Origin of the sequence: Veillonella parvula (genome assembly GCF_048309325.1) — a bacterium.
In the GTDB taxonomy this organism is placed as follows: Bacteria; Bacillota; Negativicutes; order Veillonellales; family Veillonellaceae; genus Veillonella; species Veillonella parvula_T.
In genome coordinates this window covers 115,343-173,013 of sequence record NZ_DBFBTX010000004.1, presented here as the reverse complement: position 1 = coordinate 173,013, position 57,671 = coordinate 115,343, and the positions used below count along the sequence as shown (strand labels likewise).

The following is a 57,671-nucleotide window of genomic DNA, read 5'->3' as shown; positions in this document are numbered from 1 at the left end:
AAGATGAGGCTACAGCGCTTAAAGCAATGCCGCTTATCAAGGTTGAATACGAAGTACAGAAACCTGTACTTGATATGCATACTGCTATCGACCATGAAACTATAGTACATCCTGAAGATGATATTCACAATAATATCCCTGTAGGACAAGATTACAAACGCAATATTTGCGTATCCTATCACAAACGGGTAGGAGATGTGGAAGCAGAACTTGCTAAATGTGATTACGTGGCAGAAGGTACATACTTTGACCAGGCCACACGCCAAACAGCGATGGAACCATTCCAAAGCTTTGGATATATAGATGCGCTAGGTCGTGTAGTTATCGTATCCTCTACACAAATCGTATTCCATGTACGCCGTCACATCGCTCGTGCACTCGGTATTCCGGCCACAAAAGTCCGTGTTATTAAACCTCGTATCGGCGGCGGTTTCGGCTCTAAACAAACGGCTTGTACAGAAATTATGACGGCCTTTGTAGCGTGGACATTGAAAAAACCTTGTTATCTCTTATACGATCGTACAGAAGCACAAACTTGCTCTACTACACGTCATGCTCGTGAATGGAAAATCCGTGTAGGTGCTACAAAAGATGGCATTATTAAAGTTATTGATATGGACTCCATCACAGCCGCTGGTGCACATGCAACTCATTGCTTCACTACTACAACGGCTGGCGAACATAAATCTGTACCTTTGTACAACAAAGCGACTGCTGTTCATTATGGTACAGAGGGTGTGTATACTAACCAAACTCCTGGTGGTGCTTTCCGTGGGTATGGTGCAACAGAAGCATTGTGGCCATTAGAATGTGCAGTAAACCAGTTAGCTGATAAGATGGGGATTGATCCAGCTGAATTACGTCAGAAGAACTTAATAGCGGAAGGTGAACAAAGCTTAGTATATGCTCCAGATGAATATCTTGATTCTGGTCTTTTTCAAGATACTGTAAATCGCGTAAAAGAAATGGCTCGTTGGGATGAACGCCCTCATTCTTGGGATATCGATGAGCGCTACCGCGGTGGACTTGGCATGGCTTTAGCATTACAAGGCTCTGGTGTCGCAAATATCGATGTGGCATCCGTTGAAATTCGCCTTGGTGACGATGGTAATTATACATTGTATACTGGGTCTTCTGATATGGGCATGGGGTCTAATACCGTATTGACTCAAATGGCCTGTGAAGTAATCGGCTGTCCTATGGAATATATGACTGTTATTGAATCAGATACAGATATCGTACCATTCGATCCAGGGTCTTACGCATCTAGTACAACCTATGTAACAGGTACTGCTGCTAAGATGGCGGCAGAAGAATTGCGCACTAAGATTATTGCTAAATTCGCTCAATTCTTTGAAACTGACGTTGAAAACGTTGACTTTGACGGCGTTGTAGCTACCACAAAAGATGGTGCTAAAACAATGGATATCCATCAATTGGCACCAAAATTATTAGTTGGTGTTAATGCGGAGCAATTGTCTGGTTTTGCTACATGGGGCAGTCATACGTCCCCACCTCCATTTATGGCATCTATTGCTGAGGTGAAGGTAGATAAACAAACAGGTAAGGTTATTCCTCTTCATTTCTACTCTTGTGTTGATTGTGGTACTGTTATCAATCCTAAATTGGCTCGTGTTCAAGTTGAGGGTGGTGTGGTACAAGCTATCGGCATGGCTTTATATGAAGATGTACGCTATTCAAGCAATGGTCGCTTGGAAACAAACAATCTTATGACTTATAAAATCCCAACCCGTCAGGATATTGGTGAATTACATACAGACTTTGTAGAATCTTACGAGCCTACAGGTGGTTTCGGAGCAAAATCTATTGGTGAGGTTGTCATCAATACGGGGTGCCCTGCTATTCAACATGCCATTAAAAATGCAGTTGGTGCGGATATTCGTACATTACCTATGACACCTGAGAAGGTATTTATGGCTATGGACGAGAAATATAAAGTATAGAGATTTCTAGTTCCTTTTACTTTCTAAGGAGGCCTGGTTCTATGACATCACAAACATCCTATTGGAATCGATTGATTCAGCCGGGAATCGTTGCCCTTGTTGGGGCAGGCGGTAAAACGACTGTGCTTTCAAAACTAGTAGAATATGGACGGCTGAAAGGTCAGCCCATCGTAGTTACGACTACGACTCGACTTTATGAGTCTCAGGTGGCTCATTATGAACCGATTTATACTCATAATATTAATGAAGCTGATGAGTATTGTACTGACCGACTTTTACATGGCTATTGTGGTGCGTGGTTCGCTGGAATTACAGGAACAAAAGTAGACTCCTTAGATTGTGATCTTATCGATGGTTTATCCAAGTTACATCCCAATTGGCAAATTGTTGTAGAAGCAGATGGGGCGAAGGAAAAATGGCTCAAGGCACCTAAGACGACCGAACCTGTCATTCCATCTCTTACAAAGACTACGATTGGCCTCGTGAATCTACAAATGCTAGGGGCCCCATTAGATGATGAGCACGTACATAATATCGAGCTTGTTCAAGATATTGTAAAACGCGATATGGGGGCTATTGTAACTCCTCGTATGTTGGCTGATCTTGTTTTACATAGGCAAGGTTTATTCCAATACAGTAGAGGTAAGAAAATATTATTCTGTACTGGTTATGAAACAGTGCAACATCGCATTATCGATGATTTTATTGATCATATTGTTGATAGTGATATTACGGCTATCATTTTGGCTGATGGATATAAAGCAAGTTGTGAAATCCGTCGCATTATTCAATGTCGGTAGGTACTCATGACTATTATGAAAGCAAATTGTAACACCGCTTTTAGTCCCATGAGAGACCCCATAGACCGTCATCCTTTGCATATTGGCATTGTCCTCCTTGTGGGAGGGCAATCCAAGCGCATGGGATGTAATAAGCAGCTCTTGCCCTGGCGTGGTAAGACTGTTCTAGATGCGGTCTGTGGGGCTCTTCAAGGTGGATGGGGTGGACAGGTAGCTTCTACTATGTCCTGTAAGCTACCTTTTGTGGCAGTTACTGGTGATGATCATGAGAAATTAGAACCAATTGTCACAAACTATGGTTTTGAAGCCATTCGAAATGACCATCCTGAACTAGGGCAAGGCGTATCCATAGCGATGGGAGTACGTCATTTGATGAATACGTTATCCATACCGCTAGACGGTATTCTCTGTTCAGTAGGAGATCAACCACTTCTGACGAGTGCTGTTGTACACGAGGTCATTCGTGCGTTTAATGAAAACTTTCATCCGAAAACTATCGTCGTTCCACATTATGGGGCAAATTATCACTCGGGAAATCCCGTTCTCTTTGGTTCTCATTGGTTTGATTATTTACAACAGATTCAAGGGGATCAAGGGGGTAAGACCATTATTCATGGTGATGGTAAAGCCCATGTCGTGAAATTATGGATTAGTGATGATATTGGCGACGATATCGATACACCCGATGATTTTGAGCGTTTGAAACATCGTGAAAGTGAGGCATTATGAAACCATTGGTACTTATGCGTGGAGGCGGAGACATTGCTTCCGGCGCTGTATATAGATTGAGACGGGCGGGCTATCCCGTTGTAATTAGTGAAATAGCGATTCCTACCATGATTCGCCGCGAAGTATGTTACGGTAATGCGGTTCATCGTGGAGAAATGATTTTGGAACGTTTTGTTGCTCGTCATGTGTCTCTTAGTGAAGTGAAGGATACATTGGCACAGGAAATCATCCCCGTTGTCACTAGCTCATATGAGGAATTATTGGACACTTTAAAACCAGAGATTGTAGTCGATGCTATTTTGAGTAAAAAGAATCTTGGTACAAAACGGGATGATGCAGATCTAGTTATCGGTGTGGGCCCTGGATTTATTGCTGGAGAAGATGTAGATGTAGTCATTGAAACGATGCGTGGTCATTCATTAGGTCGCTGTATCTATGATGGACCAGCTCAACCTAATACAGGTATCCCTGGAAATGTAGGTGGCTACACTCATGAGCGCGTTATTCATTCTCCAAAGGCTGGACTATTTACAGCAAAACGTCATATTGGGGATTCTGTACAAGCTAATGAAGTAATTGGTTATGTTGATGAAGAACCAGTAAGAGCGAAAATTACAGGTATTCTACGAGGCATTTTAAAAAGTGGGCTCATCGTATCAGATCATTTTAAGTTGGCTGATGTGGATGCTCGTTGTGAAGAGTCTCATTGCTATAGTATTTCAGATAAATCCCTTGCTGTCGGTGGAGGTGTATTAGAGGCTGTTACCGCTTGGGATTATGAAAGGAATCTAGATGGAAACAATTTATGATGTGATGAAAGATCGTCTACAGGTTACTGAAACTACTGTGATGGTTACTGTTCTATCCGGTCCTCGTCAAGGGGATAAGACTATTTATGCTGAAGATGGAAGGGTTCTATACGGAACTCCTATTGAAGGGTTTACTGTAGATAAAGCAAAGCTAAATTCTCTATGCATGGTAGGCGAAATGGAGTGTTTCGTACAACCTGTAGAAAATGATCCGTCAGTTCTCGTATTAGGCGCAGGTCATGTTAGCCGAGCGATTACAGATTTGCTGCTGTTTATTGGATGTCGTGTTACAGTCGTAGATGACCGTCCAGAATATGTAGTTCCTGAATTCTTTGATGAACGTGTCATACGTAAATGCTTACCTTTAGAAAACTTCAAGAACGATTTACCTCTTGATGAATATACTGGTTTTATCATTGTGACACGTGCTCATGAGTACGATAATATATGCTTAGAACAATTACGAGGGTACTTGCCTACCTATATGGGCGTTATGGGCAGCCAAAAACGCATCCATCACGCTTTTGAAGTGTTGCGTGAGCAGGGATGGACTCAAGATGAGTTAGATATGGTATATGCGCCTATTGGGCTAGATTTAGGAGCTCAAACGCCTGAGGAAATTGCATTATCTATCGTTAGTGAATATTTGGCAGTGGTGCGTGGAAAAAAAGGCGGCTCATTGCGGAAAGGTAGAGTGATCCATGAATCGTGAGTTTATTGAATACCTTAGTGAACGTAAAAACGAAACCTTAGCAGTAGCCACTATTTTATATACCTGTGGATCCACACCTCGTAAAGCTGGTACATCTATGGTTGTATTTCCAGATGGATCTATTTTTGGTACTATCGGCGGCGGACGTGCGGAAAATGAAATCCGCCTAAGTGCGGTGGACTCTTTGAATAAAAAAGAAGCTCACCGTCGTATCGATGTTCATCTCGATGATGACGTAGCTGTTAAAGAAGGCATGGTTTGTGGGGGCCAAATGGATGTTTGGATTGAAACACAAAACATCTAATAAAAATCTCATTCAGCGTTTGTTTATAAATTTACAGTACTCTCAAAATGAGTTAAAATATAAGGTACAGTCAAAGAATTGATTGTACCTTATTATTTTGTATAAGGAGCTATTTTTATGCATATTGACGCACTTATACATACCTTTAGGCTTCTTGATATTGTTGATATCATAATCGTTGCTATTGGTATTTACTATTTATATAAATTGCTTAAAGATACACGGGCCGTTTCTCTTTTAAAAGGTCTCGTTATATTGGCAATTTTTAATTTATTGAGTCATCTGTTAAATCTATACGTTATCAACTGGATTTTGCAACAAAGTATGACCGTTCTTCTCTTTGCGTTACCCGTTGTATTCCAACCTGAATTGCGTCGTGCTCTAGAACAATTGGGGCGTGGCCGAATTTTCAGCAAGGCACAAAATGTAAACGAAGAAGAAATGGATATGGCCATTAATGAAGTGATGGCTGCAGCTCGCGTTATGTCTCGCGAACATACGGGGGCACTTATCGTTTTTGAACGTGAAGTAGGTCTCAATGACTTTGTAGATACTGGTATTCTTATCGATGCTGTATTGAGTCGCGAGTTGATTAAAAATATCTTTGTTCCTAGTACACCGCTTCATGATGGGGCCTTGATTATTCGTGATGGGCGAATCCGTGCAGCGGGCTGCTTGTTGCCGTTGACTGAGGACCGCACATTGAGTACCGAACTAGGTACACGTCACCGTGCAGCTATTGGCTTATCTGAGCAAACAGACGCTGTGGTAGTCGTTGTCAGTGAGGAAACAGGGACCATCTCTTATACATATGGGGGTCATATTTATCGCCATTTACCAGAGGATCAAATTAAAGAGGCATTGCGCACCTTTATGGAACGCCCTCGTCAAACCATTACTAGTATGTGGAAATGGAGGGCAAATAAATGATGATTCATTTGAAACGCAATTGGCCTGCTAAATTATTATCCTTGTTAGCAGCTATCGTTATGTGGTTCTTTATTATGCGCGATCAGAACCCTGTGATGGAAGTAACCTATACAATACCTGTACAGGTTCAAAATCTCAATTCTGGCTATATCATAGAAGATGCACCAGATGTGGTCCGTGTTGTTCTGGCTGGTCCACGTGATACCATTATGTCTATGAAATCAGATAATTTACGGGCTTATATTGATGCATCTGGTGTAAAACCAGGTCAAAATAATGTAACTATTAATTTTACTCCTCCAGTAGGGATGAATCTTGTGGAGGTTAAACCAGATAACATCACCATCAATGTTGATGAATATGCAGAGAAAACGATTCCTGTTGAAATAGTTCCAATCGGCAAGTTCTCTGATGATATTGCTTTGAAATCGGTAACGATTGTGCCGAAAGAGGTAACTGTTTCTGGTCGTAAGCAACAAGTTAATGCAGTGAGCAAGGTTGTGATGAAAGTCAATGTGGCTGGTCAAACGAAGAACTTTAGCGCTGTTAGTACTTTAGAAGCTTGGGATACGGCAGGTAATGTACTGGATGTACATATTAATCCAAACCAAGGCCAAGCACAATATGAACTCAACTTATTACGTAAAGAAAAGGCGGTTCCTATTACTGTTCCGACTGTTGGTACAGTAGCAGAAGGTTATGAAGTTAAATCCACGTCTGCTACACCAACGCAATTAACAGTTACAGGGCGTGAAGAAATGATTAATTCCGTTACAGAAATACAAACGGAACCTATCGATGTATCGGGTGCTACTGAAACTGTACAGGGTAACTATAATTTAGTATTACCGAATGGGGTTAATAGCAATACCACAACGGTACGGGTGAAAGTAGAAATACAAAAGAAAGTACTTAATGGATGATAAGTTTTTTGTGAGGCTTTGAGATCTTGCGACGAAGACCCTAATAGAGTGAATGTTTCTCTATTAGGGCCTTTTTATGATTTATATATTAGCTTTTATAGTAGTGTTGTATAATAAAGATGTATGACTATTTTCTTACAGATCAAGTGGTAAAGAATTTTGGTCAAAGATTAAAGAAGTAGGCTCGCCTAAAAGGGAGGCTTTAATAGGAAAGATATGATTAGAATAATAAATCTCCGCGTGGCTGTTACGGTTAAGTCGGATATCAAAAGTATTGTAGAAAAGAAATATCCCCCGTTACGTGGTGCTATCGAAACGATTCATGTTGTTCGACGTGCCGTAGATGCCCGTAAGAAGCCAAACATTGTTTTTGTATATACCCTATTCATTGAGGTTCATAATGAAGCTCAAGTCATGAAAAAGCTTGGTAAAGAAAAGGATGTATCTGTATTTGCTGCAGAAGATCCAGAACCTATCGTTTTGGGGGCTGTACCATTAGCACATCGTCCTGTTGTTATGGGCTTTGGCCCTGCGGGGATGCTTGCAGCCTTTTACTTAGCTCGTGAAGGCTATCGCCCAATCGTGCTTGAACGCGGTCAAGATGTAGATACACGTAGTCATGATGTAGAGACATTTTGGAAAAAGGGCATATTTAAGCCTGAGTCCAACGTACAATTTGGGGAAGGCGGCGCAGGAACTTTTTCCGATGGTAAGTTGACAACTCGCATTACCCATCCGCGGTTACATGAAATATCTAAATACTTTGTAGAGTTTGGTGCGCCTGAAGAAATTTTATATAAACATAAACCTCATGTAGGTACAGATAAATTGCGTACCATGGTAAAAGCCATGCGTGAGCGCATCATCGAATGGGGCGGTGAAGTCCGCTTTGGTTCTAAGGTAACGGATTTATTTATTGAAAATGACCGTATCGTAGGCGTTGAAGTTAATGGTAGTGAGCGTATTGATACGACTGTTGTTTTGTCTGGTGTAGGCCATAGTGCACGTGACACATATGAAATGCTTTATAAACGTAATGTGGAAATGACGGCAAAACCATTTGCTATCGGTGTTCGTATTGAGCATGATCAGGCTGTAATCGATGAGTCCCAATATGGTGTAGAACCATCTAGTTTGGGCCTCGGTGCAGCAGAATATTCTCTCGTATACCACGATAAAGAATCAGGCCGTACTGCATATAGCTTCTGTATGTGCCCAGGAGGTCAAGTAGTAGCATCTGCTTCTGAAGAGGGTGGCGTTGTCGTAAATGGCATGAGTTTATACGCTCGGGATAGCGGTGTTGCTAATAGTGCTATCGTAGTCAACGTAGGTCCAGATGACTTTGGTACTCATCCATTAGATGGCGTTTCATTTCAACGAGAATGGGAACGCAAAGCCTATGAGTTGGGCGGTTCTAACTTCCATGCGCCAGCACAAACTGTAGGGCAGTTTTTAGGACTTTCACAGGCACCTAGCGTACAAAATAGTATATATAGTTACGAGCCAGGTATTGTAAATTGCGATTTACATGATTGCTTGCCATCATTCGTCACATCCGTATTAGAGCGGGCCTTGCCATACTGGGGGCGTCGCATCCGAGGGTTTGATGATCCTGCGGTGTGTATGACAGGCGTTGAAACGCGTACCTCTGCGCCGCTCCGTATGGGACGCAATGAAGAGCGCATTTCTCCTACTGTAGGAGGTTTCTATCCTATGGGTGAGGGGGCTGGCTATGCAGGGGGAATTATGAGTGCTGCCCTTGATGGTGCGGAAACAGCCATTTTATGTATGGCAAAATACGCAAAACCTAATTAGTGGGGAATTATACTGATGAATTGAATTACAGTATAGATTCATACTATTTATGTAATATAGATGTGACTTTATAGTAGGTATGCTTTCTATATTATGATATAATACACAACAGTAATTATTGAAATGATACACACGGTAGATATATAGACTTGTGAAACTTTCACAAATCCTTAGAGGAGGATAATTATGGCTCGTTTATTTGGTACAGATGGTGTACGTGGTGTTGTTAATGAGTTTTTAACGCCGGAATTAGCCTATCATTTAGGTCGTGCGGCAGGAACGCATTTTGGTAAGAAAAAGGATCACCCTACGTTCTTGATTGGTCGCGATACACGGATTTCTGGTTCTATGCTTGAAAGTGCATTAGCGGCGGGCATTTGCTCTGTTGGTGGCAATGTAGTAATTGCAGGCGTTATCCCAACTCCAGCAGTAGCGTACCTTGTACGTCAACAAGGTTTTGATGCGGGTGCTGTTATTTCTGCATCTCACAATCCATATCCAGATAATGGCATTAAATTCTTTGATGGTAATGGCTATAAATTACCTGATGAAGTGGAAGATGAATTGGAAAAATATGTTCGTCAAAGCGCAGATAATGAATTGGCGCGTCCTACGGGTGATGGTATTGGTAAAATTGAGTTCAATAGTAACTTGGCTCATTTATATGCTCATTTTGTACGTCACACAATCGATACGTCCCTTGAAGGGTTGACTATCGTTTATGATGGTGCTAATGGCGCAGCATCCAGTGTAGGTCCGGAAATTTTGTCTGGACTAGGGGCTAAAGTCATCAATATTAACGTGAATCCAGATGGTTTGAATATCAATCATCATTGTGGTTCCACACATATTGAAGGCTTACAAGTAGCCGTACAACAACATAATGCAGACCTTGGTATTGCTAATGATGGCGATGCTGACCGCTGTTTATTGGTTGATGAAAAAGGTCAAGTCCTCGATGGTGATCAAATCATGTTGCTATGTGCCCTTAAGTTGAAAGAAGAAGGCAAACTTAAAGGGGATACCATAGTTGGTACCGTTATGAGTAATATTGGATTCCATAAAGCAGCAGAAGAACTTGGTATGAAAACAGTTTCCACTGCTGTTGGTGATCGATATGTATTGGAATACATGCGTGAACATAATCTTTCCGTTGGTGGTGAACAATCTGGTCACGTAATCTTTTTAGATCACAATACCACTGGTGACGGCATGTTAACAGCTGTTCAAGTGGCAGCTCTTATGAAGGAGAAAAAGCAACCTCTTTCTGAATTGGCCGGCATTATGACAAAATACCCACAAGTTCTTGTAAATGTTCGTGTAGCTACAAAAACTGGCTGGGAAGACAATGACCTCATCAAAGCTGCTATCGTAACAGCTGAAGGAGAACTTGGTGATGAAGGTCGCGTTTTAGTACGTGCATCCGGGACAGAACCACTCATTCGTGTCATGGCTGAAGGTCCTAACCAAGAAGAACTACAATCCCTGTGCCAAGAAATTGCTGATATTATCGGTAGAGAACAAGGGTTGGCTGAATAAAAGTAGGGTGTGAGGCGGCAGAGGAGCTTGCGACGATGAAGCCCACACATCACTTTGTTCCGAGTGTAAGATTTCGGAAAGCAAAATCCACAGCGAGAAACCATCTTTACTGAGATTAATCCTATGGATTTTAATAATTGTGAATCCATTCTACAATTTGATATTAAAGGTATCCCCTCCTATATATGTCCCTTTGCTCCGTCCTACGTAAAGTCGCTGCAGGAACATATATAGGAGGTTTAGAGATGAGTGATATTTAAAATTGAATAATCATAATGAATAATCTTTTTATTTTGGTTTATTCTAAGCTTAGAGGGTGAAATTATGAAAACAATAGGTTTAATTGGGGGAATGAGCTGGGAAAGTACGATTACGTATTACCAAGTCTTGAATGAAACTATTAAGCAAGTTTTGGGTGGCTTACATTCAGCAAAATGTATTTTATATAGTGTCGATTTTGAAGAGATAGAAAAGTGTCAAGCAAATGGAGATTGGGTCAGAAGTGCTGAAATTTTATCCGATGCTGCTCAATCTTTAGAAAAGGCTGGTGCTGATTATATTGTTATATGCACGAATACAATGCATAAAGTAGCGGATGAAATAAAAAGACATATTCACATTCCACTTCTTCATATTGCGGAAATGACTGCAGTAGAGTTGGAAAAATCAGGTATTACAAAGGTAGGTCTACTCGGTACCAAGTACACGATGCAACAAGATTTTTATAAATGTATCTTGGAAAATCGGGGGATTCATGTTGTTATACCTAACGAAGATCAAGTCGAACTTGTGAATGATATTATATATAATGAATTGTGTTTAGGTGTTATTTCTAATGAATCTAAACAACAATACTTAGATATTATTGGTGATTTGGTAAAATCTGGTGTACAAGGTGTTATCTTAGGCTGTACTGAAATTGGGCTACTTATTAAACAAGATGATACGGATATACCTTTATTTGATACTACATTGATACATGCAAAAAATGCGGCTTTAATTTCTATTGATAGAGCATAATATAGTCTTTTGTTTTAGTAAAATAACCCTCTATTAGATATTTTATTCATTTTTAGAATATCTAATAGAGGGTTGCTTTTATGCAATTAGAACTAGCTAGAGACTAAAGGAAATCTTTTTGTATAGTTTGAATTTATATGAGCGGCGTTATTATAGGCATAAAAGTATATAAGTAATAACTTATAACTTATGTTATTATAAACATATGCTCTAAAACATGTTCGGTGATAGTAAAGGTGTAATATGAAGCTTGCTATAAAAGAGTATTGGGAAAATCTTAAATTAGAATATGAAGCTACATATAATGCGTCTATATTTAGTGATTATGATGTGCTAAAGAAATACGCAGAGCGTTTTAGAACGTATTTAATTACTTTGATGTGTGAGTATTCAAATGATGTGGATGTGGTCTGTACTTTAGCAACTGTTGAACAGGTGTTGAGGCATGAAGAAAATTCAATACAACTATTAGAAGAGTTTCTCAGAAAATATATAGATGAACTGAGTGATACCGATAAAGCAAGAGTTTATACTAATCTAGCTTTTTATTATACCGATGAGGGAAATATAAAAGAATATGACTATCTATCTGCAGCTGTAAAGCTCAATTCTCCATATATAGAGACTTACAGAGGTTTGGCTTTATATCATTTTTCAGTTTATAGAGAGAAAGGTTCTGCAGAGGACTTAAAGAGAAGTTTACATGCTTTTGAAAAGGGAAGAACAGTATCCGATGGTTATGAAATGAACTTTGGCTATGCAGTGTGTTTATTTGAGCTTAAGCAATATGAGAAAGCAAAGGTCATTTTTGAAGAGTTATTAAAAAGCTATCAAAATAGGATGAGGTTACTAGTTTGTATTACTTATTGTGATGTGTATTTAGGTAATAAAAAGCAAGCCCTTGATCGTTTGAAGCAAATTAAGCTTGGAGGCGATGTAGCATATCATTTAAGTAATGATGAAGTTTTTGAGTTAGATATCATTGACGCCTATTATATATTAGATGAGTATGGCCTATTTTTAGATGAATGTGAAAAGGCTAAAGAGCACTGTGATTTAAGTGATGGCCCTTATTACTTTGGTCTTTGGATTATGAATCAACATGATATGTTCCATCGTGAAGTGGACAAGCAACGAACAGAAATATTGGCATGCATTGAAAATGCAAAAATGGACGAAGACTTTGATAGCGAAGAAGAAAAGCAGGACTATATCAAAAGCTGGGAAGATGATTTAGAGAATCTAAATTTGTTGGAACATAAAATTAAAGATGAAAACTACAAGCCTATGGTTGAATTAAAACTGTGGCCTATATATGGCTGCTATTTGATAGACTGTTTAACTCATAACTTATAATACGCTAACTTCATAGTGATAGGGCTAAAGAATATTTATATAGTTGAAGTTTTATAGTTTTGATTGAAAAAGAATAGCACTACTTTGGATTGGAATAATTCAAAGTAGTGCTTTTATTATTATTTATCAGCCACAACGAGTTTGTATCCATTTAAGTGAATGTTACTGCCGGTTGTGTCTTCGTTGTTCAAGGATTTTACATAGCTGTCGCCTGTGAGTATCCAATTGGAGTCTTTGCTGAGTTTTACAGTTACTTCTTTAGCAGCATTGTCTGTGTTTACAGCGCCTACAAGGCTAGATCCATTTGTCATGTCTAGAGCGATGGTACTGATTGAATCAGCCATAATATTACCGCTTAGTTCTTGATTAGATGTGCGGAGTGTAAGATGACCGCCGTTCTCACCAGTTTTTCCCCAACGGGAGTCGGCAGCTGCTTTCACTAGGGTAGAAGTGTTCGGCATAGAGATGGCATTGTTAGACAGGTCTACTTCAGCAGTAGTGTTGTTTACATAGAGGAACGCACCTGTAGCGTGAGTTGTAAGTGTATTATTCTCTGCTTTCAGACGAGCAATACCACTTTCAGCATCACCAGAGAAGCTTTGATATAGCATGAAACCATTATCTTTGTAGCCTGTTACATTGGAGTTTGTAAGGGTAATGGAGTTCTTACCTTCTACGACGCCAATTTCACTGTTATTCGCTATGCCGTTGACATTGTTCACTATAATATTACCCGTGGAGTAGATAACAGGACTGCCTTCGCCAGATGTTGTAAGTTTGGCTGCTTCTGCGGTGATAGTGCCTTCTCCGCGATCTGTAGCAAGTGTGGCAGAATGAGCACCTTCAGTGGTGATAGTTAGATTTTTGCCATTTACAGTGCCTTTGTAAGTGGCATCTAAGCCACGAGAGGAATCGCTTTTTGTGTGAATATTAGTGTTTTCTACGTTGATAACAGAGCCTTCACCAGTGGCAAAGACTGCGTTAGACCCTTTAGAATTAGATGTAATATTGCTACCTTTGATGTTAATTTGGCTACCCTCGATACCGAGGACTACTGCATTTTGACCGCGGAAATTGCTGTTGTCATCGCTTGTAGTGTCGCCTGTTTTATCGAAAACGCTATTTTCAATATCAATTACCGCTTTATTTTTACCGATGAAAGCATTCTGATCAGCCGTTGTGTTTGTCATCGATTCGTGAGCAATGGATTTGTTTTCTGTAACGATAGTTGTGCCTTTAAAAGTACTAGGATCTACTTCAACTTGTGGTGCCATTCCATTAGGGGCTCCATTCTGCATAGCCATTGGAGGCATACCGTTAGGAGTGCCAGAAGGAGGATTTCCATTTGGAGGTATTTGGTTAGACGTGCCTGTAGGTGATTGACCTGCAGGTGGTTTGCCGTGAGGTGCACCGCTTGGAGGTGTGCTTCCTTGTGCGGATGGTACTGTTTTAGTTTGTTCTGTTGAGGTTACAACTGCTACGTTAGTACTAGTTTGAGTCTCTGCGGCTAAGGTTGGGATAACCGCTAATGTCGACAGAGCTGCACCAAGGACTGCAGGTAATACCCAACGACGCAATTTTCTATATGACAAACTGTTCTTTTTAATTTTATGTTGCTTCTTTATAGTTGTTTTATTCATGATTATCATCTCCCAAATTATATACAACATTTTGAAAATACAACAAAATCTAATTGTGTAAAATTTAGAATGATAGAAGTATAATTTCTTACAATGAAAAGGACGTGAAGCATAGAAACAATCTTTTCTATTCTTTTTGAATTATCTGTGGTGGTTTACTTTTTATCGATTTTTTTAGTATAATATACGTCAGTACATATTTTATTTTGTACTGATTCTGCCGTATATCACAGAAAGGAATTCCAAATTCGTAAAGGCGAATAGCGCAAGTACCCGCGAAGGCAGTCGTTAGGGTAGACGAGGTGAAGAGTGATCGAGTCATCAGCGGATGCTCTTCCGGCATATTCATGTCGTAACAGGTATTAAAAAGCCCATCGGTAACGATGGGGACAAAGTATATCTGAATGGATTGTATTGAACTAATATTTAATACATTAAATAGAATATTAATCTAGAACATTAATTAGTTAGCCTTAGTTTTTGCTGGGGCTAGAAATACCCCCAGTTATAGGAGGATATACGTATGTGCGGTATCGTAGGATACATTGGCTTTAATCAAGCATCTGATTTCTTGTTGGACGGTATGGCAAAGTTAGAATACCGTGGTTATGACTCTGCAGGTATTGCTGTTATCGGCCCTGAAAATGTAATTAAAATTCAAAAGAAGGTTGGCCGTCTTGCTAATCTTGAGGCAGTTGTGAAAGCAGATCCTAATGAAGGAACTGTAGGCATTGGTCATACACGTTGGGCTACACACGGTCGTCCATCCGACATGAACGCCCACCCTCATGCATCTGAAGATGGTAAATTTGCTGTTGTACACAACGGCATTATTGAAAACTACATGCCTTTAAAAGAAGAGCTTATTGCAAAAGGGTACCATTTCAAATCTGAAACTGATACAGAAGTTGTAGCTCATTTGTTAGAGGATATGTACGATGGCGATTTCGTGGGCACAGTACGCCGCATGCTAGCTCGTGTTGATGGTGCGTATGCTCTCGAAATCATCTGCTCCGATGAGCCAGATAAAATAATTTGTACTAAAAAAGAAAACCCATTGGTTATCGGCCTTGGCAAAGGTGAAAACTTTGTAGCATCCGATATTCCAGCTATCATTAACTACACACGTGATACATACATCTTGAGCGATGGTGAATTAGCTATCGTAACTCGTGATAATGTATCCGTATTCGACCGTGAAGGTAACCCTGTTGATAAAGAAGTATTCCATGTAAACTGGAATGCGGAAGCAGCAGAAAAAGGTGGTTATGAGCATTTCATGTTGAAAGAGATTCATGATCAACCTAAAGCTGTTCGCGATACATTCGGTACACATATCGCTGAAGATGGTAAAACAGCAATTTTTGATGAGCTAAATTGGACTGCTGAAGATGTAGCCGCTTTCAATAAAATTCTCATCGTTGCATGCGGTACTGCATACCATGCAGGTCTTGTAACAAAACAATATATTGAAAACTTGGCGCGTATTCCAGTTGATGTGGAAATAGCATCTGAATACCGTTACAGCAACCCGTTGACTGATGATAAAACATTATGTATCGTTATTAGTCAATCCGGTGAAACATCCGATACATTGGCGGCTTTGAAAGAAGCTAAACGCCTTGGTGCCAAATCCTTGGCCATTACCAATGTTGTTGGTTCCAGCATTTCTCGTGAAGCAGATAACAAAGTTTACACATGGGCTGGCCCTGAAATTTCTGTAGCGTCCACAAAAGCGTACACTACTCAATTAGTAGCGGGCTTGTTATTCGCCGTATACCTAGGTCAATTAAATGGTAAATTGAATCCAGCCTTAGCCGAAGAAATTCTTAGCGGGGTTAAAAACTTACCATCCTTGATTCATGAAATCTTTGAAGTAGACGAAGATATGAAAGCCTTTGCTAAACATTATGGCTTCAAATCTGATGCATTCTTCTTGGGCCGTGCTATCGACTATGCAGTAGCGATGGAAGGTGCTTTGAAGTTGAAAGAAATTTCTTACATCCACGCTGAAGCATATGCTGGTGGCGAATTGAAACATGGTACATTGGCTCTTATCGAAGAGGGCGTACCTGTTATCGCATTGGCTACACAAGAGGATGTTTACGATAAGATGATCAGCAACATCCGAGAGGTAAAAGCTCGTGAAGCTATTGTAATCGGTATTGGCATGAAAGGTGACGAAGAATTATCTAAACACGTAGACCACACAATTTATGTGCCTCGTGCGAATAAATTTATCGCTCCAATCTTAGCAGTTGTACCATTGCAACTATTGGCGTATTATGCAGCAATTACACGCGGTGCAGACGTAGATAAACCACGTAATTTGGCTAAATCTGTAACCGTAGAATAATATATAACCAACAGTGCTTTGGCACTGTTGGTTTATTTCAATATAGGGAGACTATTATGGCAGTTATATTTTCCGGCATCCAACCAAGTGGGGAGTTAACACTTGGTAACTATTTGGGGGCTTTACGTAATTTCTTAGACTATCAAGATACTGATGAATGTTACTATTGTATCGTTAACCAACATGCGATTACGGTACCGCAAGATCCAAAAGAATTATTTCAAAACACTCGTAATTTGGCTGCGTTGTACCTTGCGGTTGGCCTTGATCCTAAAAAGGTAACATTGTTTGTTCAATCCGAAGTACCTGAGCATGTTAAGCTCGGTTGGGTTATGCAATCTATTAGCTATGTTGGCGAATTAGAGCGTATGACTCAGTACAAGGATAAGTCTCAAAAGCAAGGAGATTCTATTCCAACTGCATTGCTTACGTATCCACCGTTGATGGCGGCAGATATTTTGCTATATGGTACGAATTATGTTCCTGTAGGTGAAGACCAAAAGCAACATCTTGAGTTGACTCGTAATTTAGCAGAGCGTTTTAACCGTAGATTTGGTGAAACTTTCGTAGTACCTGATATTAAGATAGGCGAAGGCGGTGCTCGCGTTATGAGCTTACAAGAGCCAACTAAGAAAATGAGTAAATCTGATGATAACCAAAATGCTACAATCCGTCTTTTGGATGCACCAGATTTAATCGTGAAAAAGTTGAAACGAGCTCAAACTGATTCTGATAATGCGGTTCGCTATGATAAAGAAAATAAACCTGGCATTTCTAACTTGATGGGCATTTACCGTGCTATCACAAAAGACAGCTATGAAGCTATCGAAGAAATGTACGCAGGCAAAGGTTATGGTGTATTTAAATCCGATATTGCCGATCTATTAGTAGCAACCCTTGAACCAATTCAACAACGTTACAATGAATTGATTACAAGCCCTGAACTGGATGTAATCCTTGATGAAGGGGCTGCTAAGGCGCATGCTAAAGCAAGTGCAATGTACCGTAAGGTAGAACAAGCTATGGGCTTGTGCCGTAAATAAAATCATATAGTAGACTTTCAATTTGTGAGGTAAACCATGACGAAACAAGAGGCGATGGAACGCTTTTCATCAGGTGCCGTACAACAGAGCTTAGAAATACATCGCGGTATACAGTGGACCGGTCGCATCATCGGTCTAGTTGCGTGTGCGTTGATTGTAAAATATATGCCCTCAGACTGGGCGGAACGTGTATGGTATTATCTGTTGTTGCTCGTGATATTATGGACCCTTCATAGATTAGGTGAAAGTCAAGCTTTTATCTGTGAAAAGGGCCTCGTGTTAAAACGTAGGCCCTTTTCTGTGAAAGAATACTTTCACAGTTTATTCTATGGGGATGAATATTTTGTCTTTGTTGATTATGAGCATATTATTGGATTCACTGAGGAATGGCGTGAGTTGCAAGCGATGAATGGTCATGGTGGGATTTATGTGATACCACTTGATCTGCATCAGGTGGCGTATAAGGATAAAATGGCGATGATTGAGGCTATCCATAAACATACGCAGTCATAAAGTGTAAGTACGAAGCGTCATATAATATAGGCATACAGAAATATAAATATAGGACTACAGAAACATAAAGCAAATGAATCTAGAATCATAAACTATATATGTGGAGAGTCTGTAAAATAAAAAATGCAAAATTCATCGAATTAACTATTTACAACTTTAATGAACTAAAGTATAATACAATCATTAAGTACGGAATCTAAATCTGTATTGAACATATTATTAAGTAGTAAATGGGCGATAATCGCCGTGGAGGATAGTTATGAATTGGAAAAAGATGATGGCCGTTGGCCTTGCAGCCGTGTCTATGATGGCATTTGTAACAGGTTGTGGTGGTGACGCTAAAAAAGCTAATACAGAATTGCCTAAGAAAGTTGTTATCGGTTTAGATGATAGTTTCCCTCCAATGGGCTTTAAAGATGAAAAAGGAGAAATCGTTGGCTTTGATATCGACATGGCTAAAGAAGCAGCTAAACGTGCTGGCATGGATGTAGAGTTCAAAGCTATCGACTGGTCTAGTAAAGAAGCGGAACTAAAATCTAAAAAAATTGATGCTTTGTGGAATGGTTTAACAGTCTCTCCTGAGCGGGAGAAGAATATTTTGTTCTCCAATACATATATGAAGGATAAACAATACGTCATTGTTCGTAATGACGATGACTCCATTAAAGGTAAAGCCGATTTAGCTGGTAAGGTAGTAGGCGTGCAACAAGCTAGTACTGGTGAAGCAGCATTGCAAAACGACCCAAGCGGTAAGACTGTTAAAGAAACAAAATCCTATGCGGATTTTGTAAGTGCCTTCATGGATCTTGGTATTGGTCGTGTTGATGCGGTTATTGCTGACGGTGTAATCGCTCGTTATCTTATGACAAAAGAACCTGGTAAATACAAAATCGTAGAAGGTACTGACTACGGTGTTGATAATTTCGCTGTTGGCTTCCGTAAAGATGATACTGCTTTGCGTGACAAAATTAATGGTATCTTAGCTGAAATGAAAAAAGACGGTACTGCTGATAAAATTGCTGAAAAATGGTTAGGCTCAGGCGCAGACTTAGATAAGAGCGATGCTAAATAGTACAATTCGTGATATACTAATAGTACTATGGTCAGTAGGTACAACTGATAATTAAAGAACGAAATGTACACTAGAGAAGCGGCCAGATGGCCCTTCTCTAGTCGTGTTTTGAAGGAGTCTTTCATGTTAGATTATTTATTGCAGATTATCCCAACCATCGCTGATGGTTTAAAGGTAACCGTATCGCTTTTCTGTATTGTATGGATTTTATCTATTCCTGGTGGCATTTTAATGGCTATGTTACGCCTATCTAAATTGCCTTTAGTAGATAAGCTTGTTGATGCGTTCGTATATTTAATGCGCGGCACACCGTTGATGTTACAAATTTTATTCGTCTATTATGCATTACCAATCATCACAGACGGTGCTATTCAAATGGATGATGCCACAGCTGCAGTTCTTACCTTCGTATTAAACTACGCAGCTTATTTATGTGAGATTTTCCGTGGGGGGATTCAATCTATCTCTCGAGGTCAGTACGAAGGGGCGAAGGTGCTTGGTTTTACCTATGCACAAACTATGCGTAAGATCATCTTGCCACAAATGTTTAAACGTGTATTGCCTCCTCTTGCGAATGAGACGATTAATTTATTGAAAGATACATCTCTCGTGTATGTATTGGCGATGAATGATATCTTGCGTATTACAAAATCTATCGTACAACGTGACTTTGATATTTCTGCATTCCTCGTGGCAGCATTATTCTACTTGATCTTTACCTTTATTTTAACGAATATCTTCAACTACTTAGAACGAAGATTTGCCGTATACGAAGATTAATCTAATTCTATGATAGTTTGTCGTATGTAATGATATAGCTAGTTTTATAGGTGAGATACTTTTATTTGATGTCTATAGATGCGATTTTGTAGATGAGATATCTTTACTTGAGGTGCTAGTTATATACTTAATATGACGACGTAAGAGGTACTTATGACATTTGTAAATATGGAGCGTATTGAAAAACGCTTTAATAATCAATCAGTATTGCGCGATGTGTCGCTTAAAATGAATAGAGGAGAAATCGTTTCTATTATTGGACCTTCTGGTTCAGGTAAATCCACATTTTTACGCTGCTTGGGCCAGTTAGAAACGATTGATGGAGGCTCTATTACAGTTGATGGTACGGTTCTTGCTAGTACTGAAAATGGGGTTGTAAAATACGCTTCTCCTCAAACTCAGCATGAATTATTGCTTCGTATGGGGATGGTATTTCAATCTTTTAACTTGTTTCCACATATGACGGTATTAGATAATATTATGATTGCTCCACGTATGGTAAAAGGTATGAAAGATGATGAAATCTCACCGATTGCGGAGCAACTACTCAATAAAGTAGGGCTATGGGAAAAACGTAATATGTATCCATCTCGCTTGTCTGGTGGTCAGCAACAGCGTGTAGCTATTGCTCGTGCGTTAGCGATGAATCCTGAAATTATGCTTTTTGATGAACCTACATCTGCTCTCGATCCAGAGCTTACTGGTGAGGTTCTTAAGACGATTAAACAATTGGCGGACGATCACATGACGATGATTATCGTAACCCATGAAATGAACTTTGCTCGAGAAGTATCGGATCGTGTTATCTTTATGGCTGATGGTGTTATCCAAGAAGAAGGAACACCAGAACAAATTTTTAATCATCCGCAGAACGAAAGAACGAAAGCGTTTTTGGATAATATGTTATAGGAGGTTCTATGAAGTTACGTTTATTTGCGGCAACCTTAGCTGTTATAGCTTTGGGAACGACTTCTATTATGGCGGAAGGTTTACAGAAGACGCCTGATACACCTTTATCTATTGTGGAATCTCAGAAGGATTCCGCATCTATTTTGCCAGAACAATACAAATCCTATGCTACTAAGATGAACACGGTGGTAAAGGATTACAAAAATGGTTATATGTTCTCGATTCCTTGGCGTGTAGCTGATGGTGTTATGATAGATATGGATGTGCGTAGTGAAAGCGAACATATTCAAGGGTATTCCTTTAATTTAGCGGGTCCTACGCAAGAGGATTCCTATACAGTATCTTTTACTAAGCGCAATAATACACCGCAAGAAGGAGTATCTCAAAAAGAATGGAATACAACTTGGTATGGTGTACCTATTAAGGGCATGTCTAATGAGGAGTATTTGAATATTTGGCGCCAACATAGCAATAACTTTGAGCATAACGATATTGTTGGTGGGTTCTTTACTAAGAAAGGTGCAGTTTCCGCACGCTGGGATAAGAGTACACCAAAATCTTATGCGGACATGACATCTACAGAGCCGGTTCAGTCTGTATTTGAAGCCGAGTTTATTATGGAGAAAGATCCAACTCATCGGTACAATTTGTCTAGTACCTATGCTCCTGTTCGTGCGGAGTTTATGGAGCTAGGTTTGATGGAGCATACCATTCCATCCTTTGAACTAATCAATAAGCGTGGTTCTAATGCTATTAAAGGGGTTAAAAAAATACTAACCGGCACAAGCGATATCAGTGTTGCAGAAGGTATCAAATTTACCTATCCGAAAGGCTTTACCCGTCTTAATGAAAAGGGTAAGATTGCTTTCACTAAACATAATGTACGCCTCGACATTGAGTCCTTCACAATCCCAGTACAAGCTGTTAGCTCCGGCATGCCAACTATGATGGCTAAGCAGATGCTTGGTGACTATTATCTTAAACAATTGGTTGATGTGAACAAGGCTACGATTACTCGTTATGAAACGCATATCATTGACGGTAATGTGATGTTCTATTTGGCGGGCCATATGAAAAATCCAAATACGTCTGATACATCTGTAGCGGAACCAGTATCCTTTGGCGCAACAATTATTCTTGGCAATGAAGGTAATGTAGCAGTAGCTCGAATGATTGGTCCATCCGGTAGTAATCTTGCTACTCAGGAACTTATAGATATATTAGATGGCTTTAAATTGACTACTACACTCAATACAAACCAATCGTCTCAAGTTCTTTAATATACACATAATATTCTTTTATTTGTATAATTCTGTATGATTTGTGCTATAATGTAATAAATCCTCAGAAAAAAGAGGAGTTTTCCTTGATGGTCTAGAATATATTAGTATAGGCTAAACGATATTTGATCATATCCCCTTTGAGGGATTAGGAATAGGAGGGGTTATTATGGTTACCTACAAAACTATTGTCGTACCTACTGATGGTTCTGAAAATGCTAAACGTGCGTTGGAACATGCTCTCGCTGTAGCGGATCGCAACCAAGCTGAATTGATTGTTGTTCACGTTGCAAATATTGTGTCTGCTATTTCCAATTTTGATCAAACACCAATTTCTGGTGGATACGTATCTGAGCAAATTGCTGAGGATATGGAAGAAACTGGTAAGGAAATTCTTAATGATGTAGTGAAAGAAATTCCTGCAGGCGTAAAAGTTAAAAGTGTTTTCGAAGTTGGCTCCCCTGGTCCTGCACTACTTGCAGTGGCAAAAAAATACAATGCTGATCTCATCGTAATGGGTAGCCGTGGTCTTGGCCCTTTGAAAGGCTTATTCATGGGTAGCGTAAGTAGCTATGTAACTAGCCACTCCACTTGCCCTGTATTAATCATTAAATAATTTATATCTTATATAGATATGATAAAAAAAGAGACTTTGGTTTCTCAAAGTCTCTTTTTTATGTTAAAAATGATATAATGTTTATATGTATGCCATACATATTGGCGTTATACGTTAAGACGTATCGATTAGTGACACAGAAGAGCTACAAAAAAGAATGGATAGGATTGAAAAAGGGGGATTATATGACCGACAAACAAGAATCATTGCTGAAGCTAGCAGAACTGTTTAAAATCTTGGGTGATCCTACACGCCTTAAAATAGTAGAGCTATTACTAGAAAATGAAATGTGTGTTAATCACATTGCAGAAACCATGGAGATGGGACAATCTGCTATTTCTCATCAATTGCGTGTATTGCGTCAAGCACGCCTTGTTACATATCGTAAAGATGGGAAAACAGCATACTATTCTCTAAACGATGATCATGTTGAATGTTTAGTTCGCATGGGGATGGAACACGTAGCTCATCAATAATTACATTTTAGTATCATGAACACATTTCGTCCTATTTAGGAGGAAATGTGTTTTTATATTTAATCTGAGTTGTATCTGGTTATGGAGAAGTATATAAAGTGAATCTATTAATGAAAAATATAGGAATATTAGTGGTATTTTTAGCGACTGTATTCTTATCAACAAAATCTATATGGGCAAAACTTATTTATTTAGATTCATTGAGCCCCTTGAATGTTCTTGTGTGTAGAGCTGTTTTATCATTGCCTTTTTTTCTTATACCAATGATTCGTTTTGATTGGAATAGTGTGAATAAAAGTAATGTTTTTAAATACTCTTTTGGGGGAGCAGTTCTTTATTTAACTTCATCTATAGCTGACTTTATAGGATTATTATATATATCTGCCTCATTAGAACGTGCCGTTTTATTTACATTTCCAATTTACGTTTTTCTGTTATCATCAGATTTATCACGCATTACAGTTTCAAAAGTAGTTTTAATTGTATCTACTGTGTTAGGGTTAGCAATTATGTTTAATCCTACCGTTGATAACTACCTTACGGATACTCTAATAGGTATTTCACTAGTTTTACTTTCTGCAGTCTTTTGGGCGTTATTTATTATTTATAGTAAAAGAGCTGTTTCAAACATTAGTCCTACTATTTTTACTAGTACATATATGTGCATAACTACAGTAATTTTATTTTTTGGAGCTATAATTAATGGTGCAACCTTTACTACGTTTTCAGATCTTCAAACTTATACTATAATTTATTTAGCTCTTTTGGCCGTTTTTTGCTCCATAATTCCATCTTATTTAATGTCCTTTGGCCTTAAAAGAATTAATGCCTCTCTTGCAGCCATTATTAGTGCAATGGGGCCGATAGTTACTTTAAGTTTAGATGTTGTTGTTCTTAATCATAATTTAACTTTGAATGAGATTATAGGTGCTATAATTGTTACTGCTTGTGTAACTTGTTTAACAAGTCTAAATGCTAAGGCATAAAAAAATCACTCATAGTCATACGACTATGAGTGATTTTTTATAACTATAATTATCTATTTTAATATAATGGGAAAAGATAGTAAGCAATTGTTACAAATAATGGCATTGTTATAGCTGATAGAATAGTGGTGCCCATAACGATTTGGGTAGCGTATTCTGGGTTGTTTTTCATTTCAATAGCGATGAGTGACATATTAATAGCCGTTGGTACGCTATAGGTTATAATGATAGTTTGTGCCGCTATTGGATGCATAGGACCGTAGAACATTATAAATAGTATGGTAATACCGGCGGCTATGAGTGGGCTCACAATGAGTCGTAAGGTCGTTGCGAGCATGACATCCATCTTGAAGAAGTTTAGCGGTGTTCTATTAATCTGTACACCTAAGGCAATCATAGCGACGCCAACGAAGGCATTGGCAAATATATTGAGCGGTGCAAAGAAGAAGAGACCGTGTAAATCAAAAGGGAGTAGGTGGCAAAGTAGTGCCAGTGGAATGGCATATACCATAGGCATGTGAAAGACGACTTTTAGTGCATCCCGAGGGGTTAATCGTCCTGCTCCCGCTTGGTAGAAACCATAGGTATTACTGCTAATAGTTTGGATAATCATGATGGATACAACACTCACTAAACCTAGATTAGCATAGGGTGTAGCACCATCGATGACGTAAGGAATGTTAGTAAATACAAAGATAGCAAGAGCGACCCCCATGTTCCCAACATTATTGAACATGACGCAGTTTTTCAGGGTTGCAATCTTAGCCACATCATAACCTTGCATCTTTCCTATCACATCTGAAAGGATGGAGTTTAGTATGAGCACACAGAGTGCACAGAATACAATTTCCAAGGTACCTGAGTTAAGTTTGGCTTCGTACATCGCTCGAAATATAAAGGTAGGCAGTAGTATATAAAAGTTTAGTTTACTCAACGTATATAGATCGAGTTTAAATTTTCTATCTAATACAAATCCTACCCCTATAAGTACTAGGATAGGTACCATAGAGTTCATAAAGATATGTCCTACTAATTCGAATAGATTCATCATCTCACCTAGAGTTTCTCATTAATATAAAGGCATAGTTTAAATGTATCGTATAACTATATAGCAAAAATACAGTTATTTTATATAAGCTAAAAGTGAACAAGCGTTACGAAATGTGCTTATTTTTTATAATATTATCATACCATAGTATGTATTTTTTGGGATTTAAAAAATTATTGATTATGATTACTTATCATAATCATCAGAAATATCTATGCAATATGTGATTTTAGATATACGACTTTAGCCATCAATTTATAGTATAATATGAATATATTGTATATTTTAGTTTGTTAGTATACGAAGTGTCTCTAGGTATTACCATAGCTTTTACAGTGTGGCGTTTTAAGGGATACACAGGAGGAATTATGAAACGAATTTTATTAGTGTTAATGAGCGTTTTCATGCTTGCCTTTTTAGTGGGTTGTGGTAATGATACGAGTAAACAAGCTGAGTCGGCTAAACCAAGTACATCTGAAAAGATTACGGTACAAGCTGCAGCAAGTCTTAAAGGTGCTCTTACCGAATTGGCAGATGCATACAAAAAAAGCCATAACTTAGCAGATGATCAAATTGCTATTAACTTTGCTGGCTCTGGTACATTACGTCAACAAATCGAACAAGGTGCGCCAGCTAGTCTGTTTATTTCTGCTGACGAGAAAAATATGAAAATGTTACAAGAAAAGGATTTGGTAACTGAAGTAAAACCATTCGTGACTAACGAACTTGTTCTTGTTGTTCCAAAAGGCCAACCTAAAGTTGAATTGAATCAAATCGCCTCCGTAAAACGTATCGTGTTGGGGAATCCTGAAACAGTACCAGCTGGTAACTATGGTAAACAGGTATTAACAAAATTAGGCGTTTGGGAACAAGTAGAACCTAATGTAGTGTATGCGAAAGACGTTAAAGCTGTAACTGCTTCTATTAGTCAAGGTGCTGGTGATGTTGGTTTCATCTACAAAACTGATGCTATTGCAGCTGGCGATGCAGTTGAAATCTCTGCTGTAACACCGGCTGACTCCCATGATCCAGTTATCTATCCAATCGGTATTATCAAAAAATATGACAACGCATTGGCAAAAGACTTCTACCAATACGTAATGAGCCCAGAAGGCCAAAAAGTATTAGAGAAATACGGTTTCTCTACTTCTAAATAAGAGTAAAACGCTAGCTTTCAGGGCTAGCGTTTTCTTATGATACAATAGAGACATTATTGGTATTATTAATAACATTATTTCTAACGGTATGCTATTTTTAACTCATTTGTAGTGATGACTGTTACATAATCTAGTTTATGATCTAGTATATGATTATAGGCATATAATTTGCTTAAAAATATTTTGGAATTAATGGATATAGTACATATTGTAGAGTTGTTGTGTATAGAAAGGGAGCGTGACATGAGTCCATTATGGCTATCGCTATGGGTAGCAAGTATAGCTCTTATCATAGTGATTGTAAGTGGTTTAGCCGCATGTTATTGGATGAATCGCTGTAAATGGAGTGGCATGGCTATTATTGATGCACTTATTACCTTGCCGCTTGTATTGCCACCAGTTGTTGTTGGCTTTGCTCTTCTCATGGTGTTTACGCCAGGCTATGCCTTTGGCGCATGGCTTGAGGCGCATGGGATGAGCGTTGTGTTTGCCGCATCTGGGGCGGTGGTAGCATCTTCAGTTATTGCGTTTCCATTATTTTATCAGACGGTGCGTTCTGCATTACAATCTGTCGATCATAATATGGAGGACGTAGCGCGCACATTGGGTGCTTCAGAGTTACGTATCTTTTTTACTATTTCTGTACCACTCGCTTGGAAAGGCATTTTGACGGGCAGTATTTTAGCATTTTGTCGTGCTATGGGCGAATTTGGAGCTACAATTTTGATTGCCGGTAATATTCCACGGGTAACACGCACCATGCCACTTGCTATCTACTCTTATGTAGAGGCAGGGCAGTACATGGATGCCTTTGAATTAGTTATATATATATGTGTTCTTACATTGGCGTTGTTGAGCGGGATTCACCTCATCACAAAGGGCTCTTTATTCCGCCACATTGATAATAATTAGGAGGTCTGATGATTACATTTTCCTTTACTGTAGCTAGGCCTTCTGTAACTGTGAAAGCTGATGGTGTACTTTCTTCTGGTATTACCGTGTTAACAGGCCAATCTGGCAGTGGTAAAAGTACATTTATTAAGTGTATTGCAGGGCTTGTAAAACCGACTACAGGTAGCATTCAACATGATGAAACTATATGGGTTGATCGTGACAAAAAAATCTGGGTACCTGCTCAAGAACGTCAGGTTGGCTATATGCCACAAGGTAATATCGTATTTCCACATTTATCGGTGGAACATAATATTACCTATAGTAAACGAGGCACGCCAGAGATGTGTGATAGCTTATTAAAACGTTTAGGCCTTGAGAAATATCGTAAAACGAAAGCAGGTAGCTTATCTGGCGGTGAGCAGCAACGCGTTGCATTGGGGCGTGCTCTTTACTCTAAACCAACCATCTTGCTTCTTGATGAACCATTATCTGCACTAGATTGGAATTTACGTAAGCATGTTCGAGAGGATCTTGTTTCCATTATTCGCGAATGGGATGTGCCATGTGTATGGGTTACCCATGATGAAAGCGAAGTAGAAGCTGTAGGAGATAGACATTGGACCTGTGAAGACGGGCTCATTGTGATTTCTAAATAACCATGGTTTATTTTTAGGAGTTATACTTTAGGAATATAGATATTAACGTTTATTGTAATATGCTCAAGTTTTATTTAATATAAAAGAACCTCCTTCATAAGTAATGAAGGAGGTTCTTTCTATTATAGTTTACTTTCTATAGTTGAATTAGCTGTTTTGCTTATACAGCCTACGATAACGGTTACGATGAATGCCATAACAAAGGATGGAAGCGTAGCACCTATTGTACTTTCACTATGTAACATATAGTGATATAAGCCAACGGATACAGCCCAGATTAGACCTCGTAGGAGATAGGCGGACAAACTTTTGACTGGTTGGCGATTGACAAAATAGTCTGCCAACAAGATGGCAATCATTGGAGCAAAGACGGATCCGATGAGATATAGGAATTCTGTAATATCGTCCATCGGATATAGGATAGCTGCAATGCTGCCGACAATGGTTATGATAGCAGCTACACCTTTGCTAGATGCTCCATTATAGATGGTCGTACTAGATACACCAGCTGAGTAAGCGTCCATAAAGGTCGTAGTTACTGTTGAGAAGATGATGACGATGAGCCCTGTAAGACCAAGGCCTGCGTTCATCATAATAGTAATGATAGAGTCCCCACCGCCGAAGATCGCCGCGCTAAGACCTAAGGTGTACATGGCGACGCTCGTTACGGTGTAGATGGTAGCACTTGTTAGTGATGCGGAGAAAGGATTGTTACTTTCACGGGTATAATCACTGATGAGAGGTAGCCAAGATAAGGGCATAGCGATTGATAGCTCAAGGGCTGCTATAAAGCTCATATTGCCGTTAGTCATGAGGCTACTGTCACTAGGCCATTGAGAAATCATGTGAACTCCCATGTAGAGTGTGAGGCCTAGTAATAAAACAGATACGATGGCTTGAATATAGCCTGTATTGTGAAGACCGATGAAGAGCCATAAAATGACGAGCGCCCCAATAGCAATAGTCCAAATCATAGGAGATAGAGGCGCCAGTTCTTGTAAGGCAAGCATGGCATCGTAAATCATGATACTAGTCCAACCGATGAGTTGGATCATATTTAAAAAGGCAAAGCCCTTTGCCCCTAGTGGGCCAAAGCTAAAGGCTGTCGTGTTCATACTGCCTTGCCGCAAGCGGCCACCGATGAGGCCAGCTCCAAAGAGCAGAATACCGCCGATGATATGGCCTAAGATGATGGCATATAGTCCTTGGGTGAGGCCTAAGGGTGCCAGATAGGTACCGGTCATGATCTCTGCTATAGATAGGGCGGCACCGAACCATATCATGGCAAACTGTGATTGTGTAATGTGTGTATCTTTCATACGTCCTCCTTGCCAGGAAGTCATAGAAAAAGCCGAGCTCACAGGAACTCGGCTATTAATCCTCTATGTTCCCTACGTTGGCATTATCCAAATCAGGTTATGGGTTAAAGCATTAGCTTACTCTCAGCCCACTCTTGTGAGCACCCCATTATGGTTTCATTATACGAGGTGGTGCGGGAACCGTCAATTCTTTTGTTGCATAGATTGTATAATGATGTTATAACTAGAGTATAAATATATATTGCCACTAGGGGTGCTTTTGCTGAGATTGACCATTCAAAACCCTAGACCTGATCCAGATAATACTGGCGTAGGGAAGTGGAGTGAAACATAATACTAAATTATTACGAGACCATTCCATTTGAGGTGGTCTCATTTTTATTTAGTTGGAGGTATTATGAAAAAACTGATTATTGCTAGTATATGTGTAGCCTTAGGTGTCGTCTTATCAACTACGTCGATTCCCATTGGCCCGGCCCGAATTTTTCCATTTCAACATATGATAAATGTGATCTTAGCCGTTATAGTTGGGGCGAGATTCTCTGTAGGCGCAGCCTTTAGTACCTCTTGTTTACGTAATGTACTAGCGCTAGGTTCTCCCTTAGCCTTTCCAGGCAGTATGATTGGCGCTTGGTTATCTGCGTATCTATATAAGAAGTACAATGCCATATGGGCGGCGGCTCTAGGAGAAATCATCGGTACAGGGATTATTGGTGCTCTTGTGAGCTATCCGATTGCTCATTTCCTATTAGGCAAACCATTGGCCTTGTTGACCTTGATTACATCCTTCTCCATGAGTTCTATTGGAGGCGCCTGTATTGGTTTCGTGGTATTACAAATCTTATCTCGACGTAATCTGCTACACAAGGAGGCATAATGAAATTACATACTGCATTGACAATTGCCGGTACTGACCCTAGTGGTGGCGCTGGCATTATGGCCGATCTAAAATCATTCCAAAGCCGCCATGTATATGGTATGGCAGTGGTTACCTCCGTAGTAGCCCAAAATACAACAGGGGTTCACCACGTAGAACACTTATCGCTAGAAAGCATAGAAAAACAGTTACACGATGTATATTCAGATATTCTTCCTCAAGCCGTTAAGACAGGCATGATTGCTTTACCAGAGATGATGGATCTCATCTATCCGTATGTGAGTAAGAACATCCCTTATGTGATGGATCCAGTTATGATTGCCACTAGCGGTGATCGACTTGTATCGGATGAGGCCGTCGATTTCTTAAAATCTAAACTCATTCCGGTCGCCACAGTCATTACACCTAATCGTAGCGAGGCAGAGGTGTTAGCAGACATGTCTATCTCTTGTGAAAGTGACATCACAATAGCAGCTAAGCGTATTTTACATGAATTAGGACCTCGAGTGGTTATTATAAAAGGCGGCCATATTGGAGATGATGCTACGGATTATGCTTTCACCAAAGATGGAGATGTGCGTACGTGGACGAGTCCTAAATATGATACTGTTCATACTCACGGTACGGGCTGTACCTTCTCAGCAGTTATTACGGCAGAGCTCGCTAAAGGACGTGATGTAATGGATGCTATTGGTATTGCAAAGGACTATATCGCTCTAGCTATTAAACATAACCCTGCACTTGGTCATGGCTGTGGACCTGTTAATCATATGGCTTATGGTTTATTGGTAAATGGCCCTCAAACGATGGATGAACTTTTGAAAAATGACTAGAGGAGATAGTTATATGATCTACAACAATCCAAATATAAATGGTTCAAATTGGCCCGAACTGAATATATTAGAGACTCTACGCAAAAAAAATCCTCTTGTTATTTGTATTACCAATGATGTGGTGCGGACCTTTACGGCTAATGGTTTACTAGCCATCGGTGCATCACCCGTAATGAGTGAGTGTAGCGAAGATTTAAAAGATCTTATCGTTCATGCTGCGGCTCTACTCATTAATATTGGGACAGTTACACCAGATAAGGTTACCTATTACAAAGAGGCTATTAAATTAGCGAAGGCTCATGAGGTACCTATTGTGCTAGACCCTGTGGGCTGTCACGCCGGAGCTTATCGATTATCTGTTGTTTTAGACTTGATTAAAACCGGTGCTATTTCGTTGCTACGAGGGAACCAAAGTGAAATTAAAGCCATCTATGATGCTCTTAATACAAATCATAAGATTGACAGTTCTCTCTCTGGTAAGGGCGTAGATGGGGCACAAGTTGAGGATAGCGCAATTATAACGTATCGTCTTGCACGCCAAATTAATTGTCCTGTTGTCGCAACGGGCGAAGAGGACTACGTTTCTGATGGAACTCGTGTATTTGCAGTTCCTCATGGTCATCCAATCATGACAGCGGTAACAGGGACCGGCTGTCTATTAGGGGCTGTCTTAGCTGCATTCTTTAGTTCCTATTATCCATTCATGCATAACATGTCTATCGGTGAGTTTCTTGCGTATGCACTGGCTTACTATGGACTTGCTGGTGAAAGTGCGGTTAAGGTGAGCGGTGTAAAACCTGGCAGCTTTAGTGTGGCATTTATGGATGCCTTATATGAATTCGATGATGCGATGCTTTTATCTGGAAATAGAATACGGCCCGTAGTTGTACCCGATCAATTAAAGGTATATTTTATTAGTGGTACACAGGATGTAGGATTTAATGAAAGACATTTATTGGAAACTGTTGAAGCTGCTTGTCGGGGTGGCGTGACATGCTTTCAGTTTAGAGAGAAGGGCACAGGAACATTAGAAGGGCAACAGAAACTAGAATTAGCTCAGCAGTTAAAAGAAATTTGTGCTATGTATAATGTGCTTTATATTATTAATGACGATGTAAATTTAGCAGTGGCTGTTAATGCTGATGGTGTTCACGTAGGACAAGAGGATATGCGTTTAGAAGACGTTCGTAATCTTGTAGGAAATAAGGTTGTTGGTATATCCATTCATTCTGTGGAGGAACTTCATAAGACTGATGTAGTGTATGCAGATTGTGTCGGTGTAGGTCCTATGTATGCCACAAGTAGCAAACCTGATGCTCAAGAGCCATGCGGACCAGATCGTATTACTGAGTTACGAGCAGAAGGTCTAACATTACCGTGCGTTGGTATTGGGGGTATTACCTTAGATAACGCAACGCCTGTTTTGCAAGCTGGTGCCAGTGGAGTAGCCGTAATATCTGCTATTGCTCATGCAGATAATCCATATGAAGCAGCAGAAGAATTTAAAAATTTAGTAGATAATATTAAGTGATATGTTTTTATAACTCAATAGTAAATAATAAGCACTATACAAAGGAAATAAAAAACATATTATAGTGAATAGAATAAAATATAGTAGACAAAATAAAAATCTAACAAAAGAATGCAAAAAAAGACGATGACAAATGTCATCGTCTTTTTGTTAAGGAAGTTGTCAGTACTTACTGTAAGTTTAGATTATACTTACAGGTATAGTTTTATTAAAATCTGTACTTACAGGTTATTAATCTAGTTAGTGTCGTACTTACAGATTAGATGGATTCAACGAAACGGTGGAAGAAAGCTTGTGGATGTGCACATACAGGGCAAATTTTTGGAGCTTCTTCACCAACGTGTACGTAACCACAGTTAGCACAGATCCAAGCTACTGGTTCGTCATTGTGGAATACTTTGTTACCGGATACTTGAGCTGCTAATGCAAGGTAACGAGCTTCATGACGAGCTTCGATTTTACCAACTTCGCGCATTTGGAAAGCGATTTTAGCAAAGCCTTCTTTTTCAGCTTCGTCAGCGAATTCTTTGTACATTGTAGTATGTTCGTAGTTTTCACCAGCTGCTGCATCGCGAAGGTTAGCTTCGATATCAGCGGAAATATCGCCACCATGAAGAGCTTTGAACCACAATTTAGCATGTGCAGATTCGTTGTGAGCTGTTTCTTCGAAATAGTCAGCGATTTCGTTCATGCCAGCTTTACGAGCTGCACTAGCGTAGAATGTATATTTTTGGAATGCTTGGGATTCGCCAGCAAATGCTGCTTGAAGATTTTTTTCAGTGTTAGAACCTTTTAATTCTGCCATTTTAATACTCCTTTGTACTTACGATAATTTTCAAAATTGTTACTTAACGTATATATTCATAACCACTTGGTTGTGAATGCAATGGAATAGAATACTTATTCTATCAATTTCGAGGGCGACTTCGCCTTAGTAAGAAAACTTATTCTTAGATCAAATAGACACTTGCCTAACTCTTAAAATAGTACTTACTTATTTGTGTATTTCGGCACTTGCCGTCTTAACAGTTTTATATACAATGTGTTATCCGTATACTTAACGAATAATCATTGTTGACTATATTGTAACATACTAAATGAGAAATGCAAGTCTTTTTGTAAAATTTATTTCGAAAATTTTCTAAATGATAAATATTATCAATGCAGTAAAAATGTGGGTTTATAAAGATTGAATAGTATGGGATTTATAAAAAATCTCTATTTTGATATTGAGAATGATAACTAAATAAAAAATCATTATTGTTTAGTTATTAATGTTAATTTCTTTAGATGCACTAATATTTCCCTATAAAATATAATGATTAAACTAAACATTTTTGTGATCTTTTGGTGATTATATAATAGTATTTTTCTTGTGTTATGGTTTTAATTATAAGAACAGCAGACATATCAAATCTGTACATTATATATTTAGGGCGAAAATTTTATGGTTATATAATAGACGATTGAACTATAGAATCAGGATATATTTATAGAACCAACTATTTTATGTATAATAAATATATAAATACTGACAGAAGTTAAAGGAGGCGCCATGGCATTTGTTAGATATTACGTAGGCGATGTAGTGAAGATGAAAAAATCACATCCTTGTGGCAGTGACGAGTGGGAAGTTAAGCGAATTGGCACAGACTTTCTCATCGTATGTAATGGCTGTGGTCATCAACTCTTGATGCCGCGCCCTAAATTTGAAAAGGCTGTTAAGAAAATCGTCTCTCGATTGCCGGAAAATGAGTAAGGAGAAATTATGGTACGACTTACTGATTATGTGACAAGTGGAGGCTGTGCGTGTAAGATTGGGCCTCATATATTGAACCGTGTGCTAAAAGCTGTAACACCCGTTACTAACGAGCATGTTCTCGCAGATATGACTGGTGCTGATGATGCAGGTGTATATCAAATCTCTGATACCTTTGCATTGGTGCAAACCTTAGATTTCTTTACACCTATGGTTAATGATCCTGGTTTATTTGGTAAAATTGCAGCTGCCAATGCACTAAGCGATGTGTATGCTATGGGTGGAACCCCTTTAACCGCGATGAATATTGTAGGCTTTCCGGTTCCTCTCGTCGAGCAAGGTATTTTGACGGATGTGTTAAATGGGGCTGGTTCGATTGTAGCCGAGTCTGGTGCAGCCATTGTAGGTGGACACAGCATTGAAAATAAGGAACCTATCTTTGGGCTGTCTGTGACTGGTCAAGTAAATCCAAATCAGATTTGGAAAAATAAAGGTGCTCAAGTAGGGGATGTATTGGTGCTAACAAAACGCATTGGTACAGGTATTATGAATAATGCGTTGAAAGCAGATTTATTCCCTGTAGGCACGGAACAGGCCGTTACTAGTATGAGTACTTTAAATCGTGCAGCGGCTGAGGTGGCACATAACTTTACAGTTCATGCTTGTACAGATGTTACGGGCTTTAGCCTCATGGGACACTCCGTAGAAATGGCGAGTGCTTCTAATGTGACGATTCATATTAAAGTTTACGATATCCCTCTTTTTGATGATGTCATTGAGGCGGCTCAAATGGGGTTAGTTCCGGCTGCATCTTATGGTAATCGCAAGGCTATAACTGAAGTACAAGTTGATGAGGACTTGGATCCTGTATGGACGGATATTGTATTTGATCCTCAAACCTCTGGCGGGTTACTATTTTCTGTTCCTGCTAGCGAAGGTGAGCCGCTTGTTCAGGCCTTTTATAAGGCGGGCATTGACTGTGCTGCTATTGTGGGTACTGTTGAAAGCTTCAGTGGTTTAGCGGTACGCGTTACAGAATAAAATTATAAAAATCAGGTCTATACTATTGAGGATAGATATTTAATTAAATTATTATTAGCTGATAGCTGATAGCTGATAGCTGATACTTTCACAAATTATATGATGTATATAGAGGTGTATGATGAGCAATACAAAAGAATTAACGGTAGATGTGCGCGGTAGCTTGTGTCCAAAACCTGTTATTGAAACTAAGAAGGTAAGTGATGCGAATCCAAATGTTGTTATTACTACAATTGTAGATAATGAAGTGAGCCGCGATAATGTAGCGAAGTTTGGTAAGTCTCGTGGTTATGGTGTGGCAGTTCACCAAGATGGCAAGGATTTTTATCTTACTATGACACCAAATGCAAATCCGGTAACGGAAGTAAGTTGTGAACCTATGAACTATGGAAGTCGCGTCATTTTGATGACAAAGGATTACCTTGGTGAAGGTAGTGAAGAGCTCGGTAGAAATTTGATGAAAACTTTCTGGGTGTGCATGGTAGAAGCCGATGTGAAACCATCTAAGATCTATTTCATTAATAGCAGTGTTAAGATGGTAACTAACGATTCTGTTCATTTGGAAAATATTAGAAAGCTAGCTGATGCAGGTGTTGAAATTGCAGCCTGTGGCATTTGCCTAGATTTCTATGGTGAAAAAGAAAATGTTGGCGTAGGTAGTATTACAAATATGTACGCTATTACAGATGCAATCCTTGGAGATAATATTGTTAAGCTATAATATTAGTATTTTATTTTGATATATCGATTTAGAGCTACTGATTTAAAGTAGATTTCTTATTTCTAGAATGAATCATTGAGATGAAAGACATTTAATCGTATCTACTTTGGTAGGAGGTGAGGCATTGGAAAATAAAAAATTACTTATAGTCTTTACATCCTATTATTTTGGAGATAAGGCAGACAAGGTATTAATAGAATTAGATGTGCCTCATCAATTGATGGCTACACCTCCAGAGCTTTATGATATGTGTGGTTTATCTATAGAAATAGATCCGAGTATTGTTGAGCAAGTTAAGGTTATTTTAAAAGAACATAAGATTAGTACGTCGGGACTGTTTTGGTATGAAAAAGGCGAACTGGCCGTACCATATGAAGCTTAGTAGATAAAAATTAAGTCACATAGTTACTTTTTTGTAACTATGTGACTTTTTTGTGTGTTCTTGTTGGAATATACCATATGGTTTATACTGACATCATCAGCTGAAAACTAATAAAATTGATACTATAAAAGGAGTTTATTATGAATACAACAATGAATGCTATTAACTGGCCAAAAGAATACTTACCAGGTTTAACTGATAACTATGTATCTAATGAGGTGATTGTAAAAGGTATCACTGTAGAGGCTGTATGGGAATACTTAACAAATGCTGCTACATGGCCTTCTTACTACAGCAACTCTAGCGATATTAAGATGCTTAATCAAGAAGATACACATCTTATATCTAATACACGTTTCTTCTTTAAAACCTTTGGTTTCCCTGTGGATGCAGAGGTTGTAGAATATGTAGCACCTAGTGAAAATCAACCTGGTCGAATTTCTTGGCATGGTTGGGCTGGTGAAGTTGGCACTGCTGAGCGACTAGATGTTATTCATGCATGGCTTGTGGAAGAGCTTGATTATGGTGTAGTTCGTATTTTGACACAAGAAACACAAGTAGGTGAGCCTGCGAAAGAATTACATATAGCTAAACCAAATCCGATGCTTAATGGTCATCAAGATTGGCTTGATGGTCTGGTAAGTGCTGCTAAAAGTGTTAATAAATAATAGAAACTATTTGTTGCTAATTAAGGCTCGTGATACTATTAAATGAGGAGGTTTCTATGGAAGAAAAATTATTTAATTGTCCTGTAGAGGCATCCCTCAGTGTAGTAGGAGGTAAGTATAAATCTATTATTCTGTATCATTTGATGACAGATGGAACGTTGCGATTTAATGAGATACAAAAACTCATTCCTCAAGCGACGATTAAGATGCTTTCACAACAATTGAAGGATTTAGAAGCAGAAGGTATCATCCACAAAGAGATTTATCCAGTGGTGCCACCAAAGACGGAATATAGTATCACTGAATTTGGCGAAACGCTACGTCCTATTATCATGGCCATGTGTGACTGGGGACGAACCTACAAAGGGAATATGATAAAGTAAGTCCTTTATTATGTAATGTCATTTAGATAAGGAGTTATATATGAGCAAATATGAAATAGAAAATGTAAAATTAACAGCCCCTAAATTTGATCGTAAAGATTTAGAGTACGCTATGACATATCGTTATGCATGTAAGAAATTTGATAGCGCTAAAAAGATTTCTGATGATGATTGGCAAGGTATCTTAACAGCGGCGCGCTTGTCTCCAACCTCCTTAGGTTTTGAAGCTTACCAATTATTAGTTATTCAAAATCCTGAAATCCGTGAAAAGATGAAAGCTTATGGTTGGGGTATTCAAGCTGGTCTTGAAGCGAGTCATTTCGTAGTGTTCTTAACACGTAAAAAGGTGGATTTGGAATTTGATTCTCCTTATGTACGCTACATTCAAGAAGAGGTGAAACAATTACCTGCTGAAGTCGATGCTATCTATAAAGAAAAATATGCTCAGTTCACAACTGAAGACTATAAAACTTTTGAGTCTGATCGTGCTGCCTTTGATTGGTCTTCTAAGCAAGCGTATATTGTAATGGCTAACATGATGACTATGGCTGCTTATGAAGGCCTTGATTCCTGTGCATTGGAAGGCTTTAATCAAGATAAGATGACAGCTTTTTTAGGTGATGAACTAGGGCTCTTTGATACAAAACATTTTGGTATTGCCGTTATGGCTGCTTTTGGTTATCGCGATGAAGAACCGCATCGCAATAAAACACGTCGCACAATGGATGAAATTGTTACAGTAGTTTAATCGATTGCGACTTTTATAACTATATCGAATTTCTTCATTTAATCTTTAGAAATGAATGTTATATTATAAATATACAGATTATTTATAATATTTATAAAGCCCGTATAATTTGGTAGGATATTATAAATATATTGATTAAATAGGAAGGAGTGATCGTATGTTATGGTCAATTATTGTTGGTGGTTTTATCGGTTTTCTGGCAGGAGCCATCACTAACAAAGGTGGAGCAATGGGCGTTATTGCCAATGTTGTTGCTGGTTTAGTTGGTTCGTCTGTGGGTCAAGCAATATTTGGCACATGGGGTCCTAGCTTAGCTGGCATGGCATTAATTCCTTCTGTTCTTGGTGCTGTAATTGTTGTTGCTGTTGTTTCGTTTTTCTTCGGGAAGAAATGATTGCAATTTATTTGTAAAAATATAGCTAAATAGCTAAAAGGATTTTATATGAAAGGATCATAATTATGGCATTAGAAGATAAATTAAACCAAGCTAAAGGTGCATTAAAAGAAAATGCAGGTAAATTGACTGGGGACAAAAAATTGGAAGCAGAAGGTGCTGTAGAAAATACAGCTGCAAAAGTTAAAGACGCTGCACATGATGTTGCTGAAGATCTCAAAAAAGCAGCTGAAGATGTTAAAGATGCTGTAGATGGTGCGATTAGTGGCGTCAAAAATGTTCTTCATAAAGACGATAAATAATATTATACAAAGGCTATAATTAGTAATAAAAAACCAGTAAATCCTGAGATTTACTGGTTTTTGTTATATAAGTTTGTTTATACATTGAAGCGGAAATGGGTTACATCGCCGTCTTTCATAACGTAGTCTTTACCTTCAAGGCGTACAAGGCCTTTTTCTTTAGCCGCGTTTTGACTACCGCAAGCTTGTAAGTCATCGAAGGATACGATTTCAGCGCGGATAAAGCCTTTTTCAATATCCGAGTGAATTTTACCAGCAGCTTGAGGTGCTTTTGTGCCATTTACGATTGTCCATGCACGAGCTTCCATTTCACCAGCTGTGAAGTAATTGATAAGACCTAAAAGTGCATAACTTGCTTTGATAAGTTTTGTTAAGCCAGATTCTTCAAGACCAAGATCTTCAAGGAATGCAGCAGATTCTTCTTCGGATAACTCTGCAATTTCAGATTCGATACGAGCGGACACAACAACGATGCCAGCGCCTTCGTTTTTCGCATATTCCTCTACGCGTTTTACATATTCGTTGGAAGAATAATCAGATACTTCATCTTCAGAAATATTGGCTACATAAAGAGATGGTTTTGCTGTAAGCAATGTTAACTCTTTAATCATTTCCAATTCTTCTTCTTCAAGACCTTGTGCACGAACAGGTTTCGCTTCGCCAAGACCTTCGATGATGCGTTCTAACAATGGTAATTCAGCACGTGCATCTTTGTCGCCAGATTTAGCAATTTTTTCAATACGTTGTTTCCGTTTTTCTACGGACTCAAGGTCTGCAAGGCAAAGCTCAGTATTTATGATTTCGATGTCACGGATTGGGTCAATAGAGCCAGAAACGTGAGTGATGTTAGGGTCATCGAAACAACGAATAACTTGTGCTATCGCATCTACTTGGCGGATATGGCTAAGGAATTTATTACCTAAACCTTCGCCCTTGGATGCACCTTCTACGAGGCCAGCAATATCTACGAAGCGCATAGCAGCAGGAAGGATGCGTTTGGAACCGAACATTTCAGCCAATACAGCTAAACGATTATCTGGAACATCAACGACACCTACGTTAGGTTCAATTGTACAGAATGGATAATTGGCAGCTTCAGCGCCCGCTTTTGTGATAGCGTTGAATAATGTACTTTTACCAACATTTGGAAGGCCTACGATGCCTACTTCTAAATTTGTGCTCATGGTACCACCTTTTATTAACAAATTGATTTCGTTCTTTGTGAAAGTTTATAGCAATAGTTTGTTATAAACCTTATCAAATAAATATTATACCATACTAATAGGATGGAATTACTCAATAAATATAAAATAGATTATTTCAAAGTGCTATAATATAAATAGAGTTAAATATATTACTTAAATAATGTGATAAGTTCATATTAAAATATAGGATTAATATAGATTTTTATTCGCCGTAACTATATAGATATAATTTATAGGTGTATATATTAATAGGGTATGGAATGTATCCAATCATGTTAATGAATATATTTTTAAACCTATATAGTGAAAGCTAATAGGAAAGGAAGTTCAGTATGTTTTCCAAGCTATTTGATAGTTTCTTAGTCCATTATTTAGAACGTTTCAATGATCATTGTTTCACCGTAAAAATTGGAGATAATGAATATACAATCGGTGACGGAGAATCCGAGTTTACCGTCATCGTTAATCGCGATATTCCCAAGAAAGATTTGTTAATATCCGCAGAACTCGCCCTCGGTGAAGCGTATATGCGTAAAGATATCGAAATTGAAGGGGATTTGTTTAAAGCCCTTTGTGTAGTCCTTGGTCATGTAGGTAAGGACTCTATCAATCGTAAGGTACTTAGCTCGCTTTTTAATGCGGGTCTTAAAAAGAAAGATCAAAAACAACAAGTATCTTCCCATTATGATTTAGGCAATGAATTCTATAAATTGTGGCTCGATGAAACCATGAGCTATTCCTGTGCGTATTTTAAGCATGAGAATGATAGTCTCAAAGATGCGCAATATCAAAAGGTTCATCATATTCTTGATAAATTGTATTTAAAAGAGGGAATGACTTTACTTGATATCGGTTGCGGATGGGGATTCCTTCTCATTGAAGCGGCTCGTAAATACGGTGTTAAGGGCTATGGGTGTACTCTTTCCGAAGAACAATGGAAAAAAGGACAGGAACGCATTAAAGAATATGGCCTTGAAGGACAGGTTGAGATTGAACTTATAGATTATCGCGACGTAGCAGCTTCCGGACGTACCTTTGACCGTATTGTCAGCATCGGCATGCTTGAACATGTAGGTCGGCCTAATTTTCCTCTGTATATGGAGGACGCATCGGATATGCTTAAAGACGGAGGTTTGTTCCTGCTTCACTATATTAGTGATCCCTCTGAAAAGGAAACAAGTGCTTGGATTCGTAAATATATCTTCCCGGGTGGATGTTTGCCGTCCCTCCGCGAAATGGTCAGCCTCGCTTATGACTATGATATGAATGTCATTGATATTGAAAGTTTACGGTATCACTATTATAAGACTCTAATGCATTGGTATAACAATTTCCAAGGCGTCCGTGAGCGAGTAGAAGCGAAACGAGGCAGTGAATTCGTACGCATGTGGGATCTGTATCTTTGTGGATGTGCGGCAGGTTTCTACATCGGTAATATGGACTTGCATCAAATTCTGATGACAAAAGGTGTTACGAACGAGCTGCCGTTAACACGTTGGTATTAAGTAAGAGTAAAAATAGACTTATAGGACAAAAAAGAGACCATCTTAAGATGGTCTCTTTTAATTAGCGGCATTGTAACTATTTTATATTTGTAGATTATCGAAAGCACGTTCTGTAAGTTTCGTTAAAAATTTTATTGAATGAATATCATATATAATTGTAAAAGAACTTTATCATTCTTTAGTGCCAAGTACTATAAACCCTGAATAGGATTTATTATCCTCTTTTCCTACAATGATTTTGGTACGAACATCAAAGAAATCATTCAGATTATTTTCTGTTACAGTATTCTTGGTGGTACCTAAAATATAGTTATTAGGTTTTAGCATTAAAGTTTTATCAGATATTTGAAGTGCATGATCAGGATAATGTGTGTTCATAATGCAAGCAAGATTAGATTCATCTACGATGTTTCGAATAAGTGAAAGCATGGTATACTGATTTTTAAAATCTAAATGTGATTCTGGTTCGTCCATAATGAGCAGTTGTGGTTCACTCGCTAGTGCTCTGGCAATAAATGCCAATTGTAACTGACCTCCACTTAAGCTTGATGCTATTTTGGAAGCGAGTGAGGAAATACCTATTCTTTTTAGGACAGAGTGGACTATTTCATAGTCTTTATCTGTAGGTACAGAAAACATACCAATATGTCTACTGCGTCCCATTAATACGATTTCTTCTACCGTATAAGGAAATGATAACTCTCTTGCTTGCGGAACATAGCCAATAGGAGCATTATCATGGGGACTAACTAGTTTATTATTTATGTATATGTTGCCTTCTTGCAACTGCTGTATACGGGAGATACATTTTACTAATGTTGTTTTTCCAATCCCGTTCCTGCCTAAAATAGTCAATATTTCGCCCGATTTTATTGTGAAAGAAATGTCTTTGAAAATATAATCTTTTTTATTATAAGCAAATGAGCCGTTTCTCAATTCAAAAATCATTTCCAATCACCTCGTGTACGGTAAAAAAGACAAGCAAAGAATGGGGCCCCTACTAAGGCGGTGATTATTCCTATTGGTATTTCTGCAGCAATAGCTGAGCGTGCGATTAAATCCACGATAATCATGAAAATAGCTCCGACAATGATGGAGATAGGAAGTAGTTTCTGATGATCTACACCTATTAACATGCGACAAATATGTGGAATGACAAGTCCTACCCAACCGATAATTCCTGTGATGGTTACGCAGGCTGCAGTTATTAACGTGGCCATAGCAATGATAATTAGGCGTAACTTAAAAGGGTTCACCCCAAGTGCTGTAGCTTCCTCATCTCCCATAGAGAGAATGTTGATTTTCCAACGTAAAAAGTATAGCACAGCGCATCCAAAGATGATAGGAATAGAGACGAGTGAAACATTTTCGTAGGAAGCTGTAGAAAAACTACCCATTAACCAATATGTAATTGCTGGTAATTTGTCATATGGATCAGCTACATATTTAATTAGAGCTATTAATGCTCCGAAAATAGCAGAAACAATCATTCCTGATAAAACCAGTGATAATGACGTGATTTGGTTCCTTAGTCGAGCTAGACTATATGTGAGGCAAACACTGACAATACCAAAGATAAGTGCAAATCCCGTAGCATATATATTTATTCCAGAAATTAATATTCCCAGTGCAGCGCCAAAGGCTGCACCGGAACTAACACCTAATATATCCGGACTGACTAATGGATTTCTGAAAATACCTTGAAAAACGGTTCCAGCTATTGCAAGAGCTCCACCGACAAGTATGTTTAGTAAAATTCGAGGAATACGAAGATTCCAAATTACGGCGGATTCCATATCAAATGCAGCGGCAGAGTTTCCGTTTGATAAAATATTTATAACTTGTGTAGGCATTAGCATATATCGTCCAGTCATCAAGGATACTAATACAGTAAGAGCGAGAAATACTAAAAGGCAGAAAAATATAACTAGATATTTATTTTGAGAGCTCATGAGTACTCCTTAGTTAAAATGTGGGAGTGTTATTTATAGAAGTATTTAAGATGGTATTAATTTCACTATCTGTGAGATTATAGTGGTAGAAGGTACTGTAAAATTGTTTTAAATCGTCACGTAATATATAGTCATTAAAAGTGTCAGGTTGAATGAGTTGTCCCATCCATTTCATCATTAATGGTGTTTCTACATTAGGTGCATCCCAACGATAGATTCCCATAGGTGCTTTATAAACTCGATGCGTTTTTACAGCTTTTATGTTACTCCAATTTTGACCTTCAAGCTTATCCTGATAAATATCATCAGGTGTAATAGAATCAAAGTTGCTTAATATAATTATATCGGGATCCCAGGTCATGATTTCTTCCATTGAGACTTTAGTCCAGCTACCTTTTGTATCTTTTGCAGCATTTTCACCACCTGTCATAGTAATCATGAGTTGGTTGACAGATTTGTTCCCTGCAACAGTTAAATTCTTATTTTGTAAATATAATACTTTTGGCTTATTTGGTAACGCAGAAGCATTTTTTTGTTTAAAATATGCTTCTGAATCTTTATGGTATGAGATTAAGGCTTCAGCTTGTTCCGGCTTATCTAGAATCTTCCCTAATAGACGAATTCCGTTTTGAATATCTTCCAATGTTCCATACTTTATGGATACAGCAGGTATACCTAGCTCTTTAAGTTTTTTTGCTACTTCTGGTTGATAATCCCAAATGATGACAACATCAGGCTTTAGCTTAGCAACTTCTTCAAAATTAACATTGAAATTGTTGTCTACAAATGATGAGTTAACATTTTCTAAATCAGGCGCTAACGTCTTAAATATACTGGCTTCATATGATTTTTTAGCTGATGGATGGATACCTACTATTTTTTTATCGCTACCATCAACTGCATATACAATAGAGGTCCATGGGATAGGGACGATAGCGATACGATTAATTTCCTTCTTCATAGATACGTCTGTACCGGTTAAGTCTGTAACGACTTTTATATTGTCTTTGGTTGTATCATTTGGACCAACAGAATTAGTACAACCGGCAAATAGTAGGGGACATATTAATAATCCTGCCATAAGACTATTGTGTATAAAATTTTTCAGTTTCATACGGCACCTCCATGATGGATATAAATGAAATAAACTTATCCTAGCATTTTAAAAAATAAACTTCTAATTCCTAATTTTTATGTACATATAGAAGAATATTATAAAGTTAAAATATGTAAAAATATCCGGTAATAGAGTTTCTGATAGTTTTTTTGGTATAAAAAAGGCCCTCAACTATTAAGTCGATGAGGACCTCGCTCTATTATAGAGAATGTGCTCTTAATTCTTCAGCAGATTGTGTGGAAATCCAAGCTGGTGGAATGTCGAATACTGTATAGCAACCTGTGCCGCCGTGTTTAGCAAGTCGGTAGAGACCACGAGCGTAAGCAACAAGTGCAGAGCCTGTAAATTCAGGGTTAGAGTCAAGTTTCAAGGAGTACTCAATAACGTGACGTGTGCCTTCTGTACTTTCACCAGAGCGAAGAACGAAGCCACCATGTGGAATGCCTTTATGGTCGCGATCAAGTTCTTCTTGGGAAATGAAGTTGACTACAGTTTCATAGCCTACGAAGTAGTTTTCCATAGTTTTGATTTCGTTTTCGATTTTAGCTTTGTCCGCATCAGGAGCCGCTACTACATAGCACTCACGAAGGTGACCTTTATAGCCATCAACATCTGGAGTTTCGCCGTTACGGATAGCTTCTAGGTATTGTTCTTTAGGCACAGTATATTGACGAGCATCAAGAACACCATCGATACGGCGAATGGCATCGGAATGACCTTGGGATACACCACGGCCCCAGAATGTGTAGGATTTACCTTTTGGTAAGATTGCTTCCGCGTAAACGCGTTGCAAAGAGAACATGCCTGGATCCCAACCACAAGAAATTAATGTAGCAGTTTTGGCCTCTTTAGCTACTTTGTCTACATTAGCGAAGTGTTCAGGAATACGTGCATGTGTATCGAAGGAATCGATACAGTTAAAGTATTTTGTTACCATCGGTGTTTGTTCGATAAGATCTGTTGCAGAACCACCGCAAAGAACCATTACATCGATTTTGCCTTTAAAGTTAGGAATATCTTCCATCGTGTAAGTAGGTACACCAGATACAGTTTCAATACCTTGACGGCGAGAGAATACGCCGATGAGCTCCATATCAGGTTGTAACTGAACAGATGCTTCTACGCCACGAGCTAAGTTGCCGTAACCAACGATACCAATACGAATATTCATATTAGCCTCCTATATAAGTTGAAATTTAATAATTAACATATTTATTATAGCATAAAATTAATAGCTTTTAATATTTTTCTATAGAGTTTATTAGATGGTATAGAGAATAATTCATATTTAATTTAAATAAGTAATTTGTGCACAACTATATCGATACATAGCGTGTTGTTATAGGGGACAAATAATAAATCATATGAGTAGAAATTGACACATATACCCTGAATCTAGATACAATTAAATTGGTTATATTAGCTAGTTATGTTCATAGTTGAAGTGTTAAGGAGGTATAACATGAGAAGAAATGTAAAAACTACTGTTATTGCTGCATTAATCGTAACAGGTGCTAATGCTTTTACCATGGTATCAGCCACAACTGTGGAAAGTCATACAGATGGGAAATCCATTGGTCTTAATTTGTGGGGGGAAAAGAGACATTATACAGATGACTTAACTGTTAATGTATCAGGTTTAGGTGTAAATGGAACAAAATATCATAATAATGTTACAGGTATTTATGCCCTTGATGGGACACAAGTTGCTATCGATAAAAATGTAACTGTAACAGTTAAAAATCCAGCGCCTGCAGAAAGTGGCGCGAAACGTAGACCTGATTTGGCACATTATTATATGAGCGGTATTTATGCTGGTTATGGTGGACTTACTAATGATGGAAATAACGATGATACTCGAATTACCGTAAAGGGTAATGCTAAAGTCGATGTTGTCGGCGTTGGTTTGCAAGCCAATAAAGATGGATATATTCGCATACTAGGTGGGGCTGATATAAAAACATATCCTTTAGATACCTCTGATACCTATTCTGCATTATCTGAAGAAGGTTTTGTTTATGTAAATACAGGTATGGATGGCTTACATCCGGGAACGAATGATGTGAAGATGTATGGTAATATAGGATTTTTAGATAAAAACTATGGTATCGACAAGAATCCACATAACCATGGATCTGAAATTTCTTTAGGTTTAACAACATCAAATTCTAAATTGGTAGGGGGCGTACTTAATGAATTTGATGAAAGCAACAACAATCCGTACCATGGTGGTTTGCGATTGTACTTACAAAATGGTGCGACTTGGCGCAATGAATGGTTAGGAGCTGAACGCGTATATCCTACACAAGGTCGCCCTAATAATGCAAACTATTTATATACTGGTAGTCGTGTAGAACATTTCATTGGTGGTAAAGATATAAATAGTCAAGGTATTATCCAAGCCGTAGATCCACGACCTATTACTATTAACAACTATGCTGGTCATGCAGCTATCGACTATGAAAAGGGAGCCCCTGCGACTGCACAAGGTAAGGGCAAAGTCGTTATCAACCATGCTGATAAAGGTTCTTCTGTGACTATGCGCAGTTCGGCAGATGCACTTAAAGGGTATGCAAATATAGACAACCCACGAGGCACTTTGCAGCAGTTGGCTAATAAATTAACATATACCGGCTTTACTAAGGGTGAACGTAATTTAAATGTGAATATTCAAGTCGATTCAGGCCTTATTAGCCCTGCATATTCCACTAAGCTTGGTACAGGTAGCTTTACTGTTGATGGGAAACCTAGTATTACTGACCAAGCGGTTGTGACAGCTCGTGAAAGCGAAGTTGTTTCTGGTGCTAAGAGTGCGTTAGTCTCCTCTGTGATGCAAATGAGAGCCGATACGAATGATTTACAACGTCGCCTCGGTGATGTGCGACTCAACTCCAATAAGCATGGTGTATGGGGAAAATACATCGGTGGTAAATCTAAAATTACGGACAGCGCCTATGTAAATCAAACCTATAACATGGCACAAGTAGGCTATGACATATTGCGTGGCGATTGGACTATTGGTGGGGCCTTGTTATATGGTACAAGCAATAGCGATTACGCTTTAGGTTCTGGATCCGGTAAAACCGCAGGTTTAGCATTATACGGTGCAAAACAATATAATGATGGTCGTTATTTGGATGTGATTGGTAAAGTAAGTCGTTTGAAAAATGATTTCACTGTACGCAATAGCTTGGGTACAAGTTTGAGCGGAGATTACCACAATACAGGTACCTCTTTGAGCGTTGAATATGGTAAACGAATCAAGAAAGACAATGGTTTTTACATCGATCCTAATGCAGAATTGACGCTTAGTCGATTGTCTGGTGTAAATTTTGATGCTCGTACAAATACAGGTAGCACAGTGCACATTAACTCTGATGCGGTAAACTCCGTTATTGGTCGTATTGGTGTAGGCATTGGCAAGGAAAGTAAGAATAGCAACCTTTTCCTCAAAGCAACATTAGCGCATGAATTCTCTGGTAAAATGAAAGCTACTTATAGCATGACCGGTGAGCCAACTACAGGCAGTGAAGTGAACCTTAAAGATACATGGTTAGATCTTGAGTTAGGTGGTTCATGGAGTGTACGTCCTAATACATATATTTATGGGACTTTCACTAAAAACTTTGGTGCTATCGTAGACAATTCCTATCGCATTGACGCAGGGATTCGTCATAACTTTTAATTAATGGTAAATATAGCGGACACAAATAATATGGGGATGTTATTTGTTAGTACTATAGTGTTAAGGAATACTAGAATTAAATATTCATATATGTAAGGGTATATAAAAAGACCGATTACATTCCTATTGAAGGACTGTAATCGGTCTTTTGGTTTTATAGATATAAACTATTTTAAATCACATAATCCAGATTTAATGTAATCTAAATATAAATCAAGATATAAATCAAGATATAAATCTAAACCTAAATATAGACATAATCATATTAGAATTGTAATGTTTTGATTCTTTCAACGGCGCGAATTGTATTTTCACGACTGCCGAATGCTGTTAAACGAAGGTAACCTTCACCATGAGGGCCAAAGCCAGAGCCTGGTGTAGATACGATTTGAACTTGTTCGAGCAAGATGTCGAATAATTCCCAGCTAGTCATGTTGCCAGGTGTTTTTAGCCAAATATATGGAGCGTCAACACCGCCGTATACAGTAAGGCCGATAGATTCAAGACCTTCTTTGATGATGCGGGCATTTTCTTTATAGTACGCAATGTTTGCACGTGTTTGTTCACGTCCTTCTTTTGTGTATACTGCTTCTGCACCACGTTGGATGATGTAAGGAACACCATTGAATTTAGTGCATTGACGACGGTTCCACATAGGGTTTAGCGGTTGGCGTTCACCAGATTTAGTTTTGCCAGTGACCTCTTTAGGTACTACTGCATAAGCACAACGTGTACCAGTGAAACCTGCAGTTTTAGAGAAGGACCGGAACTCGATAGCCACTTCGCGAGCGCCTTCGATTTCGTAGATAGATTTTACAGTATCTTCTGTGCTGATGAAAGCTTCGTAAGCGGAGTCAAACATCAAAATGGCATCATTATCTTTACACCATTTGATCCATTCTGCCAAACGAGCACGGCTCAAAACAGTACCAGTGGGATTGTTAGGCGAGCAAAGATATACGATGTCTACGCGTTCAGACGGGAATTCTGGAGAGAAGTTATTTTCTGCATAAGTAGGGAGGTATACAACCTTTTGGAAGATGCCATCTACAGCTTCGCCAGTACGACCACCCATAACATTGGAGTCAAGGTATACTGGGTATACAGGATCAGTAATGGCAATGATGTTATCTTCGCTGAATAATTCTTGAATATTACCAACGTCAGATTTTGCACCATCGGAAACGAACACTTCGTCAATAGCGATATCTACGCCCAATGGTTTGTAATCGCCATCAACAATAGCCTGACGTAAGAAATCATATCCCTGTTCAGGGCCATAACCTCGGAATGTTTCAGCTTTTCCCATTTCTTGAACAGCTTTGCTCATAGCATCGATAATTGCTGGAGCAAGTGGTAATGTAACATCGCCGATACCAAGACGAATGATATCTGCATCTGGATGAGCTGTTTGGTACTCATTTACTTTTTTAGCGATATTAGCGAATAAATAAGAACCTTGAAGGTTTAAGTAGTTTTCATTGATATTAGCCATAATGACTCCTTTTTATAATCAGATTTCTCTATATATAGTAAATTATATAGAATAATGACGCAAGGATTTTCTATAGAATTTTCCATTAATCCAAATAGTGTAAATATTTTTAATAAAATAGATTAAAATATGGGAAAATTATTACTCATTGATTGTAATAAAGTATATATAGATAAAGAGACTATTAGTATTTAATTAATCTTTTCATTATTTACTCATAAAATCGTTGTTGATATAATGAATTTAAGATTAAAAACCTTGATTGTTTGTATGTGATAAGAGCTAAATTATTGGCTTTGTTAAGGGGTATAAATTGCTTTTAGGGAGGCATATCATTATGGTAGATTGTAAGATGTCTATTAAGAAAATTTTTGATCGGATTAAGCGAGTTGATAAGTTTGAAGAGTTTAAAACGACCTATGGCTTAACTGTTCCTGATGAAAAGGAGAGTACGAAATTTGCAGCAAATTTTTATAAGTCAGCTGTTGTAAATTACAAAGGCTGTGTAAAAGACTCTAAGAACCTTTATAGTGAAGTTATTGCCGAAACCCTTGTGAATGATAATTTTATAAAGGACTGGTTAAATTTAATACCTGTAAGACCAGAACATTTTAAGATAAATCATTCGCATAAAGATGAAAGCCTGGAAAGCATAAAAATCACAAATCGAAAAGAAGAAATATTAGCCAAGTTATTATTCTATCAAGGTAATATTGATGGGCTAGGATATATTTTTGATTATCAAACACCATTAAAAGAGACACAAAATGATTCTTATGGAAAAATAGATTTATTAGGCTATAACCAAGATGATGAATGTTATTCTGTCATTGAATTAAAATATCGACCTTCTGGCAGTGAGGAAACTTTACTACGATGCGTTTTAGAGGCATATACATATTATAAGTTGCTTGATATAAAACAGATTGAATCTGCTGTCAGCCATGATGGTATACAGGATTTAAAGAAATTACCTGAATATAAATATACGAATGAAGCTGAGCTAGTCATTTTGTTTGATGAAAAATCTTGTACCAAAGATGACGGTGGAATAGAAACTAATTTGATGCTTCGTATTGATTCAAAGGCAGTAACGGAAGATAGTTATCCATCCAAAACTGTTGTGTCACAACAGTTTAAAGAATGCAAAGAACTGATAGATTCTGGCAAACGTAAGCAGTTACGAAATTTATGTGAAAATATTTTGAAACAAGAGCCTGAATTAAAACAAATTCGTTTTGTTGTATTACAAGCTCAAAAAGTAAGTAAAGCACCTTATAAAAATAAAGTAGATAATTGGTCAGAAAGTTTAGATCGTTTATATCGAGCAGAAACATTGCTTACCATTTCTAAGTAAAGGTTGAATATGAATATTGTTGTTCATCGTGGCACACATCAGATTGGTGGTAGTGCTATAGAAATTAGTACAGCATCTACTTGCATTATGTTAGATTTTGGTAATGAATTAAGTTTAGATGAAAAGTACACACCTATAAATCTGGATATAGACGGCGTTACAAAAGGAAAGCCGGATTGTGACGGTATTGTGATTTCTCATTATCATATGGATCATTTAGGCCAATTAACCTCTACAATACCAGACGTTCCATTATATATGGGTGAGTTAAGTAAGGAAATCGCTCTAATAGGTGCTGAATATCAAGACAAAGATTTATACTTACGACTATTAGGTGCTAATACATTTCGTGGAGGAGAAGCTTTTTCTATTGGCGACATACGCATTAGACCTTTGGTTATAGACCATAGTGCTATTGATAGTTATATGTTTGTTGTTGAGGCCGGAGGTAAACGCATTTTATATACAGGTGATTTCCGGATGCATGGGTTGCGCCATCACGTATTAGACAAATTAGTTAACACCTATATAGGTGAGGTTGATGTATTAATTACAGAGGGCACCTCATTGTCTAGAGACGCAGATGATTGTATATCTGAAGCGGCCGTATTAGATGATATTTCTTCATATATTCAAGATGGAAAATATGTTTTTGTTATGTGTTCATCTACGAATATTGATCGTATTATGGGAATTTGGCAGAATATGCCAACTGATAAAGTACTCATTTGTGATGCTTATCAGAAAAGAATATTAGATACTGTGATTAATAATGTATATTATGAAAGTTCTTTGTATCGTAGACATGATAGCCCATTAGTTATTGATAAAGGAATGTATCCTAAATACTATATGGAACATGGATTTGTATCTTTAGTAAGAGGGACAGAAAATTTTATTTCTAAAATTAAAGAGTTCCCTAAAGATGATGTACGTATTATATATTCCATGTGGATAGGATATATTGAGGAGAATTTAGCATTGAAAGAATTGTTAGATACATATTCATCTTATATATGTCATGCCAGTGGTCATGTCTCAAAGGACGATTTAGTTCAGTTCATAGAAATGGTTGATCCTGATATTGTTATTCAGGTTCATACTGATATCCCTGAAAAACTAAAGAGAATACTACCTAATAGAAATGTTTATGTCGTTGATGATAAAGAGCCATTTATCATATAATTCGTTTAAGAAATTCTATTTATGTTGTATAATAGATAAAAAGAGAGCCATCAACGTGTGGTAGCGTTAGGCTCATCTTATAAATACTTTTTAAGGGTTGCCTAGCGTGCGAGTATTTTGAATACTCTGTTGCGTTAGGCTTTTGTCTTTATACTATTTGAATAGTGCAAAGAGTGATATTACTATAGACCAATTTTTGCGTAGTATTTTACTACGCTTTTTTATTGAAAAAATCAAAACTTTATATAGCATTAATTTTATTTCTGATATAATCTAAATGAATACATATTATAGTGCGATTTTATATGAAAGTGGTGTCTTTATGCTGACGATTAGCAATAAAGGATGGCTTTTTACTTCTATATTAAGTGCTTTGATGGCGTTTACATCGTTGTCTACGGATATTTATTTGCCAGCTATGCCTGAGATGGGGCGTGACCTCAATGGTGATGCGGAGCTTACGTTGACGGGTTTCTTAATTGGGTTTGCGCTAGCTCAGCTTTTTTGGGGCGCCGTTAGTGATAAAATTGGTCGTAAGAAGCCACTGATTATAGGGATAGTCTTATTTATCATAGGGTCTGTGGGCTGTGCCCTAAGTTCGTCTATGCTAGAATTACTAGCTTGGCGTGTGTTTCAGGCTTTTGGTGCCTGTGTAGGACCGATGTTGTCACGGGCTATGATTCGGGATTTATATGGTCGGACTGAGGCGGCTAAAATGTTGTCTACATTGGCCATTGTTATGGCTATAGCGCCTATAGCAGGCCCAATGTTAGCCGGACATTTACTTGTATGGTATACATGGCATTCTATATTCTGGTTGCTTGTTGGTATAGGGCTTTTAATGCTCGTTGCCGTATTAGTGCTTCCGGAAACACATCCCGTAGAGAAGAGGAGCAAAAAGTCTATAGGCCATACCTATAATAATTATTGGATTTTATTACGCAATAAAGGGTTTATGAAATATACCCTATGTGTTAGCTCATTTTATATTGCCATTTATGCGTTTTTAACGGGATCGCCTTATGTATATATAGATGTGTATGAAGTGCCCAAAGAATATTTTGGTTATCTCTTTTCTGTCAATATTATTGGTGTTATGTTGTTAAGTGCTATTAATCGTCGTATTGTAAGTGCTATACGCCTTGATAGACTATTGAAATATGCCACACTATTTGCTGCTGTTTGTGTATCCATTGTTATGGGCTTGATGTTCTTAGATTACCATTCATTGTGGCTAATCGTTATTGGCTGTTTTTTATTCTTCTCTATGAACGGTATCATTGCTGCTGTAACTAATGCATTAGCTTTAGATAGAGCAGGTAGAATGGCTGGATCTGGGGCGGCACTATTAGGTGCCATGCAATATGGTAGTGGTATTGTGTCATCGTTGATACTTACCTTCTTACCAAATGATACGGCCTATCCTATGATGGGGGTAATAGCCATATTTGTAATTATCTGTGCTATTATTGCTTTTCCTGAGGATGAAAAATATAATCGTATATAATATTGGTGAAAGCAAGGACTTAAACTGAGCCCTTGCTTTCATCATTTTTTTAGGTTATAATAGTAAGGCTTATTGATGGTAAGCACTTCCTACCCCTATGTGTCGATAGGGGCATTAGTCCGAAAGAGGAGGTGATTTTGTATGAACAAATACGAAGTCATGTTTATTGTGAAACCAGCTGAAGAGGAAGCAACTAACGCTGTTATTGAAAAAGTAGAAGCTTTAATTGCTCGTGTAGGCGGCACAGTAGAAAAGGTAGATCGTTGGGGCAAGCGTCGTCTTGCTTACGCGGTGAAGAAATTCACTGACGGTTTCTATGTATTGATCAACTTTGAAGCAGCACCTGCTGAAATCAAAGAAATCGATCGTGTATTGAAAATCAACGATGAAGTCCTAAGACATCTAATTGTTAAACACGAAGCATAATTAAAGCCTGGAGGAAAACATGAACTCTGTACAAATTCTAGGTAATTTAGCTCGTGATCCTGAAGTACGCTATACCAAAACTGGTCGTGCGGTAGCAACTTTCACAGTAGCTGCCACAAATACCTATATTGATTCCACAACAAATGAGACGAAAGAACAAACTGCTTTCATCAACTGCGTTGCTTGGGGTAAACTTGGTGAAGCGGTAGGCAATCTTCGTAAAGGCAGTCGTTGCTTTGTAGAAGGTCGTTTGCAAACTCGTTCTTACGAGACTCAGGACGGTCAAAAACGGTACGTTACTGAAGTGGTAGCGAACTTTGTGGGCCAATCCCTTGATATGAATACTAATTCTTTCGAAGGTGGGTCCAATTTTGATAGTTTCAGTACAGGCGGCGATGACGAAAACATCCCGTTCTAGTGTCAGGGACTCCTACTAATTCGAAAAGGAGGATTCGCAATGAGAAGAGATAGAGGCAGAAAGCCAAGAAGAAAAGTATGCGTTTTCTGTGCAGACCATATCGATCAAATCGACTATAAAGATGTTGCTAAACTTCGTCGTTTTACGACTGAACGCGGTAAAATCTTACCTCGTCGTATTTCCGGTACTTGCGCAAAACATCAACGCAAATTGACTACATCTATCAAACGTGCACGTGCAATTGCTTTATTGCCATTCACTGCTGAATAATTGATGAATCAAGGCGGTACAACCATTTGGTTGTGCCGCCTTTTTGCTATACAAAAAAAGAAGCTATCCGTTGGATAGCTCCTCTTTGTTATACAGCTTTATATTTTTTAGGTGGTTCACCATTTTCGGCGGCTTCTTTATCGGCGCGCCACTTGCGTTCGAAATATTTATGATACTCAAGTGGGATATCATTAGGGGTTGCTGTTTCATAAAAGCTGCAAGTGCCTCGACGTTGTGCTTCTTCATAGAACCAGGTTTTAAACTCTAGCATAGATAAGCGAGCTTGTAGGTGCTCAATTTCTGCTAGCACACGATCTCGTTGATTTTTAATAATAGATAATCGATCGTTGATGCGGCTATCGCCTTCAACGCAGCAGTCGATAAAATGTTTGATTTCTTTTATAGGCATACCCGTACGTTTCATACATTCGATTAATTCTAGCCAATCCATATCTTCTTCGCGGAATATACGGATACCTCCACTAGAACGTTCTACGAAGGGCAATAAGCCCTCCTTGTCGTAATAACGCAAAGCAGAAGGTGCTATATTTAGTTTTTCTTGCGATTTCGCCAACAGTATATGTCATTGAAGCTCCTAATATATATGTCATTTATAGATGGATATAAAAATTGTAAATGTAAGGTGTATTGACTTAAACCTAACTTTAAGTTTTATACTAGGTACATACTTGAAGTATAACACTAGTTATTTTTAGTGACAATCTTTATAATCTTTATACTATTTGATGTATAGTGATTGTAGTTGAAGTAATTATAATTTGTATTGAAAGGATTACCATGAACTTAATTGATATAAAATCCCCAGCCGATTTAAAAGGCTTATCTATTTCTGAATTAACAGATTTGACAGCACAAGCTCGTCAAGCTCTCATGACAAAGGTTTCTGAGCACGGCGGCCATTTTGGTCCACCTATGGGTGCAGCAGAAATAATTATGGCCTTGCACTATGTATTTAATTCTCCTGTAGATAAAATCGTATATGATGTATCCCATCAATCGTATGTACATAAAATGGTTACAGGACGTGCCTTAGCGTTCTTAGATCATGATCATTATGATGATGTAACAGGCTATACGGACCCAACTGAAAGTGACCATGATTTCTTTAACATTGGTCATACCTCTACATCGATCTCTTTAGCATCTGGCCTGGCTACTGCTCGAAATCTAAAGGGAGACTCTGAAAATATTATTGCTATCATTGGTGATGGTTCTTTATCTGGTGGGGAAGCCTTTGAAGGTCTTGATTATGCCGCAACATTAAACAGTAATATGATTATTATCGTCAACGACAATGACCAATCCATTGCAGAAAACCATGGTGGTTTGTATCGTGGCCTTCGTGAATTGCGCGAGTCTAACGGTGAAAGCCCTAACAATATTTTCAAGGCTCTTGGTTTGGATTATCGCTTCGTAGCAGATGGTAATGATTTGGAAACCTTGATTGATGTATTTAAGGCTGTAAAAGACATTGATCATCCAATCGTGTTACATATAGTTACGCAAAAGGGTAAGGGCTATGCTATTGCAGAGCAAAATAAAGAAGCCTTCCATTGGACAATGCCCTTTGATTTAGAAACAGGCAAACCAAAAGAAGAGGAGAATGGTCCAACGTATGCTGGTACCATTGCTAATTACTTGATGGATCAAATTAAGGTAGACCCAACGGTAGTAGCTATTAATGCAGGTACACCAGGAGGTTTTGGTTTTACTCCTGAATGGCGCAAGGCGGCAGGCAAACAATACATCGATGTAGGTATTGCAGAAGAACACGCCATCGCAATGAGTTCTGGTATCGCTAAAAATGGTGGTAAACCAGTATTTAATGTATATAGTACCTTCCTACAACGTACTTATGACCAATTGGTACAAGATCTTTGTGTAAATAACAATAGTGCTGTTATTATCAATCACTATGCCTCCGTGTATGGTATGAATGATGTAACTCATTTAGGGTTCTTTGATATTCCTATGCTTACTAGCATTCCTAATTTAGTATACTTAGCACCTACTAATAATGAAGAATTGTTAGCTATGACCGAGTATGCAGTTCATCAACATGAGCATCCTGTAGCAATTCGTGTTCCTGTAGGTGAATTCACAACTACAGGTGTAGCGGATACAACGGATTATAGCATCTTGAATAAATCTGAAGTGACTCGCCGTGGTGAAGGGATTGCTTTATTAGGTCTTGGTAATTTTTACCATTTGGCTAATCAAGTGGCTGATGAATTGGCTAAAGA

Annotated in this window: 57 protein-coding genes and 2 riboswitches (2 of these 59 running past the window's edge); of the genes, 46 read left to right on the top strand and 11 right to left on the bottom strand. The window is 38.4% G+C overall.

All coding sequences use genetic code 11. The annotated features are described in order from the left end of the window. From ACMKPP_RS03400 to ACMKPP_RS03345, 12 genes are all read left to right on the top strand, one after another. Positions 1–1,964 carry the 3' portion of a xanthine dehydrogenase family protein molybdopterin-binding subunit gene (locus tag ACMKPP_RS03400; RefSeq protein WP_288565613.1) on the top strand. The gene continues 334 nt to the left of window position 1, outside the view, so the window shows 1,964 of its 2,298 coding nt (coding positions 335–2,298); its start codon lies beyond the left edge, outside the window; the stop codon is at positions 1,962–1,964. 41 nt (positions 1,965–2,005) lie between these two features. After that, positions 2,006–2,764 carry a selenium cofactor biosynthesis protein YqeC gene (yqeC, locus tag ACMKPP_RS03395; RefSeq protein WP_008602936.1) on the top strand — a complete coding sequence of 253 codons (759 nt, stop codon included), beginning with the start codon at positions 2,006–2,008 and terminating at the stop codon, positions 2,762–2,764. Positions 2,765–2,770: 6 nt separating this feature from the next. Then, entirely contained in the window at positions 2,771–3,493 is a 723-nt protein-coding gene (locus ACMKPP_RS03390) for a nucleotidyltransferase family protein (RefSeq protein WP_008602934.1), read from the top strand. Then, entirely contained in the window at positions 3,490–4,302 is an 813-nt protein-coding gene (gene yqeB, locus ACMKPP_RS03385; RefSeq protein ID WP_008602932.1) for a selenium-dependent molybdenum cofactor biosynthesis protein YqeB, read from the top strand. Before ACMKPP_RS03390 ends, yqeB begins: the two co-directional genes overlap by 4 nt. Then, positions 4,286–5,014 (top strand): XdhC family protein, encoded by a 729-nt coding sequence (locus ACMKPP_RS03380; protein ID WP_008602931.1) that lies wholly within the window; start codon positions 4,286–4,288, stop codon positions 5,012–5,014. Before yqeB ends, ACMKPP_RS03380 begins: the two co-directional genes overlap by 17 nt. Beyond that, positions 5,004–5,318 carry an XdhC family protein gene (locus ACMKPP_RS03375; protein ID WP_004693881.1) on the top strand — a complete coding sequence of 105 codons (315 nt, stop codon included), beginning with the start codon at positions 5,004–5,006 and terminating at the stop codon, positions 5,316–5,318. Before ACMKPP_RS03380 ends, ACMKPP_RS03375 begins: the two co-directional genes overlap by 11 nt. Positions 5,319–5,435: 117 nt before the next feature. After that, positions 5,436–6,248, top strand: a complete 813-nt coding sequence (cdaA, locus tag ACMKPP_RS03370) for a diadenylate cyclase CdaA (protein ID WP_008602928.1) — start codon at positions 5,436–5,438, stop codon at positions 6,246–6,248. Further along, positions 6,245–7,171, top strand: a complete 927-nt coding sequence (locus ACMKPP_RS03365) for a CdaR family protein (RefSeq protein WP_008602927.1) — start codon at positions 6,245–6,247, stop codon at positions 7,169–7,171. The genes cdaA and ACMKPP_RS03365 overlap by 4 nt, the downstream gene beginning before the upstream one ends. 216 nt (positions 7,172–7,387) lie before the next feature. Then, the gene (locus ACMKPP_RS03360) at positions 7,388–8,986 is read left to right on the top strand and encodes an NAD(P)/FAD-dependent oxidoreductase (protein WP_008602926.1); all 1,599 of its coding nucleotides are present in this window, start codon (positions 7,388–7,390) and stop codon (positions 8,984–8,986) included. A gap of 186 nt (positions 8,987–9,172) precedes the next feature. After that, the gene (gene glmM, locus ACMKPP_RS03355) at positions 9,173–10,525 is read left to right on the top strand and encodes a phosphoglucosamine mutase (protein WP_008602925.1); all 1,353 of its coding nucleotides are present in this window, start codon (positions 9,173–9,175) and stop codon (positions 10,523–10,525) included. Positions 10,526–10,849: 324 nt separating this feature from the next. Further along, complete coding sequence (locus ACMKPP_RS03350) at positions 10,850–11,545, top strand: aspartate/glutamate racemase family protein (protein ID WP_004697879.1); 696 nt, start codon at positions 10,850–10,852, stop codon at positions 11,543–11,545. Between the two features lie 243 nt (positions 11,546–11,788). Then, on the top strand, positions 11,789–12,901 hold the full coding sequence (locus tag ACMKPP_RS03345; protein ID WP_008602924.1) for a hypothetical protein: 1,113 nt from the start codon (positions 11,789–11,791) through the stop codon (positions 12,899–12,901). A gap of 119 nt (positions 12,902–13,020) precedes the next feature. Here ACMKPP_RS03345 and ACMKPP_RS03340 read toward each other — a convergent pair whose 3' ends face one another. Beyond that, the gene (locus tag ACMKPP_RS03340) at positions 13,021–14,541 is read right to left on the bottom strand and encodes a proline-rich domain-containing protein (protein WP_039965371.1); all 1,521 of its coding nucleotides are present in this window, start codon (positions 14,539–14,541) and stop codon (positions 13,021–13,023) included. Between the two features lie 523 nt (positions 14,542–15,064). On the opposite strand from ACMKPP_RS03340, the gene glmS reads away from it, so the two are divergent. From glmS to ACMKPP_RS03290, 10 genes are all read left to right on the top strand, one after another. Further along, positions 15,065–16,897 (top strand): glutamine--fructose-6-phosphate transaminase (isomerizing), encoded by a 1,833-nt coding sequence (glmS, locus tag ACMKPP_RS03335; RefSeq protein WP_008602922.1) that lies wholly within the window; start codon positions 15,065–15,067, stop codon positions 16,895–16,897. Between the two features lie 56 nt (positions 16,898–16,953). Beyond that, complete coding sequence (trpS, locus tag ACMKPP_RS03330; RefSeq protein ID WP_008602921.1) at positions 16,954–17,940, top strand: tryptophan--tRNA ligase; 987 nt, start codon at positions 16,954–16,956, stop codon at positions 17,938–17,940. Positions 17,941–17,976: 36 nt separating this feature from the next. Continuing rightward, positions 17,977–18,453, top strand: coding sequence for a hypothetical protein (locus ACMKPP_RS03325; RefSeq protein ID WP_008602920.1), 477 nt, complete (start codon positions 17,977–17,979; stop codon positions 18,451–18,453). Between the two features lie 259 nt (positions 18,454–18,712). Continuing rightward, positions 18,713–19,525: an amino acid ABC transporter substrate-binding protein gene (locus tag ACMKPP_RS03320; protein ID WP_004693860.1), complete on the top strand. Its 813-nt coding sequence runs from the start codon at positions 18,713–18,715 to the stop codon at positions 19,523–19,525. 123 nt (positions 19,526–19,648) lie between these two features. Continuing rightward, positions 19,649–20,305, top strand: a complete 657-nt coding sequence (locus ACMKPP_RS03315) for an amino acid ABC transporter permease (protein WP_004693858.1) — start codon at positions 19,649–19,651, stop codon at positions 20,303–20,305. 153 nt (positions 20,306–20,458) lie between these two features. Beyond that, positions 20,459–21,214, top strand: a complete 756-nt coding sequence (locus tag ACMKPP_RS03310) for an amino acid ABC transporter ATP-binding protein (RefSeq protein ID WP_004693856.1) — start codon at positions 20,459–20,461, stop codon at positions 21,212–21,214. A gap of 8 nt (positions 21,215–21,222) precedes the next feature. After that, the gene (locus tag ACMKPP_RS03305) at positions 21,223–22,494 is read left to right on the top strand and encodes a hypothetical protein (protein WP_008602918.1); all 1,272 of its coding nucleotides are present in this window, start codon (positions 21,223–21,225) and stop codon (positions 22,492–22,494) included. Between the two features lie 169 nt (positions 22,495–22,663). Then, the gene (locus ACMKPP_RS03300; protein WP_004693853.1) at positions 22,664–23,110 is read left to right on the top strand and encodes a universal stress protein; all 447 of its coding nucleotides are present in this window, start codon (positions 22,664–22,666) and stop codon (positions 23,108–23,110) included. Between the two features lie 185 nt (positions 23,111–23,295). Next, the gene (locus ACMKPP_RS03295) at positions 23,296–23,586 is read left to right on the top strand and encodes an ArsR/SmtB family transcription factor (RefSeq protein WP_004693850.1); all 291 of its coding nucleotides are present in this window, start codon (positions 23,296–23,298) and stop codon (positions 23,584–23,586) included. Positions 23,587–23,684: 98 nt separating this feature from the next. After that, positions 23,685–24,572, top strand: coding sequence for a DMT family transporter (locus ACMKPP_RS03290; protein WP_418369291.1), 888 nt, complete (start codon positions 23,685–23,687; stop codon positions 24,570–24,572). A 58-nt stretch (positions 24,573–24,630) separates the two neighbouring features. Here the strand turns inward: ACMKPP_RS03290 and ACMKPP_RS03285 are convergent, their stop codons facing one another. Next, positions 24,631–25,620, bottom strand: a complete 990-nt coding sequence (locus ACMKPP_RS03285) for an AEC family transporter (RefSeq protein ID WP_008602915.1) — start codon at positions 25,618–25,620, stop codon at positions 24,631–24,633. 368 nt (positions 25,621–25,988) lie between these two features. On the opposite strand from ACMKPP_RS03285, the gene modA reads away from it, so the two are divergent. The 3 genes from modA to ACMKPP_RS03270 all read left to right on the top strand — a co-directional run bounded on the left by modA (position 25,989) and on the right by ACMKPP_RS03270 (position 28,327). Next, a complete protein-coding gene (modA, locus tag ACMKPP_RS03280) occupies positions 25,989–26,777 on the top strand; it encodes a molybdate ABC transporter substrate-binding protein (protein WP_008602914.1) in 789 nt (262 codons plus the stop codon). A gap of 243 nt (positions 26,778–27,020) precedes the next feature. Further along, positions 27,021–27,689: a molybdate ABC transporter permease subunit gene (gene modB, locus ACMKPP_RS03275; protein WP_039965370.1), complete on the top strand. Its 669-nt coding sequence runs from the start codon at positions 27,021–27,023 to the stop codon at positions 27,687–27,689. Between the two features lie 8 nt (positions 27,690–27,697). Further along, positions 27,698–28,327: an ATP-binding cassette domain-containing protein gene (locus ACMKPP_RS03270; RefSeq protein WP_008602911.1), complete on the top strand. Its 630-nt coding sequence runs from the start codon at positions 27,698–27,700 to the stop codon at positions 28,325–28,327. 122 nt (positions 28,328–28,449) lie between these two features. Here the strand turns inward: ACMKPP_RS03270 and cytX are convergent, their stop codons facing one another. Continuing rightward, a complete protein-coding gene (gene cytX / locus ACMKPP_RS03265; RefSeq protein ID WP_008602909.1) occupies positions 28,450–29,646 on the bottom strand; it encodes a putative hydroxymethylpyrimidine transporter CytX in 1,197 nt (398 codons plus the stop codon). Between the two features lie 52 nt (positions 29,647–29,698). Continuing rightward, positions 29,699–29,804, bottom strand: a riboswitch (TPP riboswitch). Positions 29,805–29,885: 81 nt separating this feature from the next. Next, positions 29,886–29,980, top strand: a riboswitch (TPP riboswitch). Positions 29,981–30,043: 63 nt separating this feature from the next. Between cytX and thiW the strand changes: the two genes are divergently transcribed. From thiW to thiM, 3 genes are read left to right on the top strand one after another with little or no spacing between them, the layout of a single operon-like run. Next, a complete protein-coding gene (gene thiW / locus ACMKPP_RS03260; RefSeq protein ID WP_039965368.1) occupies positions 30,044–30,523 on the top strand; it encodes an energy coupling factor transporter S component ThiW in 480 nt (159 codons plus the stop codon). Beyond that, positions 30,523–31,356 carry a bifunctional hydroxymethylpyrimidine kinase/phosphomethylpyrimidine kinase gene (gene thiD, locus ACMKPP_RS03255; protein WP_008602904.1) on the top strand — a complete coding sequence of 278 codons (834 nt, stop codon included), beginning with the start codon at positions 30,523–30,525 and terminating at the stop codon, positions 31,354–31,356. Before thiW ends, thiD begins: the two co-directional genes overlap by 1 nt. Before the next feature lie 13 nt (positions 31,357–31,369). Continuing rightward, entirely contained in the window at positions 31,370–32,887 is a 1,518-nt protein-coding gene (gene thiM / locus ACMKPP_RS03250) for a hydroxyethylthiazole kinase (protein WP_008602902.1), read from the top strand. 259 nt (positions 32,888–33,146) lie between these two features. Here the strand turns inward: thiM and rbr are convergent, their stop codons facing one another. Then, the gene (gene rbr / locus ACMKPP_RS03245; protein ID WP_008602900.1) at positions 33,147–33,692 is read right to left on the bottom strand and encodes a rubrerythrin; all 546 of its coding nucleotides are present in this window, start codon (positions 33,690–33,692) and stop codon (positions 33,147–33,149) included. A 750-nt stretch (positions 33,693–34,442) separates the two neighbouring features. Between rbr and ACMKPP_RS03240 the strand changes: the two genes are divergently transcribed. The 9 genes from ACMKPP_RS03240 to ACMKPP_RS03200 all read left to right on the top strand — a co-directional run bounded on the left by ACMKPP_RS03240 (position 34,443) and on the right by ACMKPP_RS03200 (position 39,285). Then, a complete protein-coding gene (locus ACMKPP_RS03240; protein WP_004693828.1) occupies positions 34,443–34,646 on the top strand; it encodes a DUF951 domain-containing protein in 204 nt (67 codons plus the stop codon). Positions 34,647–34,655: 9 nt separating this feature from the next. Then, entirely contained in the window at positions 34,656–35,687 is a 1,032-nt protein-coding gene (selD, locus tag ACMKPP_RS03235) for a selenide, water dikinase SelD (RefSeq protein ID WP_008602898.1), read from the top strand. Between the two features lie 121 nt (positions 35,688–35,808). After that, on the top strand, positions 35,809–36,408 hold the full coding sequence (yedF, locus tag ACMKPP_RS03230) for a sulfurtransferase-like selenium metabolism protein YedF (RefSeq protein ID WP_039965367.1): 600 nt from the start codon (positions 35,809–35,811) through the stop codon (positions 36,406–36,408). 124 nt (positions 36,409–36,532) lie between these two features. Continuing rightward, the gene (locus ACMKPP_RS03225) at positions 36,533–36,790 is read left to right on the top strand and encodes a putative Se/S carrier protein (protein WP_008602895.1); all 258 of its coding nucleotides are present in this window, start codon (positions 36,533–36,535) and stop codon (positions 36,788–36,790) included. 140 nt (positions 36,791–36,930) lie between these two features. Beyond that, positions 36,931–37,458, top strand: a complete 528-nt coding sequence (locus tag ACMKPP_RS03220) for an SRPBCC family protein (RefSeq protein ID WP_024061402.1) — start codon at positions 36,931–36,933, stop codon at positions 37,456–37,458. 56 nt (positions 37,459–37,514) lie between these two features. Next, positions 37,515–37,841 (top strand): winged helix-turn-helix transcriptional regulator, encoded by a 327-nt coding sequence (locus tag ACMKPP_RS03215; protein ID WP_008602892.1) that lies wholly within the window; start codon positions 37,515–37,517, stop codon positions 37,839–37,841. 40 nt (positions 37,842–37,881) lie between these two features. Next, complete coding sequence (locus tag ACMKPP_RS03210) at positions 37,882–38,589, top strand: NAD(P)H-dependent oxidoreductase (RefSeq protein ID WP_008602890.1); 708 nt, start codon at positions 37,882–37,884, stop codon at positions 38,587–38,589. Between the two features lie 157 nt (positions 38,590–38,746). Then, entirely contained in the window at positions 38,747–38,983 is a 237-nt protein-coding gene (locus tag ACMKPP_RS03205; protein ID WP_008602888.1) for a GlsB/YeaQ/YmgE family stress response membrane protein, read from the top strand. Between the two features lie 65 nt (positions 38,984–39,048). Continuing rightward, entirely contained in the window at positions 39,049–39,285 is a 237-nt protein-coding gene (locus tag ACMKPP_RS03200) for a CsbD family protein (protein WP_004693815.1), read from the top strand. A gap of 77 nt (positions 39,286–39,362) precedes the next feature. Here ACMKPP_RS03200 and ychF read toward each other — a convergent pair whose 3' ends face one another. Then, on the bottom strand, positions 39,363–40,469 hold the full coding sequence (gene ychF / locus ACMKPP_RS03195) for a redox-regulated ATPase YchF (RefSeq protein WP_008602886.1): 1,107 nt from the start codon (positions 40,467–40,469) through the stop codon (positions 39,363–39,365). Positions 40,470–40,822: 353 nt separating this feature from the next. Between ychF and ACMKPP_RS03190 the strand changes: the two genes are divergently transcribed. Further along, complete coding sequence (locus tag ACMKPP_RS03190) at positions 40,823–41,995, top strand: SAM-dependent methyltransferase (protein ID WP_008602884.1); 1,173 nt, start codon at positions 40,823–40,825, stop codon at positions 41,993–41,995. Positions 41,996–42,166: 171 nt separating this feature from the next. Here ACMKPP_RS03190 and ACMKPP_RS03185 read toward each other — a convergent pair whose 3' ends face one another. From ACMKPP_RS03185 to ACMKPP_RS03170, 4 genes are all read right to left on the bottom strand, one after another. Beyond that, positions 42,167–42,943: an ABC transporter ATP-binding protein gene (locus tag ACMKPP_RS03185; RefSeq protein WP_008602883.1), complete on the bottom strand. Its 777-nt coding sequence runs from the start codon at positions 42,941–42,943 to the stop codon at positions 42,167–42,169. Next, complete coding sequence (locus ACMKPP_RS03180; protein ID WP_008602881.1) at positions 42,940–43,947, bottom strand: FecCD family ABC transporter permease; 1,008 nt, start codon at positions 43,945–43,947, stop codon at positions 42,940–42,942. Before ACMKPP_RS03180 ends, ACMKPP_RS03185 begins: the two co-directional genes overlap by 4 nt. Positions 43,948–43,960: 13 nt before the next feature. Then, positions 43,961–45,061, bottom strand: a complete 1,101-nt coding sequence (locus tag ACMKPP_RS03175; RefSeq protein WP_039965365.1) for an ABC transporter substrate-binding protein — start codon at positions 45,059–45,061, stop codon at positions 43,961–43,963. Positions 45,062–45,263: 202 nt separating this feature from the next. Next, entirely contained in the window at positions 45,264–46,235 is a 972-nt protein-coding gene (locus tag ACMKPP_RS03170; protein WP_008602878.1) for a diaminopimelate dehydrogenase, read from the bottom strand. A 291-nt stretch (positions 46,236–46,526) separates the two neighbouring features. On the opposite strand from ACMKPP_RS03170, the gene ACMKPP_RS03165 reads away from it, so the two are divergent. Next, complete coding sequence (locus ACMKPP_RS03165; RefSeq protein ID WP_039965364.1) at positions 46,527–48,749, top strand: autotransporter outer membrane beta-barrel domain-containing protein; 2,223 nt, start codon at positions 46,527–46,529, stop codon at positions 48,747–48,749. Between the two features lie 265 nt (positions 48,750–49,014). Here ACMKPP_RS03165 and ACMKPP_RS03160 read toward each other — a convergent pair whose 3' ends face one another. Further along, a complete protein-coding gene (locus ACMKPP_RS03160) occupies positions 49,015–50,244 on the bottom strand; it encodes an LL-diaminopimelate aminotransferase (protein ID WP_008602874.1) in 1,230 nt (409 codons plus the stop codon). A 337-nt stretch (positions 50,245–50,581) separates the two neighbouring features. On the opposite strand from ACMKPP_RS03160, the gene ACMKPP_RS03155 reads away from it, so the two are divergent. The 6 genes from ACMKPP_RS03155 (at position 50,582) to rpsR (ending at position 55,407) form a co-directional block, all read left to right on the top strand. Continuing rightward, positions 50,582–51,601: a hypothetical protein gene (locus ACMKPP_RS03155; RefSeq protein WP_008602872.1), complete on the top strand. Its 1,020-nt coding sequence runs from the start codon at positions 50,582–50,584 to the stop codon at positions 51,599–51,601. A 9-nt stretch (positions 51,602–51,610) separates the two neighbouring features. After that, positions 51,611–52,786: an MBL fold metallo-hydrolase gene (locus ACMKPP_RS03150; RefSeq protein ID WP_008602870.1), complete on the top strand. Its 1,176-nt coding sequence runs from the start codon at positions 51,611–51,613 to the stop codon at positions 52,784–52,786. A gap of 322 nt (positions 52,787–53,108) precedes the next feature. Continuing rightward, positions 53,109–54,293, top strand: a complete 1,185-nt coding sequence (locus tag ACMKPP_RS03145) for a multidrug effflux MFS transporter (RefSeq protein WP_195394453.1) — start codon at positions 53,109–53,111, stop codon at positions 54,291–54,293. A 141-nt stretch (positions 54,294–54,434) separates the two neighbouring features. Continuing rightward, positions 54,435–54,719 (top strand): 30S ribosomal protein S6, encoded by a 285-nt coding sequence (rpsF, locus tag ACMKPP_RS03140; protein ID WP_004693799.1) that lies wholly within the window; start codon positions 54,435–54,437, stop codon positions 54,717–54,719. Positions 54,720–54,738: 19 nt separating this feature from the next. Next, complete coding sequence (locus ACMKPP_RS03135) at positions 54,739–55,137, top strand: single-stranded DNA-binding protein (protein WP_008602866.1); 399 nt, start codon at positions 54,739–54,741, stop codon at positions 55,135–55,137. Between the two features lie 39 nt (positions 55,138–55,176). Continuing rightward, positions 55,177–55,407, top strand: a complete 231-nt coding sequence (rpsR, locus tag ACMKPP_RS03130) for a 30S ribosomal protein S18 (protein WP_004693795.1) — start codon at positions 55,177–55,179, stop codon at positions 55,405–55,407. An 88-nt stretch (positions 55,408–55,495) separates the two neighbouring features. Here the strand turns inward: rpsR and ACMKPP_RS03125 are convergent, their stop codons facing one another. Then, a complete protein-coding gene (locus ACMKPP_RS03125; protein ID WP_008602858.1) occupies positions 55,496–55,912 on the bottom strand; it encodes a MerR family transcriptional regulator in 417 nt (138 codons plus the stop codon). Positions 55,913–56,205: 293 nt separating this feature from the next. Here ACMKPP_RS03125 and ACMKPP_RS03120 point away from each other — a divergent pair, with 293 nt between their 5' ends. Next, positions 56,206–57,671, top strand: partial view of a 1-deoxy-D-xylulose-5-phosphate synthase gene (locus ACMKPP_RS03120; protein ID WP_008602856.1) — the 5' portion only. 292 nt of this gene lie beyond the right edge of the window; only the first 1,466 of its 1,758 coding nucleotides appear in the window; it begins with the start codon at positions 56,206–56,208; the stop codon falls past the right edge of the window.

Bases quoted from the DNA above. Each gene is read 5' to 3' on its own strand.
- yqeC (WP_008602936.1), top strand. From the start codon at position 2,006: ATGACATCACAAACATCCTATTGGAATCGATTGATTCAGCCGGGAATC.
- ACMKPP_RS03390 (WP_008602934.1), top strand. From the start codon at position 2,771: ATGACTATTATGAAAGCAAATTGTAACACCGCTTTTAGTCCCATGAGA.
- yqeB (WP_008602932.1), top strand. From the start codon at position 3,490: ATGAAACCATTGGTACTTATGCGTGGAGGCGGAGACATTGCTTCCGGC.
- ACMKPP_RS03380 (WP_008602931.1), top strand. From the start codon at position 4,286: ATGGAAACAATTTATGATGTGATGAAAGATCGTCTACAGGTTACTGAA.
- ACMKPP_RS03375 (WP_004693881.1), top strand. From the start codon at position 5,004: ATGAATCGTGAGTTTATTGAATACCTTAGTGAACGTAAAAACGAAACC.
- cdaA (WP_008602928.1), top strand. From the start codon at position 5,436: ATGCATATTGACGCACTTATACATACCTTTAGGCTTCTTGATATTGTT.
- ACMKPP_RS03365 (WP_008602927.1), top strand. From the start codon at position 6,245: ATGATGATTCATTTGAAACGCAATTGGCCTGCTAAATTATTATCCTTG.
- ACMKPP_RS03360 (WP_008602926.1), top strand. From the start codon at position 7,388: ATGATTAGAATAATAAATCTCCGCGTGGCTGTTACGGTTAAGTCGGAT.
- glmM (WP_008602925.1), top strand. From the start codon at position 9,173: ATGGCTCGTTTATTTGGTACAGATGGTGTACGTGGTGTTGTTAATGAG.
- ACMKPP_RS03350 (WP_004697879.1), top strand. From the start codon at position 10,850: ATGAAAACAATAGGTTTAATTGGGGGAATGAGCTGGGAAAGTACGATT.
- ACMKPP_RS03345 (WP_008602924.1), top strand. From the start codon at position 11,789: ATGAAGCTTGCTATAAAAGAGTATTGGGAAAATCTTAAATTAGAATAT.
- ACMKPP_RS03340 (WP_039965371.1), bottom strand. From the start codon at position 14,541: ATGAATAAAACAACTATAAAGAAGCAACATAAAATTAAAAAGAACAGT.
- glmS (WP_008602922.1), top strand. From the start codon at position 15,065: ATGTGCGGTATCGTAGGATACATTGGCTTTAATCAAGCATCTGATTTC.
- trpS (WP_008602921.1), top strand. From the start codon at position 16,954: ATGGCAGTTATATTTTCCGGCATCCAACCAAGTGGGGAGTTAACACTT.
- ACMKPP_RS03325 (WP_008602920.1), top strand. From the start codon at position 17,977: ATGACGAAACAAGAGGCGATGGAACGCTTTTCATCAGGTGCCGTACAA.
- ACMKPP_RS03320 (WP_004693860.1), top strand. From the start codon at position 18,713: ATGAATTGGAAAAAGATGATGGCCGTTGGCCTTGCAGCCGTGTCTATG.
- ACMKPP_RS03315 (WP_004693858.1), top strand. From the start codon at position 19,649: ATGTTAGATTATTTATTGCAGATTATCCCAACCATCGCTGATGGTTTA.
- ACMKPP_RS03310 (WP_004693856.1), top strand. From the start codon at position 20,459: ATGACATTTGTAAATATGGAGCGTATTGAAAAACGCTTTAATAATCAA.
- ACMKPP_RS03305 (WP_008602918.1), top strand. From the start codon at position 21,223: ATGAAGTTACGTTTATTTGCGGCAACCTTAGCTGTTATAGCTTTGGGA.
- ACMKPP_RS03300 (WP_004693853.1), top strand. From the start codon at position 22,664: ATGGTTACCTACAAAACTATTGTCGTACCTACTGATGGTTCTGAAAAT.
- ACMKPP_RS03295 (WP_004693850.1), top strand. From the start codon at position 23,296: ATGACCGACAAACAAGAATCATTGCTGAAGCTAGCAGAACTGTTTAAA.
- ACMKPP_RS03285 (WP_008602915.1), bottom strand. From the start codon at position 25,620: ATGAATCTATTCGAATTAGTAGGACATATCTTTATGAACTCTATGGTA.
- modA (WP_008602914.1), top strand. From the start codon at position 25,989: ATGAAACGAATTTTATTAGTGTTAATGAGCGTTTTCATGCTTGCCTTT.
- modB (WP_039965370.1), top strand. From the start codon at position 27,021: ATGAGTCCATTATGGCTATCGCTATGGGTAGCAAGTATAGCTCTTATC.
- ACMKPP_RS03270 (WP_008602911.1), top strand. From the start codon at position 27,698: ATGATTACATTTTCCTTTACTGTAGCTAGGCCTTCTGTAACTGTGAAA.
- cytX (WP_008602909.1), bottom strand. From the start codon at position 29,646: ATGAAAGATACACACATTACACAATCACAGTTTGCCATGATATGGTTC.
- thiW (WP_039965368.1), top strand. From the start codon at position 30,044: ATGAAAAAACTGATTATTGCTAGTATATGTGTAGCCTTAGGTGTCGTC.
- thiD (WP_008602904.1), top strand. From the start codon at position 30,523: ATGAAATTACATACTGCATTGACAATTGCCGGTACTGACCCTAGTGGT.
- thiM (WP_008602902.1), top strand. From the start codon at position 31,370: ATGATCTACAACAATCCAAATATAAATGGTTCAAATTGGCCCGAACTG.
- rbr (WP_008602900.1), bottom strand. From the start codon at position 33,692: ATGGCAGAATTAAAAGGTTCTAACACTGAAAAAAATCTTCAAGCAGCA.
- ACMKPP_RS03240 (WP_004693828.1), top strand. From the start codon at position 34,443: ATGGCATTTGTTAGATATTACGTAGGCGATGTAGTGAAGATGAAAAAA.
- selD (WP_008602898.1), top strand. From the start codon at position 34,656: ATGGTACGACTTACTGATTATGTGACAAGTGGAGGCTGTGCGTGTAAG.
- yedF (WP_039965367.1), top strand. From the start codon at position 35,809: ATGAGCAATACAAAAGAATTAACGGTAGATGTGCGCGGTAGCTTGTGT.
- ACMKPP_RS03220 (WP_024061402.1), top strand. From the start codon at position 36,931: ATGAATACAACAATGAATGCTATTAACTGGCCAAAAGAATACTTACCA.
- ACMKPP_RS03215 (WP_008602892.1), top strand. From the start codon at position 37,515: ATGGAAGAAAAATTATTTAATTGTCCTGTAGAGGCATCCCTCAGTGTA.
- ACMKPP_RS03210 (WP_008602890.1), top strand. From the start codon at position 37,882: ATGAGCAAATATGAAATAGAAAATGTAAAATTAACAGCCCCTAAATTT.
- ACMKPP_RS03205 (WP_008602888.1), top strand. From the start codon at position 38,747: ATGTTATGGTCAATTATTGTTGGTGGTTTTATCGGTTTTCTGGCAGGA.
- ACMKPP_RS03200 (WP_004693815.1), top strand. From the start codon at position 39,049: ATGGCATTAGAAGATAAATTAAACCAAGCTAAAGGTGCATTAAAAGAA.
- ychF (WP_008602886.1), bottom strand. From the start codon at position 40,469: ATGAGCACAAATTTAGAAGTAGGCATCGTAGGCCTTCCAAATGTTGGT.
- ACMKPP_RS03190 (WP_008602884.1), top strand. From the start codon at position 40,823: ATGTTTTCCAAGCTATTTGATAGTTTCTTAGTCCATTATTTAGAACGT.
- ACMKPP_RS03185 (WP_008602883.1), bottom strand. From the start codon at position 42,943: ATGATTTTTGAATTGAGAAACGGCTCATTTGCTTATAATAAAAAAGAT.
- ACMKPP_RS03180 (WP_008602881.1), bottom strand. From the start codon at position 43,947: ATGAGCTCTCAAAATAAATATCTAGTTATATTTTTCTGCCTTTTAGTA.
- ACMKPP_RS03175 (WP_039965365.1), bottom strand. From the start codon at position 45,061: ATGAAACTGAAAAATTTTATACACAATAGTCTTATGGCAGGATTATTA.
- ACMKPP_RS03170 (WP_008602878.1), bottom strand. From the start codon at position 46,235: ATGAATATTCGTATTGGTATCGTTGGTTACGGCAACTTAGCTCGTGGC.
- ACMKPP_RS03165 (WP_039965364.1), top strand. From the start codon at position 46,527: ATGAGAAGAAATGTAAAAACTACTGTTATTGCTGCATTAATCGTAACA.
- ACMKPP_RS03160 (WP_008602874.1), bottom strand. From the start codon at position 50,244: ATGGCTAATATCAATGAAAACTACTTAAACCTTCAAGGTTCTTATTTA.
- ACMKPP_RS03155 (WP_008602872.1), top strand. From the start codon at position 50,582: ATGGTAGATTGTAAGATGTCTATTAAGAAAATTTTTGATCGGATTAAG.
- ACMKPP_RS03150 (WP_008602870.1), top strand. From the start codon at position 51,611: ATGAATATTGTTGTTCATCGTGGCACACATCAGATTGGTGGTAGTGCT.
- ACMKPP_RS03145 (WP_195394453.1), top strand. From the start codon at position 53,109: ATGCTGACGATTAGCAATAAAGGATGGCTTTTTACTTCTATATTAAGT.
- rpsF (WP_004693799.1), top strand. From the start codon at position 54,435: ATGAACAAATACGAAGTCATGTTTATTGTGAAACCAGCTGAAGAGGAA.
- ACMKPP_RS03135 (WP_008602866.1), top strand. From the start codon at position 54,739: ATGAACTCTGTACAAATTCTAGGTAATTTAGCTCGTGATCCTGAAGTA.
- rpsR (WP_004693795.1), top strand. From the start codon at position 55,177: ATGAGAAGAGATAGAGGCAGAAAGCCAAGAAGAAAAGTATGCGTTTTC.